Raw genomic sequence first — 57,100 nt, forward strand, 5'->3', positions numbered from 1 at the left:
GTACCCCGCGCTGGCCCAGCGCCACCAGCAGCAACAGGGCGGCGGTAATGACTACCTTGCGCCACTGCAGCCAGTAGCGGGCATATTCGGTCTGGGTGCGGTAGGGGCCGGTCAGCAGGTTGGCGCGGCAGGTGAGGGCCCCTTTGGCTAGCAGCAGCATGGGCAGTTCGGGTTCGGCCGGCTGCCAGTTGGCCGCCGCAATGGCGGGCGCCGGCGTGTGGCTATAAATTGTGACGGGTTCAGCTTCTGCGGCCAGCAAGATGGCGAGCAGCGGTTCGTCGGCGACGATCCCCTGACAGGGGCCCTGGCGTAACAGCCACTCGTTGCCGAGTTGCAGTGCAGACCAGCCATCAGTGGTCTGCGGCAGTGCCAGCACGTCTGGCAACAGCTGCAGGCCCTTGAGTCCTGCTGTCTCTAGCCAGCCGAGCCACTGGGCCATCTTCTGCCGATCCACCGCCATCAGATCTACCTGCGGGCCGTCGTGAGCCAGTACCACCAGATGCAGCTCATCCACATCGGAGGCGATCTGCTCCTCCAGCAGATAGGGGAGGGCTGCCGCCGATTGACGGTTGTATCGTCCTGGCAGGGTGACCCGACGGAATATCAGATCGCTGCCCGGCACCAGGGTGACCACGGGGCGGCCGCCAGCACGCTCCTGCAGTTCGCTCAGCGCATCGGCCGAAGGGAGCTCGCCGGAGGCGATGATCTCCTGCTCCTGACTCGACCAGACCAGCCAGGCGACCGGTTGTTGTTTAGTGGTCCCCAGACGGATGACCAGACTCTCGCTCACGCCTCTCTCTCCTGCGATACCGGTTCGTGTGGGCCAGGCCCACGCAACCGGTGCGCAGCCCGCAGGCTGCATCCAATGTTTTCCCTGACGGGAGTCGCTCCCGCCAGCGTTGTTTATTCGGCGCCGCTATTGAGGCGGCGCAGCATGACCAGCTTGTTGTCCTTGCCCCGCTGGAAGGTGCTCTCCAGCCAGGCGCGGTTGTCACCGACCTCGGCGACCACGTGGGCCTCGAAAAAGTCGCTCTTGACCACCAGCGCCTCCTTGAGCCCCTTGACGGTTTCAAGAGGTACGGGCAGCTGATCCGTCATCAGCTTGCTCTCTTTCCACCCCTTCTTCGGCCGCTCGGTCAGTACCCGCTTGGCGTCATCGCTGCCAATCTTGCCCAGATAGAGGGCTGCCAGCAGCTCGGGGTGTTCGGGCAGCAGGGTGTTGATATTGATCTTCAGCTTGTCGTTTGGCAGGGCGCAGACGTAGGGGGCCAGTTTTGCGTAGACCCTGGCCGTCACCCCGCGCACCGCCCGCAGCTCATCCTTGCCCAGCATCCACTGGTTGGCGGTGAGGTAGGGAGGCTTGAGTCCCTCGTAGTAGGCATCCTCGGCCCCTAGGCTGGAGACCAGCACCGTATCCTTGTCCGTCCAGTCGCGGATGGCGTCAGTGAGCTGGGCTGCCTCGTAATCATCCATCGCCAGCTCCTTGAGCAGTGCGCGAAACACTTGCACCGGATAGGGCTGCTGCGCCAGATCCTCGTCGCTCCCCGCCTTCGATGCCACGCTCAGGCTGTTGAGGTTGAAGCAGGATTGCAGGTCGGTCACCTCGCCCTTGAGCTGGCCATCATCCACCGGAAAGATGGCATCCTTGCGGGCCCAGTTCTGACCCAGGTGCACCACCTCTGGGCTGTCTTTGAAATCCTGGGCCAGTACCTTGCTCACCAGCGCCTCAGCCGAGAGGGCATACCACCATGCCTGTTTACCTGTGGTGATGTTGGCGGTGCGGCGCAGCTCGAGCTGCAGGCGGCCGCTCATATTGCTGGCGATGATTACCATCACCGAGAGGATCAGCAGCACCACCAGCAGTGCCATGCCGCGCTGGCGGCCCGGGAGATTAGCCCCCATTGGCGCCCCCTCCATTCTGGCTGTCACCATTACCGCCATGGGTATTGCCGTTGCCGCTCCCTTGATCGGGGTTGCTGCTCTGGCTGTTCTCTTCGGCGCGTTGGCCACCGGCACCAATCAGAAACTGACGACGAATGGTGCCGTAATCTTCCAGATCCAGCTCCACTGCCAGCCCGTAGGGGAGCACGCTGCGTTGGGTCCACTCCTCCTTCCAGTTGCCCTTGTCGTAGAAGTAGAGGCGAAAGGCGGTGACCCCTGTCAGAATCGGCTGGATACGTGGCTCGGTGCCGATCACCGGATCCGGATAGAGGTAGCTGAGGCGCTCCAGCGTCTGCCCCTTGAGCCGCCAGCCGACCCGCTGCAGATGGGAGCGGGGCAGCATGCCATCGGGGTTGAGCCAGCCGCTGCGCATAAAGGCCATACCCCAGTCATCGCTCTGCTGGCCGAACCGGGAGGCCGCCAGCAGCACCTTGTTGTTCTCCCCCTCGATGCGGCCGCTGCGCGGCACCATCTGCGTGACATCCCGCTCCAGCAGGGTGAAGGCGAGCTGCAATTCGTTGATGCGGGCCTCCTTGCGCTTGGCCACTTCGTCACTGGTGAGCACTCCCTGCAGCACCTGATAGGCGCCCATGCTGAGGCTGGCGAAGATAGCGATCGCCACCAGCATTTCGAGCAGGGTGAAACCGGCCTGGCGGATGGGGCGAGGTGTACGGGCGAAGAGCTGGGTCATCGGCTGATATAGGTCCGCATCATGGCGACCGGGTTCTCTGCCCTGGCTTCGGTGCGCACTTCCATGTCCAGTGCCTTGAAGTTGCTGTCGCTGGTCGCGACGCCACGATAGCGCCAGTACCAGGTACTGCCCGCCATCTGCTCCTCCCCCTCTACCCAGCTGTTGCCGGGCCACTTGTTCTCGAGCTTCTGTTGCACCAGCTGGTTCTCCACCACCCAGGTGGCCAGGGTTTTCTGCTCCAGATAGTTGAGGGCCGAGAGGTGCTCGCTGGCGGTCTTCATGACCGCGAGACCGGCAATGGCAAAGACCGCCAGCGCTACCATCACTTCGAGTAACGTCATGCCGCGCGCATTCATCGTGTCACCTGTAGAGGGCGTAGTTGGCACAGCGGTGGCGCCACCATCACAGCTTTATCAAACAACATCATCCTGCAGGCGTTCATGATGGGTTGTTCCCTTTTTCATCCTCATCGCCGGTGAACAGGGTGAGACGTCCAAACTCGTCACCCCTGACAAGGCGGGTGTAACGCGCATCGTCACCCTGCTGGCTGAAGGTAAGGGTAAAGGGGGTCAGTTCACCACCGGGGAAGATAAGGAGCTGCGGGGTACGCTCCTTCGCATCCCGTTTCTTTTCTCGCTCTTCATCGGGATCCGGCTGCCAGCCAAATCCCTCCAGTTCGAGCGTCAGGGTCATCTCGTCGGGCAGTTGTACCGGGCCCAGCTGTTTGTCGCCGGCCAGGGCCAGCCACTTGCGATCCCTGGCCTGACGCTGCATAAACTGCCAGCCGTTATCCTCGATGCGAATGCCCACCAGTCGACCATCCATCACCGCATACTCCTGCGCCAGTTGCAGGGTCGCCATCAGGCGGCGCGCCTGCTTGTCGATTTCCCTGTCACCTTTTGCGCCCCCCATGCTGAGGGTGACGGCAGTGGCCACCAGCCCCATCAGCATGGCAACCAGCAACACTTCCAGCAGAGTAAAGCCGGATTGGCGATGAAAGGAGAGAGAGCGCTTCATGCAGTCAGCTCACAAGGAGTGCGGTGGCGACATATCACTTATTGGAAATCCTTCAGGTTCCAGTTGCCGATGTCGTCATCGGTACCGGCTTCACCATCCAGACCCATGGAGAAGATGTCGATCTTGCCGAACTGGCCCGGGCTCAGCAGCTGGTACGGGTTGCCCCAGGGATCTTGCGGCAGGCGCTTGATGTAGCCGCCATCGCGGTAGCTACGCGGTGCCGGATCGATGGAGGGCTTGGTCACCAGTGCCTCCAGACCCTGTTCGGTGGTCGGGTAGCGGTTGTTGTCCAGCTTGTACATGTCGAGGGCGTTTTCCAGCGCCACGATATCGGAGACCGCTTTCTGCTGGTCAGCCTTCTCCTTGTTGCCCATCAGGTTGGGCACCACCAGGCTGGCCAGAATACCGAGGATCACGATGACCACCATGACTTCCAGCAGGGTAAAACCGGATTGACGACGTTTGTTCATGAGTTGCTCCGTAACGAATGAGATGGGATGACCCATCAGAGAGTGATCACTGGGTGGGTTCGACGGGCCGCCAGCGGCATCACCGAACACCGGAAACTTACATATTCACCATATTGTTGAGCTCGAGGATCGGCTGCAGGATCGACATCACGATAAACAGCACTACCCCGGCCATGGAGACCACCAGCATGGGTTCGAATACCCCGAGGGCGATATTGACCTGGGATTCAAACTCCCGATCCTGGTTGTCTGCCGCCCGCTCCAGCATGCTGTCGAGCTCGCCGCTCTGCTCGCCGGAGGCGATCATGTGCAGCATCATGGGCGGGAAAATTTTGGTCTCGGTCAGCGACTTGCGCAGACTGGTCCCTTCGCGCACCCGTTCGGCGGCCTCGAGAATGCGCATTCTGGCAAAGTCGTTGGAGAGCACTTCACCGGCGATCTTCATCCCCTCCAGCAGCGGCACCGCACTGGCGTTGAGAATGCTTAAAGTGCGGGCGAAACGGGCGGTGTTGAGACCGCGGCTGACCCGGCCAATCACCGGCAGGCCGAGCAGCACCTGATGCCAGCGCCGGCGGCGCTTCTCGTCGGTGAGCCACCAGCGCCAGACAAAGCTGCCGAGGAAGATCAGCAGCAGGAACCAGAGGCCGTATGCCTGCATCAGTTCGCTGGTGCCGATGAGAAAACGGGTGGTGCCCGGCAGCTGCTGACCCATGTGTTCAAACTGGGCAACCACCTTGGGCACCACGGCGGTGAGCAGGATCGAGATAACCCCGATGGCGACGCAGGTCAATACGATGGGGTAGATCATCGCCTGCAGCAGCTTGGTGCGCATATGCTGGCGCTGCTCGGTGTAGTCAGCGAGGCGGTTGAGCACTTTTTCCAGATGGCCCGACTTTTCACCGGCCGCCACCATGGAGCGAAACAGCTGGTCGAACACATGGGGAAAGGCCCCCAGCGAGTCGGCCAGCGAATAACCTTCCACTACCTTGCTGCGCACGGTCGCCACCAGAGAGCGCAAGTGGGCCTTTTCGCACTGCTCGGCCACGGCCTTGAGCGCCTCTTCGATGGTGAGACCGGCACCGACCAGGGTGGCCAGCTGGCGAGTGATCAGGGCCAGCTCGGCAGTGCTGGCACCGCGACGGAACAGGGCGAAGCGGGTTGCCTCCCGTTTCGCCTTCTCGGTGGTCTCGTTGACCTCGAGCGGGGTGAGCCCCTGCTCGCGCAGCAGCTGGCGTACCTGACGGGCCGAGTCGCCCTCCATCACGCCGCTCTTGCTACGCCCCTTGTTATCGAGGGCCTTGTATTCGAATGCCGCCATCTCAATCTTCCCGGGTCACGCGCAGTACCTCTTCGAGGCTGGTCTGCCCCTTGAGCACCTTGTCGATGCCATCGCGGCGGATGCTGGGGGTGTGGCCGCGGATCAGCCGTTCAATGGTCATCTCGCCGCTGGCACCGTGAATGGCTTCACGCACCGCCTCGTCAACCACCACCAGTTCGTGGATGCCGGTGCGACCGCGATAGCCGGTGTGGTTGCACTGTTCGCAGCCCACCGGATGCCAGATAGGCTGATCCGGCTCCAGCTTGATGCCCATGGCGAGACGCTCCTGCTCGGTGGCCGGGCGCGGGGCGCGGCAATCGGGGCAGAGGGTGCGCACCAGCCGCTGGGCCAGCACCGCCAGCAGGGAGGAGGAGAGCAGGAAGGGCTCGATCCCCATGTCCCGCATCCGGGTGATGGCGCCGATGGCGGTATTGGTGTGCAGGGTCGACATCACCAGGTGACCGGTGAGGGATGCCTGTACCGCGATCTGGGCGGTCTCGAGGTCACGGATTTCCCCCACCATCACCACATCCGGATCCTGGCGCAGAATGGCGCGCAGGCCGCGGGCGAAGGTCATGTCTACCTTGCTGTTGACCTGGGTCTGGCCCACTCCTTCGAGGTCATATTCGATGGGATCTTCCACCGTCAAAATGTTGCGATCCCGCGAGTTGATTTCGGAGAGCGCCGCATAGAGGGTGGTGGATTTACCTGAACCGGTCGGGCCGGTGACCAGAATGATGCCGTGGGGCTTGCGGATAAGCTCGCTGATGATGCTGCGGTTGCGCGCCGTCATGCCGAGCTGCTTGAGCTCGAGGCGAATGGTGTTCTTGTCGAGCAGACGCAGTACCACCCGCTCGCCGTAGCTGGACGGCATGGTGGAGACCCGCACGTCGACGGCGCGGCCGCCGATGCGCAACGAGATGCGGCCATCCTGCGGCACCCGCTTTTCGGCGATGTCCATCCGCGACATCACCTTGATCCGCGAGACCAGCAGTGAGGCCAGCTTGCGATGGGGACGCAGGATCTCCCGCAGCACCCCATCGATGCGAAACCGGATCACCAGTGCCCGCTCGAAGGTCTCGATATGGATATCTGAGGCCTCCTCCTTGATCGCCTCGCTCAGCATGGCGTTGATGAGGCGAATGATGGGGGCGTCGTCATCAGCGTCCAGCAGGTCTTCGCTCTGGGGCAGCTCTTCGGCCAGCGCAAAGAAGTCCATCTCGTTGCCGAGATCTTCCATCAGCTGACGTGCCTCGGAGGAGTCGCGCTGATAGTGGGCCATCAGCAGCTCTTCGAAGGACTCGTTGTCGAGCTGCTCTACCGCGAAGCGGCAACCGGCTACCCGCCGTACTTCCAGCAGGGCTTGCGGGGTGACGCCGGGGCGGCACTGCAACACAGGTGCCCCTTCCCGCTCAATCAGGATCACCCCGAAATTGCGGGCAAAGGCGAAGGGCAGCTCCGGCAGCGGGGGCGGCAACTCGCCGCCGTCAAGATGGTAGGCACTCATCAGGGACGGCTCTGCACAAAGGGGGTGGTGGTTTCGACGGCGCTCTGCTGTCTGTTCTGCATCTCGTTGATCTGCTTCTGAATCTCTTTTTGCAGCTCGGGTGATACCATCACATCCTGACCGTAGGCGGGCAATACCTGACGGGCGGGGGAGGTGAGGTAGCCCTCCTGCGAGGCCGCATTGAGCTGCTCGGCGCGGAACAGACTGTACTTGTTACTGGAGATGCCGGAGTAGACGTCCGCATCGCGCAAGATGGTGGGCCGGATAAAGACCATCAGGTTGCGCTTGGAGGTACTGTTGGCGGTAGAACGGAACAAATAGCCCAGTACCGGGATATCGCCGAGTAGTGGTACCTTGGAGATCTCCTCCTTGGTCTGCTCATCCATCAGGCCGCCCAGCACCACGGTTTCGCCACTCTTTACCAGCACGGAGTTCTTGACGGTACGGGTATCGAAGGTGGGTCCCAGACCGTCTGTTCCTGTTGCCTGTTTACCCACGCTCGAGACTTCCTGCTCGATATTGAGCAGCACCGAATCCCCTTCATTGATCTGCGGCGTGACCGTCAGCTTGGTGCCCACTGTCTTGCGCTCGATAGTGCTGAACACCTGATCACTGGTAGTGGAGGTCTGTGAGCCGCTCTGGACCGGAACCTCCTGACCGACGTTGAAGGAGGCCTCCTTGTTATCCATGGTGACGATACTCGGGGTGGAGAGAATATCGTTCTTGGTATTGGAGGCCAGCGCCGTCGCCAGCATGGCCCAGTCGCCGTGATAGAAACCGGCAGCCATCCCGTTAAAGCTCTCTAGCAACTTGGCAGCACCATCGGTCTTGCCATTCTGGTAATCCTTGCCCGCGGCGATGGCACCAGTGATGGGGAGCCCTGTGTTCGTGAACTGGGTACCGCCGCCATTGGCATTGCCCCACTGGACGCCGAGGTTGAGGCCATCGGCATCCTGCATTTCGACGATGATCGCCTCTACCAGCACCTGGGCGCGGCGGATGTCGAGCTTGGCGATGACCTGTTCGAGCTCGGCCATCACGTCTGGTTGGGCGGTGATGACCAGAGCATTGGTAGTCTCGTCGGCCGAGATGGCCAGCTTGCCGCCGCCGATACTGCCGCCACTGGTAGCGGCTGCGCTGCCACCCCCTTTCTTGTCGGCCTCGATGCTGGAGCTGACCCCCTTGAGCACATCGACCATGTCCTTGGCCTTGCCATATTTGAGATAGAAGACCCGGGTATTGCCCTGACTCTGCAGGTCACGGTCGAGCTGGCGTACCATCTGGATGATGCGGGCGCGCGCTTTCGGCTCTCCACTCACTACCACCGAGTTGGTGCGCTCGTCAGCCACCACCTTGGGGGAGAGCAGCAGGGAGGCGGTGCCTCCTTGCGGATTGCCATCCTTGTTGAGGTTGGTCACCAAGCGAACCATCTCGCCCGCCGAGGCAAACTTGAGCTTGATGATGTCCACATCCTGATCGCCAGCACGGTCGACCCGGTTGACCACTTCCACCAGACGATTGACCACGGCAGCGCGGCCGGTGATGAGCAGCACGTTTGAGGGCTCGTAGTGCACCACATTGCCACCACCGGCGTTATCGTTGAGCTGGCGCAGCAGGGGAGCCAGTTCACGCACCGAGACGTTGCGCACCGGCACGACCCGGGTCACCATCTCGTCGCCCATGCCCGGGTTGCTGCCATCCACCACCGGAATGGCGGAGGTCTTGGCATCCCGTGAGCGCAGTATCTTGAGCACGCCGTTATCCATCGGCACCACGGCAAAGCCGTAGACGTCGAGTACGCTCAGAAAGAACTGGTAGTACTGCTCCTCGTTGAGCAGGTCGTAGCTGCGCACGTTGATCTTGCCGCGCACCGAAGGCTCTATGATGATGGTTTTATTGAGGTTCTTGCCCACCGTATTGATGAACTCTTCAATGTCGGTGTTCTTGAAACTGGCAGAGTATTCGGTGGCCCAGGCTGAGCCCGCCATCATCAGTGCCGCTGCGATAGTGGCCAGACGCCAGCCTTTCCCTTTAGTGGTCATTATTGGTACGACTCCAAATCATTATTCTGACAAGCGCACATAGACATCGAACTGTTCGCCCTGTCGCTCGACGGTCACTGTCATTTCCGTTGCGCCAGCCAGCTGCTGCATCGCCTGCATGGCTTGCATGTTGTCCCGTAAATCCAGCCCGTTGATGCTGATGGCCAGGTCATTGGCCTGCAGCCCGCTCTGGTTGAAAAATTCCGGATGGGGGCCCGGGTTGAGGCGATAGCCGGTCATGCGGCCATCCACCTGAACCGGTGAAATATTGAGGTAATCGGTGATCTTGCCCGGGTCGGCCATCAGCTCGCTGCGCAGGGAGCCAAGAGGAGCAGAGTTGGTTTGCGGCAGCGGCTTGCCATACTCCTCGCCATCCAGCATCAGGGTCTCGTCGCGGCCATCCCGCTCGATGATCACCCGATCCGGATAGACCTGCCGGATCCGCGCCTGGGTACCGTCAATCATGTCGCCAATACCATATGAGTTCTGGATGCCGGACATGGCGATGATGGCGATGGATTTGGCCGGATCCGAGCTGGCCAACACCCCGTTGAGCTGGGCATTGAGCTGGGTGCGCGGCGCATTGGCGGCCACGGCGGTTTTTGCCTGCGCCTTGGGGATCGCCTTGCCAAACAGCGCCAGTCGGCTCACCTCGCCCAATTCAAGGCGCGGACTGCTCTGGCCGCTGACCGCCACGGTGGAGGGTTGCCACGGCTGGCTGGATTGCGGGTTTGCCAGAGTGAGCAAGCGCCAGGTGAGGGCTGCGCTCTGCTGGGCCAGCATCAGCAGCAGCGCCAGAAAGAACACTCCGGTGACGCGAGTCAAAGGAAGCTGCCGGCACCGGGCCAGCAGCAGGGTCAAGATGTCATCCCTGAATCGTAGCGTCATATTAATCAACAAATTCCAGGCTCTGGGGCGGCTGCGTATTGTGTACGGCTGCGTGCTGTGACACAACGGGTCGGGGCGCACCAAACCGTAAAAATGGATATTTCATCACACCGTAAACCTTTGAATGCTCATAAAAGTGGCACTCAGGCGAGGTGCATCCTGCTTGCCAGCGATTATCAGGGGAAGGTGTGTACTCACCCTTGCCAATCCTGCAACGCCTTGAGGGTTACGCTCTGGCCTCCGACATCCAGCACAATGTACTGTTGGTCGATGGTGGCGAGCACGACCCCGGGGGCTATTTCGCTCCCTTCCCGGTATTCGCGGCCATTGAGCACCACGGCCCGCTTGGCCGGATTGGATGAGAACACATGGGAGCCATAGCTGAATGCGGGCACTTGCTGGCGAACCGAAAGCGGAGCGGCATTCAGCGACATCAACTGGGCCGGCTGCACGCTTTGGGAAACTGTACCTGATTCCTGTTGCAGCGGTGTTTCGTTGAGGGCGCGCATCAGCTGTTCGGCCAAGGTCGGTCGACTGGCTGCCGGATTGCTGGCAGCCGCTGCGACCCTGGGCTGCTGCACTACAGGTTCCGGCAGGGGCGGGGGCAGCGGACGGGTCACCATCGCCTTGGGCTCAACCCGCACGAAGGGGGAGGCAATCACCTCTTTTACCTCCACCTTCTCCTCGATGGGACGCAGGTGGATTAGATGCCAGCCATAGTTGGCACCCGCCCCCAGCAGCAGGGCAAGGGGCGCCAGCAACCAGCCGACGCGACGCGCGGGTTGCGCCTCCTCGCGGGCTATCGCCAACCCCATGGCGGGAATATGGCTCTGTTGCGAAGGCTGCTGGGCACGGCGCAGGGCATTGAGCAGGGTAGACATCAGGAGGTCTCCTCCAGTCTTGGCATGGGTTCGCCGGAGAGTGCGTTGAGCCGCAGCAGGGTGTTGCTGCCAGCGATGCCGTCAGGGGTGAGCCCCTGATCCCGCTGGAACTGCTGCAGTTTGTTCTTGAGCTCGCCATCGAAACGGCGCACCTTGCGTTCGGGTTGTTGCAATGCTCGGCTCAGAGCGTTGTCGAGCCACTGGATCTGGGTCTGTCCGGCATTGCTGGCGATCAGGCTGACGCCCCCTTTCGGCATGCGCCAGAGCAGGGTATAGCTGCCACCCCAGTTGTCGCTGAGCCACTGGCGATCCACTTGCCAGCTTTGGTTGCCGATCATCAGGCTGGCCTTGCTTGGCCCCAGATTGACCAGGGTGGCGTAATAGAGACCGCCACTCTGGTCAGTGAGCGTGATCATGGCGGGATGCTGCAGGGCGCGCAGCTCCTCGAGGCTTGCCTCTCCCTCCTGGCAGCGCAGACCGGCGCGAGGGGCGTTGTCACAGGTGGCATCGAACGGTTCCGGTTCATAGCCCCAGACCCGATAGAGATTCTGCATGGCGCTCTCGGGGTCGAGGGCCTGATTGATCGCCTCGGTCAACTGTTCCTGTTGTTCGGCCGTCTCGTCAACGGTGACAGGCACCTCGACCTTGACCACAGGCCGTTCGGGGAATACGCCGAAAAATTGCCAACCCCACCAGCCTGCAGCTACCAGCAAGGCGCCAGCCAGTGTCACCATCAGACCGGAAAGCCAGCTCCCCTCATCACGGACGCCGCTCACCTCGAACGCTGCCTGGCTGATGTCGCCATGAACAATCTTGTAGCTGCCACGGGCGAAGGCGGCGAGCAGGGCGCGATCGCAGATGAGGTTGATCAGGCGCGGAATGCCGCCGGAGAGCCGATGCAGCGTCTGGATCGCTCTGGGGGTAAAAATGGGCTGCACACAACCGGCTACTTGCAGCCGGAAGCGGACGTAGGCATCCACATCGGTGGCGGAGAGGGGCAGCAGGTGGTAGCGGGCGGTGATGCGCTGGGCCAGTTGGCGCAACAGGGGCTGGCGCAGCATCTGTTGCAGTTCGGGTTGGCCGATCAGCACGATTTGCAGCAGTTTTTTCTCGTCGGTTTCCAGGTTGGTGAGCAGACGCAACTGCTCCAACACCCCGGGCAACAGATGTTGGGCCTCATCCACCAGTACCACGCTGCGCTTGCCTGCGGTCAGGTTGGCCAGCAGGTGGTCGCGGATCAGGTCGAACAGTTGCTTGATCCCGGCCTCGGCGGGGTAGGGGAGTTGAAACTCGTCGCAGATGGCTGCCAGCAGATCCCGTTCGGTCAGGGAGGGGTTGAGGATGTAGGCGATCTCGGTATCTGCTGGCAACTGCTGCAGCAGGCAACGGGAGACGGTGGTTTTGCCGGTGCCCACTTCGCCGGTCAGCAGCACAAAGCCGCCACCATCCTGCAATCCGTAGTTGAGGTGAGCAAGGGCTTCGCCGTGGCGCTCACTCATATAGAGGTACTTGGGATTGGGCGAGATGGAGAAAGGCGGTTCCGATAGGCCGAAGAACTGTGTGTACATGAGGGGATTCTTTTGTAGCCGGCGACAGATAAGAAATGTCTCCGGATGATAGCAAACCTCGAATTCATTGGAAGCCATCATTGGCAAAGGATGACAAATTGCAGCCTTTTCCTGTCATCTTGTGATCCAGATATCGCCCCGTTGCACCATGGTACTCAAAAATTGCAACCAATCTGAAAAATAAGTTTTTCATCAATGGCTTGTCGGTATGCGTTGTCACAGTAGTCCGGTGTTTTCGGATCAATAGTCATGGTCTGGCCACTATTTATGCCCGTTTTCTCCTCTCGTAAGGGTGAACCGAGAGAGGGGCTAGCGGCGAAACAGCGCCAAACCCCAATCAGAGTACAGGGCGCGGGCCACTCTCCCCGCGCACTCTGTTACTGTCGTTGTAGCAGCAGGCTACCGATGGAGTAGCCTGCGCCAAAGGAGCACAGTACGCCGCGAGCCCCCGCAGGAAGGTCGCGATTGTACAGATGAAACGCGATGATGGAACCCGCCGAGCTGGTATTACCATAGCTATCAAGAATGACCGGCGCCTCCTGCTGGCTGGCATCGTGGCCGAGCAGTTTGCGGCCGATGAACTGGTTCATGGTGAGGTTGGCCTGATGGAGCCAGAGCCGGTTCAGGCTCTCGGCGGGCCAGCCCTGCTCATCGAGCTGGTTGGCAATCTGGTCGCACACCAGCGGTAACACCTCCTTGAACACCTTGCGCCCCTGCTGGCGGAACAGCTTGTCGTCGCTGTAGCGAGTGCGCGGGCTCAGCCGGTTCAAAAAGCCGAAGTTGTTGCGGATGTTGTTGGAGTATTGGGTCACCAGCTTGCTGGCCACCAGTTGCCACGGATTGGCCACCTTGCAATCTGCTTCCCGCTCCAGCAGCACCGCGGTGCAGGCATCGCCGAAGATAAAGTGACTATCCCGATCGCGAAAATTGAGGTGCCCCGAGCAGATCTCCGGATTAACCACCAGCGCCACTCGGGCGGTGTCTGCCGCCAGCATGTCGGCGGCAGTCTTGATGCCGAAGGTGGCGGACGAGCAGGCCACGTTCATGTCAAAGGCCATGCCGCTTGCTCCCAGATAGTGCTGCAGCTCGATGGCCAGCGCCGGATAGGGGCGTGGCATGTTGGAGGCAGCGACGATGACCAGATCGATCTCACCCGGCTCGCGGCCGGCGGCGATCAGCGCCTGCTCGGCGGCAGCCACCGCCATCTCCACCATGATGGAGGGCATCTCATCGGGCCGCTCCGCCAGCAGCGGTTGCATGATGTCGGGGTTGAGTACCCCTTCGCGGCTCACCAGATAACGGCTTTTGATGCCGGACGCCTTCTCGATGAACTCGCAACTGGAGTGCTGCTTGGCGGGGAGCTGGCCGGCGTCGATGGCGGAGGCGTTCTCCTCGTTGTAGAGATCCACATACTGGTTGAAGGCGGCCACCAGTTCTTCATTGCTGACGGCAAAGGGTGGGGTATAGAGGCCTGAGCCACTGATCACGATAGAGGTCATCTTTGCTCCTCGCCGGGTGCGTTCCCGGCTTGTCGGTTTATAGGGTAGAGAGGGTTACAGCTGGTCGATCGCCGCAGCGAGACCCGCCAGAGTCAGCGGATGCATCCGTCCGCCAACCACGTCATTCATCAGTTTGATGGAGGGATGCCAGAGCCACTCCCGCCGCGGGGTGGGGTTGATCCACACCAGTTTGGGAAAGTGCTGCTGCAAGCGGGTGAGCCACGCCTGACCCGACTCCTCGTTCCACTGCTCGACACTGCCGCCCGGCCAGGTGATCTCGTAGGGGCCCATGGTGGCATCCCCCACCAGGATCACCCGGTAGTCGCTGCCATAGGTGCGCAGTAGCCGCAGGGTATCGAACCGCTCCTCAAAGCGGCGGGCGTTATCCTTCCAGACGAAGTCGTAGAGGCAGTTGTGAAAATAGAAGTACTCCAGATGCTTGAACTCGTGGCGCAACGCAGAGAAGAGACGCTGCACCTCGGCCACGTGGGCATCCATGGAGCCCCCCACATCGAAGAAAACCAGCAGCTTCACCCCGTTGTGGCGCTCGGGCCGCAGCTTCACATCGAGCCAGCCCTGGCGGGCCGAACTTTTTATGGTGTCGTCGAGATCCAGCTCGTCGGGATTGCCTTTGCGCACCCAGCGTCTGAGTTTGCGCAGTGCTAACTGGATGGCGCGCTGGCCAAGCGGTGAGTCGTCGCTGAAGTTGCGATAGTGACGGGCCTCCCACACTTTGGCCGCCTTGCCGTGCTGCTTCTCTCCACCCATGCGCACCCCCTCGGGGTGAAAACCGCCATGGCCAAACGGGCTGCTGCCACCGGTCCCTACCCACTTGTTGCCGCCGGCGTGGCGCTCTTTCTGCTCGCTTAAGCGCTGGTTAAGGGTTTCAAGCAGCTTGTCGAGTCCGCCAAGGGATTTGAGCAGCGCCTTCTCCTCTGGGCTCAACAGTCGCTCGAACTCCTTGCGCAGCCACTCCTCGGGCAGGCTTTCCGGCAGCAGGGGGATGGCGTCCAGCCCCTCATAGTATTCGGCGAAGGCGCGATCGAAGCGATCGTAGTGGGCCTCGTCTTTTACCAGCAGGCAGCGGGAGAGTTGGTAGAACTCCTCCATATCGACAGCGACCAGCCGGGCAGCCAGTGCGGCGTGCAAGTCCAGCAGCTCACGCAGGCTGCAGGGGAGCTTGTGGCGGCGCAGATGGGTAAAAAAGTCGATCAGCATGGTTCAGCTGCCGCGCCGGGCCAGAAAGGCGAGCTTCTCGAAGAGATGCAAATCCTGCTCGGTCTTGAGCAGGGCGCCATATAGCGTGGGCACCAGCTTGCCGGGCTCGCGGGCGCGCATCGCCTCGGGGGCGATATCGTCGGCCAAGAGCAGGCGGATCCAGTCCAGCAGCTCCGAGGTGGAGGGTTTCTTGCGCAGCCCCTCTACCTCGCGCAGCTCGAAGAAGAGATCCATTGCCTCGCCAAGCAGGCTCTCCTTGAGGTCGGGGTAGTGGAGTTTGACGATGGCCTGCATCTCGACCTTGTCGGGGAAGCGGATGTAGTGGAAGAAACAGCGGCGCAGGAAGGCGTCCGGCAGCTCTTTCTCATTGTTGGAGGTGATGATGACCACAGGCCGCTGGCGTGCCTTGACTCGCTCGCCTGTCTCGTAGACGTCGAACTCCATCCGATCCAGCTCCAGCAGCAGATCGTTGGGGAATTCGATGTCGGCCTTGTCGATCTCGTCGATCAGCAGCACAGGTCGCTGCTCGGCGCTGAAGGCCTGCCACAGTTTGCCTTTACGAATGTAGTGGCTGATATCGGCCACTCTGGGGTCGCCGAGCTGGGAGTCCCGCAGCCGGGCCACCGCATCATATTCGTAGAGTCCCTGTTGGGCCTTGGTGGTGGACTTGATATGCCAGGCAATCAGGTCTGTGCCGAGATGGTCGGCGACCGCTTCCGCCAGCACCGTCTTGCCGGTGCCCGGCTCCCCTTTGATCAGCAGCGGTTTTTCGAGGGTGATGGCGGCATTGACCGCCATCTTCAATGCATCGGAGGCGAGATACTGGCTGCTTCCTGAAAATCCCATAACGTCGGTTCCTTTGACGATTGGCGCCTGGAGTCAGGGGCCAGAGAGAATAAGCTCTATATGTTGTAATACCATATGGTTATAACGAATAGTCACTTCTCATTCAGAAACCACAGGGTAATCTTGTTTCATCGTCGTAACAAACACAGGGATAGCGCCATGAGCAAAATTTTTGAGGACAACAGCCAGACTATCGGTCACACCCCGCTGGTTCGTCTCAACCGTGTTACCAAAGGTCGCGTGCTGGCCAAGATCGAGAGCCGCAACCCCAGCTTCAGCGTCAAGTGCCGGATCGGTGCCAACCTGATCTGGGATGCCGAGAAGCGCGGCATCCTGACCAAGGGTAAGGAGATCATCGAGCCCACCAGCGGCAACACGGGTATTGCTCTGGCCTTTGTCGCGGCAGCTCGCGGCTATCCTATCACCCTGACCATGCCGGCTACCATGAGCCTGGAGCGCCGCAAGTTGCTCAAGGCGCTCGGTGCCAATCTGGTGCTGACCGAAGGGCCGCTTGGCATGAAGGGGGCCATTGCCAAGGCCAACGAGATCCTCGAATCCGAGCCGGGCAAGTATGTGTTGCTGCAACAGTTTGAAAACCCGGCCAACCCGGAGATCCACGAAAAGACTACCGGCCCCGAGATTTGGGATGCCACTGACGGCGAGGTAGATGTGTTCGTGGCCGGGGTCGGTACCGGCGGCACCATTACCGGTGTCTCCCGCTATCTGAAGCAGACGAAAGGCAAGGCGGTGGTCTCTGTTGCGGTCGAACCGGCGGAGTCGCCGGTCATCAGCCAGAAGCTGGCCGGGGAAGAGATCAAACCGGGCCCCCACAAGATCCAGGGGATCGGCGCCGGCTTTATCCCGGGCAACCTGGACCTCTCCCTTATCGATCGGGTGGAGAAGGTGACCAGCGATGAAGCCATCGAGATGGCCCGTCGCCTGATGGAGGAGGAGGGGATCCTGGCCGGTATCAGTTCCGGTGCTGCGGTGGTGGCAGCCAGCCGTCTTGCCGAGCTGCCGGAATTTGCGGGCAAAACCATTGTGGTCATCCTGCCGAGTGCGGCGGAGCGTTACCTCTCCAGCGCCCTGTTTGCCGGGGTGTTCAGCGAGCAGGAACTGCAGCAGTAACTGATCGGAATCTTTCAAAACAGCGGCGCTCCCAGGAGCGCCGCTTCTTTATGGGCTAGACTCAACCCCTGTTAGTGTCACTTGATCCTTATTTTTTGGGGTAAAATAACAAGTTCCGGAGTGAGAAAAAAAGCAGACATTCCGCTCTAAATCTCATATCCTGTGCGGCGTCACGCGGTGTTTGCTGGCTGGGTATCACAAAGTAACAAAGTGTTATTTTTCGTTATAAAATAATTTCAGGCCAGTCCTGATGCGGCTTGTAGCCCAATAACTGAAAATTGCCAACCAGCGCGCCGATTACTGCACAGAAACTTGACCTGGATTAAACCATTGCGGGTCTGCTTTCGTTACTTTACAACATATCCATACTGACACGGTGGGTCAGGTTGCTTCAAAAACGACCAATCCACCAAAAAATATCAATAATATGGGGTGAAACCATGTACGAGAAGTCTGTTGTTATTACTGCTGAAAACGGCCTGCACACCCGTCCGGCAGCTCAGTTCGTGAAAGAAGCCAAAGAATTCCAAAGCGAGATCACTGTGGTCTCCGGTGGCAAGTCCGCCAGCGCCAAGAGCCTGTTCAAGCTGCAGACCCTGGGCCTGACCAAGGGTACCAACGTAACTATCCAGGCTGATGGCCCGGATGCTCAGCAAGCTGTTGAGAAGCTGGTTGCCCTGATGGACGAGCTGGAGTAATCCAGCTTTAGATTCCTCCCCCACAGTCGTTTTAATAGGAAGGATTATGATATCTGGCATTCTTGCGTCCCCCGGTATCGCATTCGGTAAGGCGCTTCTTCTTAAAGAAGATGAAATCGTTATCAATCAGGGCAAAATCTCTGCTGACCAGATTGATGCCGAGATCAACCGTTTCCTCGAAGCTCGTACCAAGTCAGCTACCCAGCTGGAAGCCATCAAAGAGATGGCCGGTCGCACCTTCGGTGAGGAAAAAGAGGCCATCTTCGAAGGCCACATCATGCTGCTCGAAGATGAGGAGCTGGAAGGGGATATCAAATCCTTCATCAAAGAGAACAAGGCTTCCGCTGACAAAGCCATCTATGAGGTGATCGAACAGTACGCCAAGATGATGGCCGAGCTGGATGACCCTTATCTGCGCGAACGCGCTACCGACTTCCGTGACATCGGTACCCGTCTGGTCAAGAACGTACTGGGCATCGCCGTTGTCAACCTGAGCACCATCGACGAAGAGGTGATCCTGGTCGCCAAAGACCTGACCCCGTCTGAAACCGCTCAAATCAACCTGAAATATGTGCTGGGTTTCGTCACCGACATCGGTGGCCGTACCTCTCACACCTCCATCATGGCCCGCTCCCTGGAGCTGCCGGCCGTGGTAGGCACCAACGACATCACCGAGCGCGTCAAGAACGGTGACATGCTGGTGCTGGATGCGATCAACAACCAGATCATCATCAATCCGACCGCTGAACAGCTGACCGAAGCCAAGAAGTTCCAGGCTCAGTTCCAGGCCGAGAAAGATGAGCTGGCCAAGCTGAAAGATCTGCCTGCCATCACGCTGGATGGTCACCAGGTCGAAGTGTGCGCCAACATCGGTACCGTCAAGGATACCGAAGGTGCCATCCGTAATGGCGCCGAAGGCGTGGGTCTGTACCGTACCGAGTTCCTGTTCATGGACCGTGACGCGCTGCCGACCGAAGACGAGCAGTTCAAAGCCTACAAAGAAGTGGCCGAAGCGATGCCGGATCAGCCGATCATCGTGCGTACCATGGACATTGGCGGCGACAAAGAGCTGCCGTACATGAATTTCCCGAAAGAGATGAACCCCTTCCTGGGCTGGCGTGCCGTGCGTATTTTCTTCGACCGCGAAGACATCATGCACGCTCAGCTGCGGGCCATTCTGCGTGCGTCTGCCTTCGGCAAACTGCGCATCATGTTCCCGATGATCATCTCTGTCGAAGAGTTCCGTAGCCTGAAAGCTACCGTGGAGACGCTGAAAGCCGAACTGCGTGCTGAAGGCAAAGCCTTTGATGAATCCATCGAAGTGGGTATCATGATCGAGACCCCGGCCGCTGCCGTGATGGCTCATCATCTGGCCAAGGAAGTGGATTTCTTCAGTATCGGTACCAACGACCTGACCCAGTACACCCTGGCTGTCGATCGCGGTAACGAGATGATCTCCGCTATGTACAACCCGCTGTCACCCTCCGTCCTGACCCTGATCAAGATGGTTATCGATGCTTCCCACGCCGAAGGCAAGTGGACCGGTATGTGTGGTGAATTGGCTGGTGACGAGCGCGCCACCCTGCTGCTGCTGGGTATGGGTCTGGATGAGTTCTCCATGAGCGCCATCTCTGTACCGCGTATCAAGAAGCTTATCCGCAACACCAGCTTCGAAGATGTGAAGGCAATGGCTGACCAGGCATTGAGCTTTGCCACCGCTGCTGAAATCGAAGCGTGCGTAGATAACTTTATCAAGCAGAAGGCAGTCTGCTAAGATCGGCTGCAAACAGCGACAAATCATCTTTAGGAGCTTTTACTATGGGTCTGTTCGACAAACTGAAGAAACTGGTGTCCGACGATAGCGCTGATACCGGCGGCATCGAAATCTTTGCTCCGCTGTCTGGCGAAATCGTGCCGATCGAAGATGTGCCTGACGTTGTCTTCGCCGAGAAGATCGTGGGTGACGGCATCGCCATCAAGCCGGCTGGCAACAAGATGGTTGCTCCGTGCGACGGCACCATCGGCAAAATCTTCGAGACCAACCATGCGTTCTCTCTGGAGTCCGACTCTGGTATCGAGCTGTTCGTTCACTTCGGTATCGACACCGTTGAACTGAAAGGCGAAGGCTTCAAGCGTATCGCTCAGGAAGGCCAGCAGGTCAAGCGCGGTGACACCATCATCGAATTCGATCTGGCCGTTCTGGAAGCAAAAGCCAAATCTACCCTGACTCCGGTGGTCATCTCCAACATGGACGAGATCAAAGAGCTGGTGAAGATGACTGGTGCCGTGACTGTGGGCGAGACTCCGGTTATCCGCATCAAGAAGTAATGGTCGGCTGGCCTATGCCAGTTGCCGCAGTAAAAAACCGAAGCCTGGTGCTTCGGTTTTTTTATGGTTGCGTGCGAGCTTCCCTTTCTGGCTATCAGGCTATTGTGCCGAGATGACCACCCGGTTACGTCCCTGCTCCTTCGCCTGATAAAGGGCTCGGTCTGCCATCATCAGCAGATAGTCGATGCTCTCCTGACCCTTCATGCCGGCACACCCCAGACTGATGGTTAGCGCGATCTGTTCTCCTTGCCATGGCAAGCGGGTGGTACTGACATGCTGGCGCAGTTGCTCGGCACGTTGTGCCGCCTGCTCAATGCTGCAGTCTGGCAGGATCAACAGAAACTCCTCTCCACCCCAACGGGCCAGGCTTTCCCCGGGCAACAACTGGCCCGCCATGGCATGGGCGACGGCGCAGAGTGCGGCATCGCCCGCAGGATGGCCGTAGCGGTCGTTGACCTGCTTGAAATGGTCGATATCTCCCAACACCACCGAGAGGGGCTGGCCCTGCAACCAGAGAGCCTGCAGCTGTTGCTGGGCGCCACGCCGGTTGGTCAGTTCGGTGAGGGGATCGGTGCAGGAGAGGCGGCTCACCTCTTCTACCATGCATTGCAGGTCGTGGATATCGCGAAAGGTGACGATATGGCTATCCGGGATGGCATCTGCCCCCAGCTGGGCGGTGACGATAAACCAGCGAGAGTGGCCACTCTTGCATCGGATCAGCGCCGGCATCTCGGCGACCTCCAGTCCATGGTGCAGGCTCTGCTCTATCTGGTTATGCCAGGCCTGAATTACCGAGTTGCGATAGCTCTCATCGGGATAGGCGAGGTGAAACCAGCTCTCCATGTCCGGCAGATCCTGCAGCTCATAGCCCAGCTGTTCGCGAAAGGCCCTGTTGAGGAAGAGATGGCGACGCAGGGGGATCCGGTCGGGTGACATATGACCCTGGCTGGCTGTCGACTCGGACACCAGGATTGGGAGCGGGATCACATCAAAGGAGCGAAACAGAATGTGCTCTAGTTGTTGGTCATCCATGGGCGAAAACGCGGCTCCCTGCTCTCCCGTTCGTCAGCCTACATTAGGTGAGAGACCGCAGCGGGTAAACTCATTTATCACTCTCCGGCGGTTGCCTGAGTGGACGGTCGTGGCAACGGGAACATAAAAAAGCCGCTCACCTGGGTGAGCGGCTGTTGTCATCAGATCAGTGCAGTTCGCTATCAGGCTGGCTGCTTGCCATCTTCCGCGGGAGGTGGCAGAGCGGCGGAGTTGGACTCCACCTTCTGCTCTTCGCCCTGCATGTTCTTGATGTAGACATCCATCTGGTTGAAGGCGATCTCGATGCCGTTCTCGCGGAACAGCTGGTCGATCTTGCGGTTCAACTCGTCTACCGCCGGGTTGCGATCACCCAGTTCGCTCACGAAGAAGCGCAGCTCGTGATCCAGCGTGCTGGCGCCAAAGGTGAGGAAGTAGACGATGGGGGCTGGGTCTTTCAGCACGCGGCTGTTTTCGTCGGCCGCCTGCTTGAGCAGGGTGCGAGTCAGCTCGAGATCCGAGCCATACGCCACGCCCACCCGTACGATCACCCGGGTGACGGTGTCACTCAGCGACCAGTTGATGAGCCGTTCTGTCATCAGCTGCTGGTTGGGGATGATCACCTCTTTGCGGTCGAAGTCGGTCAGGGTGGTGGCGCGAATGCGGATCCGCGAGACGGTACCGGAGAAGGAGCCGATGGTGACGGTGTCACCGATCCGCACCGGACGCTCGAACAGGATGATGATGCCGGAGACGAAGTTGGAAAGAATTTCCTTCATGCCGAAACCGATACCGACTGACAGACCACCCGCTACCCACTGCAGCTTGTCCCACTGTACGCCCATCATGGAGAGAGCGGTGAGGGAGCCAAAGCCGATCAGCACGTAGTTGAGCATGGTAGTGATGGCGTAGGCGGTCCCCTGAGCCAGGTTGAGCTTGGAGAGCACCAGCACCTCCAGCAAGCCGGGCAGGTTGCGCGCCAGTGACCAGGCACCGCCGAGCAGCAGGAAGCCGATCAGCACGTCACTCAGGCTGATGGGGAACAGCACGGCGTTGGCGCCGGTGCCTTCACTGCGGTGCCACAGCACCATGCTGTCGAGGTAGGAGAAGACCGCGACCAGATCGGACCAGAGCCAGTAGAAGGCGACACCGAAGATCAGCATCAGCACGGTACGGGTCAGACGCAGGGATTGCTGGCTGACATCCTCCAGGTCCATGGGCTGCTCTTCGATGGACTCGCCACCTTCCGCATCTTCCGAAGATTTGTGCTCACGCTTGGCCACCGCTCGGCGGTAGGCCAGACGACGGGCAGCCAGCTCCAGACCACGCAGGGCGGTGCGGTAGACCAAGCTCCAGATGATGATGAGGTAGAAGGATTCGATCAGGCGACCGGTCAGCTTCAGCGCGGTGTAGTAGTAACCGAGCACAGCCAGCACGATCAGCGCCACCGGCGCCAGCGCCAGGGCGATGGCGATCAGCGACTTCTGCATGCTCGCCTCGCCCTTGATGCGGGCGCGGGAGATGGGGAACACCAGATAGGCGGCCAGCCCCAGCAGGGTCAGGGTCATGGCCTGGCCGATCACGTCGTTGCCCAGGGTGGAGGGTTCAACCACCGCCTTGGTTGCGAGCATGATGAGCGGCAGCAGTGGTAACCAGATGTAGCGCATGCTGTTGCGCTTGGCCTGCAGCTCCGCTTTCGGGATCCGGAAGTGGGTTTCGGCGATGCCGCCCGGGCGCATCACCGCCAGATAGACGCTGAATACCAGATAGCCGAGGGCAAGGTTCAGGGTGATCTGGAACATCAGCTTGGGACTGAGCAGACCGCAGTAGGTGAGCAGCAGACCGCCAGCCAGAATGAACATGCTGCCCGGCAGGCGTTGCAGCACGGTATAGAGCAGGGCGCGCGGGGTGTGCCACTGGCTGTCCTGACGGAAACGGCCAAGGTCCTTGGTGATCTTCTTCTCGCGCTCAACCAGCGCCGGACGTTTCCAGACCAGCAGGCCGCCGATCAGCAGCAGCGGGAAGGCAAGCAGGGAGATCCCCAGCAGCTCTTCGCGCCAGCGTTTCCAGTCCGGTTTCAATACCCAGTCGGAGGCCTGTTTGTAGGCCTGGGCGGGCCAGCTGATAAACCACTTGCTGTCGATGGGCTTGTTGCTGCTTACCCAGAAGATGTGTTGCTGCAGGGTAAATTCGATAGAGGCATAGACCCGCGCCAGCTGCTGCTGGGTCAGCTGCAGGCTGATGGCGTTGGTAAGCTGGCTGTCGAGTTGGCGGTTGAGCTGATCGAGCAGATTGATGCGGGTATCGAGCAGCTTGGCAAGGTTCTCCTTGTCCTCCTCGCTGACCGGATCCTTGCTGCCGGCGATCAGATTGTCTAGATAGAGGTTCTTCTGGAACAGCTGGTCACGCTGCTGGCTCAGTTCAAACTGGGCCAGATGCAGATCGGCGATCTGCTCTTCCAGGTTTTTGACGGCGATGGTGGGCGCCGCTTCCAGCTGCTGGTAGAGCTGATAGAGGATGCGTGACAGCAGCAGATTGCCCTTGAGCATCTGCACCTGTTCATTGAGGTTGCGCTCGGTCTGGATGCCGCGCTCCAGCCAGCTCTTGGCTTGCAGGTTTTTCTGGACCAGCGAGTTGAGGCTGGTGGTGGCACCGATCAGCTGCTGGCTGAGCTGGTGGTTGAGCTCCTGCTCTTTTTGCACCAGCGGGCTGTCTTCGGTCGCCACCAGTTCACCGGTCTGCTCGGCGGTTTTTTCGGTGTCGCCGAGGCGCTTGGCGCTGCTCTGATCCTGCAACAGCTGCAGTTTCTGCTCTTCGCTGGCGAGACGGGCACTCTGGTAGTCGCGCTGCTTGATCGCCAGATCTTGCATGCTGGTACGGTTATCCAGCTCCTTTTGCAGGTGGGCCAGTTGCAGGTCGAGCAGGGCCAGCTCGGCACCGAGCTTCATCTTCTCGGCGCTGGAGACGCTTTCACCGGCGTTGAGGCGGGTACGGATCTCCTGACTGCGCTGGTAGGCGCGGCTCATGCTGGCCTGGGCGCGCTCCGGCAGGGTCTGCAAGCTGGTGAGCTGGCTGCCGATGGCGCCGAGGGCCTCCTGGGCCGCCTGCATGTTGGCCAGCACTTCCGGCTGACGGCTGTCGAGCTCTGCCAGACTCATGCTGGCGTATTCGCTCTTGATCTGCTCGGCACTCTTGCCCTTGGTCAGGGCATCGAGCTTGGCACTGATCTCTCTGAGTTCGGTGGGCAGGTTGCGGATCCGCTGGGCCTGGGTCTTGGCCTTCGCCTCTTCCTTGTCGATGCTGTCGAGCAGACCGAGGGTTTCGGTCAGCAACTTCTGATCCGCTTGCTGACTGACGGTCAGGGTCTCTGATTTACCCAGACCATCCAGCGCTCGCTGAACTGCGTTGCGAGAGGGGACATCTTGCGCCATGGCTTGCGGCACGCAGAGGCTGGCAAGGAGACAGAGCAGCGGCAACAGGGTGGCCGAGACTCTTTTAAAACGTATTGAGGGCATATAACTTCCGGGTTATTACGCGATATTCGGGAGATTTCCCGCATAGATTAAATTCGCGTGGATTCTAACACCGGGCTTGTCAGGTAAGCAGGGGGGAGGGACAAAAAAAACGGCGCCCGCAGGCGCCGTTTTCAACTCGTTCAGCTCTGATTAAAGAACGTGAACAGAAGCGGTGTTGGTGGTGCCGCTCGGTACCAGAGCACCGGAGACCATCACAACCACGTCACCTTTCAGACCCATGCCGATTTCCAGCGCGGCTTCTTTACCGATGCGATAGAAATCGTCGGTAGAGGCGATGCTGTCAACCACGTGAGCAACCACACCCTTGGTCAGAACCAGCTGGGCAGCAGTTTTCTTGTTGGTGGTGATAGCCAGGATCCAGGCTTTCGGGAAGTACTTGCGAATGGCCTTGGCAGATTTGCCGCCTTCGGTAGCAACCACGATCAGCGGGGCGTCCAGCTTCTCGGAGGTCTCTACGGCGCCTTTACATACGGCTTCGGTGATGCGCAGCTTGTTGCTGTCGTTTGCAGCAGACAGGTTGGACGGCATCACGGCATCGGTACGCTCGCAGATGGTGGCCATGATGGTCACGGCTTCCAGCGGGTACTTACCCTTGGCGGATTCACCGGACAGCATCACTGCGTCGGTACCGTCCAGGATGGCGTTGGCCACGTCGCCAGCTTCGGCGCGGGTCGGACGCGGGTTCTTGATCATGGAGTCCAGCATCTGGGTGGCAGTGATAACCACTTTGCGGGCTTTGTTGCACTTGGCGATGATCATCTTCTGGGCGAAGATAACCTCTTCAACCGGGATCTCTACACCCATGTCGCCACGAGCAACCATGATGCCGTCGGAAACAGCCAGGATCTCGTCGAAGTTGTCCAGACCTTCCTGGTTTTCGATCTTGGAGATGATCTGGATGTTCTCGCCACCGTGGGCTTTCAGGTGCTCACGGATTTCCAGAACGTCTTCTTTCTTACGGATGAAAGAAGCAGCAACGAAATCAACGCCTTGCTCGCAACCGAAGATCAGGTCGCGCTTGTCTTTCTCGGCCAGGGCCGGCAGCTTGATGGAGACGCCCGGCAGGTTAACGCCTTTGTTCTCGCCCAGATCACCGTTGTTCAGCACTTTACAGATAACTTCGCGCTCGGTGATTTCGATAACGTCCAGACCGATCAGGCCGTCATCAACCAGGATGCGGTTGCCGACGCGCAGATCGTTGGCGAAACCTGCATAGGTCACGGCCACTTTGTCTTTGTTGCCAACCACGGTCTGGTCGGTGGTGAAGGTGAAAGTCTGGCCAGCGACCAGCGCGACGTCGTTGCCGCCTTCCAGCTTCATGGTACGGATTTCCGGACCCTTGGTGTCCAGCAGGATAGCTGCGTGCTTGCCGGTCTCGGCCATTACAGCACGCAGGTTGCTGATACGGCTGCCGTGCTCGGCGTAGTCACCGTGGGAGAAGTTCAGGCGCATGACGTTCATGCCGGCGTCCAGCATTTTGGCCAGCATTTCTTTGGATTCGGTCTTCGGACCGATGGTGCAGACAATTTTGGTCTTTTTCATGTCAATCTTCATGGTTAAGGAATTTCCGCCGAGCAATATACACCAGTTTTTGGAATCTTTTTATGATCCAGAAACAACGTTTTGACCAGATAACGTTTTCTTTTCAGGGATAACGTTTTCCTGTGAGTCACATTTTAGAGCATACGGCCACAGGTTCGGGCTGAAGGGATACAAATGTTACCATCTGTGGTTGTTTGGCCGGGTTGAGGTTCAGATGTTGTAAAATGACCACCCGTCCGCTGTCACCGTCTTGTCACCGGCTTGCGCAAAAATGTTAGTTCATTGGCGCGCGGGTGAAGGAGGTCGGGATGAAAAACAGCCATGAAACCGGATGGGCTCTGCTCTTGCTGGGCGCCGCCCTGCTGCTGGTTCAGATGCTGCCAGCCCGCTACTGGCCTGACAATGCCGGTCTGCTGGCGATCTTCTCCCATCCGGTGAAAGGGGAGGCGGCCGCCGAGGGATTGGCGTGGCGAGAGTGGCAGGATCACAGTGCAGCGACCCGGATGGCGCTTCGTGCAGCCCGACCGCTGCCGGATGCACCGCAGCCTTGATATCTATTGCTGCTTACCGGTCGTGAAGGCGTGAAATTATCAACCATTAGTTGATAGTTCTTATCTATCTTGCTGGATTGTCCACCTTTCATGGCGGGAGGATAATCGATTCCAACAGCGATATCCCCTCCGGTATCGCCCCCTGATACTTTGTTGGAGTCTGCTTTATGTCCCTCGCCCCCGTCTGGTTTATCTCTCACGGCGCACCGGATCTGGTGCTGCGTGAGCAACCCGCCACCCGCTTTCTGCGAACCCTGCGTCTGGGTGAGCTCAAGGGGCTGGTGGTCATCTCCGCCCACTGGTTCAGCCGCGAGCTGCAGATCAACGTCGAGCCCAAACCGGCCTTGATGTACGACTTTTACGGCTTCCCCGAGCCCCTCTACCGGATGCGCTGGCCTGCCAGCAGCCCCGAGTGGCTGCAACAAGGGGTGAGCGACCAGCTGGCACTGGCCGGACTGACCGCCACCCCGGTGCGGCGCGAGCTGGATCACGGAGTCTGGTCGCCCCTATCTCTGATCGACCCAAACAGCGAGATCCCGCTGGTGCAGGTCTCCATTCCCGCGAGCTTCACCCCGGCCCAGTTGTGGCAGTTGGGAGAGGTGTTGGGGGCACTGCGCAGTCAGGGGATTGGCATCCTCGCCTCCGGCGCCATCACCCACAACCTGCGGGCGCTGGCACCGGAAGGCTCGCCAGTGCCGGAGTGGGCCAGCCTGTTTGTCGACTGGCTGGAGCAGAAGATGGCCGACGAGGATCGGCTGGCGCTGCTCGACTATCGTCGGCTGGCTCCAGGCGCGGTGGAGTCCCATCCCCACGACGATCATCTGCGCCCACTCTTTGTGGCGTTGGGGGCCGCTGATGGTGTGGCGCCCGCTCGGCTGCACGAGAGCTGGGATGGCGGCAGCCTCTATATGGGCGCCTACCGCTTCGGCTGATAGCCTCTCAACAAGACCCCGCCAATTGGCGGGGTCTTGTTATTTTCGGCGTAGTGATTTAGCCGATGGTACTGGTGATTGAGCTGATGCTACTCAGGGGACCACTACCCGGCTCTCGCCGCCGCCGAGGGCTTCGACTCTGATCTGCACGCCAATCCGTTCTACCAGCGTCTGGACGTGGGAGATGACCCCGATCTGGCGACCGGCGGCCTGCAGGGAGTCGAGGCTGGCGAGCGCCAGATCCAGACTGTCCGGATCGAGGGTGCCGAACCCTTCGTCAATAAACAGCGACTCGACCTGGGTCTGGCGTGACGAGAGGCTGGAGAGGGCCAGCGCCAGCGCCAGCGACACCAGAAAACTCTCGCCGCCGGAGAGAGAGTCCACCGAGCGCACCTCGTCCCCCATATCGAGATCCACCACCTGCAGCGCCAGATCGGTGCCGGGCACCCGCTCCAGTCGGTAGCGGGGCGAGAGCTCGGCGAGCTGGGCGTTGGCCTCCAGCAGCAGACGCTCGAGGGTGAGGCTCTGGGCGAAGGTGCGGAACTTGGCGCCGTTGGCCTGCCCGATCAGATCGCACAGCTGCTGCCAGTGGTCGGCCACCGCCTGCTGGGCGGCCAGTTCCTGTTGCAGGCTGCCCGCCTTGAGCGCTGCGGCTTCGGCCTGTGCCAGCTTGCTCTTGCACTCGAACAGCTGCTCTTCAAGGGCGCGACAACGGGCATCGAGCGCCGTCAGCTGCTCGCTCAGCTCTGCATCCGGCAGGGCGGCCAGCTCGGGATGGTGCTCGCGATAGCGATCCCGCTTGCTCTCCTCCAGCGCCAGCGCCCGTTGCCGCTCGGCAAGGCGGGTACGCGCTTCACCAAGGGCATCTTCCAGCCCTTGCAGGGCAGAGCGGCGAGCCTTGAGTTCATCGGGGCTGATGGCGAGCAGGCGGCGAAGGTCGTACTCGGCAATGCCAAGGGTGCTGGCGTGGGCAGCCCAGCGCCCCAGCACCTCCCGCTTGCGGCGGCTGCTGGTCTGCTTTTCCTGCTCCACATGGGTGAGGCGGGTCTTGAGTTCAGTCTGCCGCTCCCGCAGAGCACGGCCGCCGCTTTGCATCAGCTCCAGTTCGCTGGCGAGTTGTTGCAGTCGTTGCTGCCAGCGGCTCTCGACCAGCGGGATCTCCTCGCCACCCAGACAGGCGGCACGGCTGGTGAGCAGCCCCTGACGCTGCTGTTCGTGCTCCTTGTAGTCCCGCTCGAGTTTGTGCAGCAGCTCGCGCTGGGTCTGCAGGCGTGCCTCCTGCGCACTCAGGGCGGGGGTGAGGCTGGCGATCTCGCTGGCCAGCCGCTCCCACTCGCTCTGGCCGTGCAGCCAGGCTTCGCAGGTCCGTTGCCACTCGTGCCACTGCTGGCTGCCGAGCCACTGGCGCCAGGGTTGGCCGCCCATCTGTTCATCGAGGCGGTGGGCGCCCTGTTCGAGGCGCTGGCGCAGGGTCGCCTCCTGCTCACCCATGCCTTTCACTTCCCCTTCCAGTGCGATGCGCTGGCGATCGGCCTCCTGCCACTGCTGGTCAAACTGCTGGTGCTGGGCAGCCAGTTGGCTTAGTTGTTGACGCACCCCTTGCAGCTGTTGTTGGCCAAGCTGGGCCTGACGCAGCTGCTGCTGGCTCTGGGCCAGCCCCTGCTCCAGCGCCTGGCCACGGCCAAGCAGGGTGCTCATCAGCTCGTTCCACTCAATGGGGCTTTGGCGCAGCGGCAGCGAATGGCCGAGCAGGGTATCGCCTCCCAGTTGCAGCCAGCGCTGGGTCAGCTGTTCGGCGCGCGCTTCCAGCTCCGGCAGGTGCTGCTGGCGCACTGCCAGCTGGCGAGCCAGCTCCTGACGCTCGCTCTCGCACTGAATGTATTGGTGGTTGAGCCGCTCCCACTCCAGTTCGAGGCTTCTGGCCCGCTCCGCCAGCTGACCGAGAATACCCGCCACCTGCGGCTGGCTCTGGCTGTAGGGGTGCTCCTCGGCGCCGCAGAGCGGGCAAGGTTCTCCATCGCTCAGGATATGGCGATACTGCTCGAAGCTGGCGATGGCGCGGGACTGCTCCAGCGCATGGCGCGCCTCATCCCGCTGCAGGGCGAGCCGCTCGCGGGCGGGGGCCAGCTCTTCGCTTAGGGTGGCGAGCTTGCCAAGGGCCTGCTCCAGCTGGGCAATCTCCTGCTGCAAGCGGCCATGTTGTTCGCCGTGGTTGCGGCCATAATCGGCCAGCTCCAGCAGCTGGCGCAGCTGTCCCAGCTGTTCGGTTTGCTGCTGCCACTGCTCCTGCGCCTTGGCGAGGCGGCTCTCCCACTGCTGCTCCTGCAGCTCGTTCTGTTGCTGTTGCAGCCTGTCTTGTTCATGTTGCCAGTAGTCGCGCTCCTGCTGACCTTGCTCCAGTTGGCGCTGCAACTGTTGCAGGGCGCGCAGCTTGTGATCCCGCAGGGTGAGCAGCTGTTGCAGCTTGTCGGCATCCTCGGCCCAATCCTGCATGGCGGTGAGCAGGGGCTGCCACTGGCGGGCCACCGGTGCCAGCTCCTTGTGCTCTTCGAGCCAAAGGCCCCACTGCTGGTGCTGCTGCTTGAGCAGCTCCACCTGTCTGCTCTGCTCGCGCCAGCCCTGCTCGAGGGTGAGTTGCACTTCTCGCTCCTGCGCCCCCTCCTGCTGGATCTTCTGCAACTGCTGCACTTTTTCCCGGATGCGGGTATCGAGCTCCTGCGCCCGCTTGAGTTCGGGTTGCAGGGCACCCCATTCCCGCTCGGCGGCGATCTTCTCCGCCAGCAACTGCTGTTCGGTCAGCGCGCTCTGCTGGGTCTGCTCCTCGAGTTTGGCCAGCTCCGGCCCCAGCTCGGCGATCACCTTCTCCTGCTGCTGTACCTCAAGGGTGAGGCGGGCCAGCTCGTCGTGATCGGCTCGGGCCACCTGGGCCTGTTCGGCACGGGCAAACTCCTCGCGCTCGGGGGCCGCGGCGCCGTGGGCCTGCAGGGCGGCATCGAGCGCCGCCTGTCCCTCGGCGCAGCCCTGCAGCTGGGCTGCAATGCGACTGTTGAGGTCGCGCAAGTCCTGCATCAGCAGCTGCTGTTGCTGCTCGTGCTTGAGGGTGGTGGAGAGGCTCACCTGCTGGCTTACCCACTGTTCGCGGGTCGCTTCATCCATCAGCGCCACGTCGCCGAGGCGCTGGGCGATGGTGGCCAGCTTCTGCTGTTCTTCCCGCGCCCGTTCATAGGTCTGGATGGAGATGGCAGAGTAGAGTTCGGTGCCGGTCATCCGTTCGAGCAGGGCGGAGCGCTCGTTGGCATCCGATTTGAGGAAGGCGGCAAATTCCCCCTGCGGCAGGATCACCGCGCGGCGGAACTGCTCCCAGGAGAGACCCACCAGCTCGTCGATGCGATCCTGCAGCTCCCGCTTGCTGCCGGAGAAAACCTGCCTTGACTCCACATCGGTCAGGGTTCGCTCCTGCGCCTGAAAACGCCCCTCCGAGCGGTTTCGCGCCCGGCGCACCGCCCAGCGGGCCAGCCAGATGCGGCCATCGCAGCCACGAAACTGCACTTCGGCAAAGCCGCTGGCGTGGCCGCGACTGAGGATGCCACGCACGTCGTTGGCCTTGAGCTTCTCTTCGTCATCCATGCGGCCCACTTCGGCCACGTTCTTGCGATTGGCAATAAAGCGCGGCATCTCGTCGTAGAGGGCCAGACAAATGGCGTCGAGCAATGTGCTCTTGCCCGCGCCAGTGTTGCCGGTGATGGCAAACAGACCGGCGGCGCCGAGCGCCCCCCTGGTAAAGTCGATGGTGAAGGGGCCGGTCAGACTGGCCAGATTCTCACCTGACAGAGACAAGATTTTCATTGGTTTGACTCCTTCACCTGCTCCAGGATCTCTTCAAACGAGGCGACCAGTTGTGCTTCGGGTTCCCCCTCGAACTGGCGCTGATAGCAGAGGCGAAACACCTCGGTGGGGGAGAGCTCATCGAGCCTGCGCCGCTCGCGACCATCGGCCAGCCCTTCGCCCGAGCCCTGATACTGGGTGCTGATGCGGGCCAGACGCACCGGTTTGTCTGCGATTGCGGCGAGAATGCGCTCGCGGATGCGCGCTTCTGGCTTGGGCAGCAGCAGCCGCACTTCGAGGAAGGGTTGTGCCTCTTGTGGACAAGCAGGCAGCTCGAGCGATGCGATGGCTTGGAGTGCGTCGTCGAGGCTGCTCTGGGGCAGGCGGATCATCTCCACCGCGCGGGGTACCGGGATCCGCTCCAGCCCGGCCAGTTTCCCCTCTGAAAAGGTCACTTCCAGCACCTGATGGTTGTAGTTGGCTTCGGCCAGCGAAAGCGGCAGCGGCGAGCCGCTGTAGTGCACCCCCTCGGCCGGGCTCTGGGCCAGATGGAGGTGGCCGAGCGCCGTGTAGTCGGCACCGGCAAAGAGTTCGGCAGGCAGTGCGTGTTGGTTGCCGCCGAGCACCCGCCGCTCCGACAGCTCCGAGAGCTGGCCCGCCGCCAGATAGGCATGGCCCATGGCGATGAGCGGCAGACCCTCCCCGCAGCGGGCGCGCCCTTCGGCCAATACCTCGGCGTAGATTTGGCGTACCCCTTCGATCAGCCGGTCCTGCCCTTCTTCCAACGGCTCCACCCGCAAGTCGCTGCTGCGCAGGAACGGCACGGCGGCGCACCAGGCGGCAATGTTGCCCTCCTTGTCTTGCAGCGGTACCAGCAGGCGGTCGGTCTCGAGCTTGCCCTCACTGTCGCGACTGATGCTGCCCACCAGATGCAGATCAAAGGCGCGCAGCAGCTCGTGGGGGGCATCGAGCTTGGAGGGAGAGTCGTGGTTGCCGCCGATCAGCACCATGTTGAGGTGGGGCATCTCGGCGCGCAGCCGCGCCAGAAAACGGTAGAGTTGTTGCCAGGCGCTGGCGGGCGGATTGGCGGTATCAAACAGATCGCCCGCTACCAATAGGGCGTCGATCTCGCGCGCCTTGAGGGTGTCGCTCAGCCAGTCGAGGAAGGCATCGTGTTCAAAACGGCGGTCATGACCATGGAGTTGATGGCCAAGATGCCAGTCGGCGGTATGGAGGATTTTCATTGGAAAGCAGCCCGGTTGCAGGGATGGTGCCCGCGGCACCCGATGGAGACAAGATGAGGATGCCCCGTGCTTTTTTCAAGTAAAACAGCGGTCTGTCATCAGTTCATGCGGGTTCGCAGCACATCTTGTACTGGGGGTGACCGGTGAGAGGATCGGACTCTTCACCCTTGATGACGAAACCGTGGCGACGATAGAAACGTACCGCCTGATCGTTCTCGACGAAGACCCGGGCGTAGAGCGACGCCCCCTGACGCTTGGCCTCCTGCAGCAGGGCGTGGCCGACACCGCGACCCTGACGGTCGGGACGCACAAAGAGGGCGGCGAGATAGTTGTCCACCAGCGCCATAAAGCCGAGCAGATCGCCGCGCTCCTCAAACACCCAGATGGCGGCACGATCGAGATAGCGGGTACGCAGATCCTCCTGGGCCTGCCACCAGCAGGAGGCATCGACGAAATCGTGGGCCTGCAGGGAGGCCAGCAGCCAGATTTCGACGATCTCTTCCATATCTTCCGGGCGACTGGGCCGCAACATAAATCCATCCTTGGTAACAACTTGTACACTCGCAGTCTAGGGGAACTTGACGGCCGTTCAGGTGATATAAATGAGACCCTGTGAGGTCGATCGCCCTTTATTTAGCGAGAATGATTGGCTGATCACAAAGCGCCTCTCTAGTACAATGCCCGCCGGACAATCTAGAGACCGAGGACGCCATGTGGTTTAAAAACCTGCAGATTTATCGCTTTACCCGCCCCTTTGACCTGACCGTGGATCAGCTGGAAACCCAGCTGGAAGCCTGTGCCTTCACCCCTTGCGGCAGTCAGGACATCTCCCGTTTCGGGTGGGTCAAGCCCCTTGGCAAATTCGGCTCAACCCTGACCCACTCTGCCTCCGGCCACATCCTCATCTGCGCCCGCAAAGAGGAGAAGATGCTCCCCGGCACCGTGGTCAAGGAGATGCTGGCCGAGAAGGTAGAGGCGATCGAGTTCGAACAGGGTCGCGCCCTCAAGAAGAAAGAGAAGGAAGCGCTGAAAGAGGAGATCCTCCACACCCTGCTGCCCCGTGCCTTCAGTCGTACCAGCCAGACCTTCGCCTGGATCAATCCGGCCGACAATTTGATGGTGGTGGATGCAGGTTCTGCCAAGAAGGCGGATGATCTGCTGGCACTGCTACGCAAATCCATCGGCTCCCTGCCGGTGGTGCCAGTGGCTCTCAAGAACCCGCCGGAGATCACCATGACCGAGTGGTTGAACGAGGGCAACCTGCCCGCTTCCTTCACTCTGGAAGATGAAGCCGAGCTGCGCAGTGCCATGGAGCACGGCGGCATCATCCGCTGCAAGCAGCAGGATCTGATGACGGATGAAATCAAGAACCATCTGGCAAACGACAAGCTGGTGACCAAGCTGGCCCTCAACTGGGGCGAGACCGTCAGCTTCGTGCTGGGGGATGATCTCTCCATCAAGCGTCTGAAATTCAGCGAAGAGCTGCGCGAGCAGAACGACGACGTGACCAGCGAAGATCCGGCCGCCCGTCTGGATGCCGACTTTGCACTGGTGACCGCCGAGCTCTCCCAGTTCATTCCGGCGCTGTTTGCCGCCCTGGGTGGCGAAGAGCAGTCCATCTAACCGGACTTGCGCCTGTTTGGCCTCTGCCATCCCATCGTAAAAGCCGCCTTCGGGCGGTTTTTTTATATCTGTTACGGATAGCCATTATTGATAGATGAGTAAGATATTGATCTTGTTCAATAACTTGAGCTACCAGCGCCAATCGTGACATAGTCCCTTTTTATGGTCATAAAACAGACAAGGAGAGTGTCATGTTGCGCAAACCTCTGGGGCTGGCTGTCGCCCTTGCCCTGCTGGCCGGTTGTGCCAGTGACAACGGCTTTCACTACACCCCGCCAGCCCAGACCCTGATCGCGCCGGAAGCCGCCAGTGGCTGGACCGACAAACAGGGCTGGCAGGGCCATGACTTCATGGTGGCGGCCGCCAACCCGCTGGCGGTGGATGCGGGCTACCAGATCATCAAGGCCGGTGGCAGTGCCGTCGATGCCGCCATTGCGGTGCAACTGGTGTTGACGCTGGTTGAGCCGCAATCCTCCGGGATCGGTGGCGGGACGCTGCTGCTGGTGTGGGATGGCCGCAAGGTGAGTGCGGTGGATGGCCGCGAGACGGCGCCGGCTGCCGCCACCGACCAGCTGTTTATGCAAGATGGCAAGCCGCTGGCGTTTTATGACGGGGTGGTCGGGGGCCGCTCGGTCGGTGTTCCCGGTACCCTGCGCGCCCTGGCGCTGGCCCATCAGCGTTATGGCAAGCTGCCCTGGGCTGTGCTGTTCGAGCCCGCCATCACGCTGGCAGAACAAGGATTTGTAATAAGTCCACGGCTGGCCACATTGCTGGCCAAGGATCCCTATCTGGCTCGTGACCCGGATGCCCGTGCCTATTTCTATCAGGCGGATGGCAGCCCCAAAACGGCAGGCACCCGGCTGAACAACCCGGCGCTGGCTAAGGTGTTGCGCACTCTGGCAACAGAGGGGGTGGATGCCTTCTATCAGGGGCCGCTGGCGGATGCTATGGTGGCCAAAGTTCGCCAGCATCCCACCAATCCCGGGGTACTGGCGGCCACCGATCTGGCCAGCTATCAGGCCAAAGTGCGGGATGGCCTCTGCTTTGACTATCGCCAGAGCAAGATCTGCGGTTTCCCCACTCCCTCATCCGGCACCCTGGCGCTCGGCCAGATTTTCGGCATGCTGGAGAGCCGCGATATGGCTGCCCTCAAGCCGATCACCACCAAGGAGGGGGGACTGGCTGCTTCCAGCGAGGCTATCCACCTCTACAGCGAAGCGGCGCGTCTGGCCTTCGCCGATCGCAACCAGTACGTCGCCGACAGCGATTTTGTCAGGGTGCCGGTGCAGGGGTTGCTGGACAAGGGCTATCTGGCCGAGCGCGGCAAGCTTGTCGGTCAGCACTCCATGGGGATTGCCAAGCCCGGTACGCCGCCACTGGCGCTGGCGCGCGGCAAGGATGCGACCCCGGAACTCCCCTCTACCAGCCATGTCTCGATCGTCGACAAGGCGGGAATGGCGGTCTCCATGACCAGCTCCATCGAGGATGGTTTCGGATCGCGTCAGATGGTCAACGGCTACCTGCTCAACAACCAGCTCACCGATTTCTCCTTCACCTCGGTGGATGCCGCCGGTCTGCCGGTGGCAAACCGGGTGGAGCCGGGCAAGCGGCCCCGCTCCTCCATGTCACCCCTGCTGGTGTTTGACAAGCCAAGCGGCGAGCTGACCATGACGCTGGGCTCGCCGGGGGGCTCCGCCATCATCAACTATGTGGGCAAGACCCTGCTCGGTACTCAGGATTGGGGCCTGAACCTGCAACAGGCCATCAACCTGCCCAACTTTGGCAGCCGCAACGGCCCCACCGAGCTGGAAGCGGGACGCACCCCCATGTCGGTGGTCGAGGGATTGAAGGAGAGGGGACACGAGGTGGTATTGAACGAGCAGACCTCCGGCCTGCAGGGGGTTGAGCGCAACGCTGGCGGCTGGTTTGGCGCTGCGGATCCGCGCCGGGAAGGGATCGCCAAGGGGGAGTGAGGTTCCCATAGCAACAAGGCCAGCATGATGCTGGCCTTGTTGTTGATGGAGCGTGACGGAGCACTTACTGGATACCCAACAGCTCCACGTCAAAGATCGGCACGGGCGCGCAGTGGGATATTGCCACTGGAGCATCCTGCGCAGTTACTGGATACCCAGCAGCTCTACGTCAAAAATCAGCACGGATCCCGGCGGGATTTTGCCAGCGGCGCGGTCGCCGTAGGCGAGGTTGGCGGGGATGTAGAAACGGGTCTTCTCACCTTCCACCATCAGCTGCACCCCTTCGGTCCAGCCAGCGATCACCTGATTGAGGCCAAACTCGATGGGCTCGCCACGGGCGACCGAGCTGTCAAAGACGGTGCCGTCCAGCAGCTTGCCCTCGTAGTGCACCTTCACCTTGCTGGTGGCGGTGGGGTGAACGGTGCCGGTGCCCGGGGTCAGCACTTCGTACTGCAGGCCGGAGGCAGTAGTGGTCACCAGCGGTTTGTCCTTGTTGCTGGCGAGGAACTCGGCGCCAATCCGCACGTTGTCGGCCGCCAGCTTCTTGTTGTTGCTGCTGGAGTAGAAGTAGTAGGCCACACCGGCGATGAGCAGTGCGATCAGTATGAATTTCATCGGTTTTTCCTGTTCCATGAAATGTAAAAAGTGCAATGAGGGCGCCATCTTATCGCGCACCGCCCCTGATGGCGAGCCACAGGGCGGGAGGATGTGAGCGGGCAGGCAAAGCTCGAAGACGCAGACGCAAAAAGGGGCGAGTCGGTGACTCGCCCCTCGTCATGGCGGCGGCGCTTACTTGGCGGCCACCATCATCAGGGCGGGCAGGGCGAAGAAGAGACCCGTCACATAACCCAGAGCCAGCAGCTTGTTCTCGCTGCCTACCCGGGCCAGCCCCTCGGCGGCGCGCACCGGCAGGTCGCGCAGGAAGGGGATGCCATAGATGATGACCACGGCAAAGAGGTTGAACAGCACGTGGACCAGTGCGATGGTCAGGGCCAGCTGGGCACCGGCTCCGCTGATGGCGGTGGCTGCCAGCAGGGCGGTGATGGTGGTCCCGATATTGGCCCCCAGGGTGAAGGGGTAGAGCTGACGGGTGCTGAACACGCCGCCGCCGGCCAGCGGGATCATCAGGCTGGTGGTGGTGGAGGAGGACTGCACCATGATGGTCACCAGCGCACCTGATGTGATGCCGGTCAGCGGGCCACGGCCCAGCGCCTTGTGCAGCACCTCTTTGGCACGGCCAACCAGTACCTGTTGCAGCACTTTGCCGAGATAAGTGACGCAGGCGAGGATCAGCAGGATACCGATGACGATAGTGGCGATGGCGGCACCCTTGCCCGGCAGGAAGGCGACGGCGCTGTCAATCAGCTGCTGGGCCGGTGCGGTCAGCGGCTTCATGAAGTCCATGCCCTTCATCGACATGTTGGCGGAGCCTACCAGCAGGTTGGCCAGCCACTCGGCGCTGTGTTGCAGCAGGCCGAACATCAGCTCCAGCGGCAGGAAGATGAACACCGCCAGCAGGTTGAAGAAGTCGTGCACGGTGGCGGCGGCGAAGGCGCGGCGGAACTCGGCGCGATCCCGCACATGGCCCATGGAGACGATGGTGTTGGTGATGGTGGTGCCGAGGTTGGCACCCATCACCATGGGGATGGCCATGCTGATGGGCAGGCCGCCAGCCACCAGACCGACGATCACCGAGGTGACGGTGCTGGAGGATTGCACCAGCGCGGTAGCGAGAATACCCAGCAGCAGGGCGACAAAGGGGTTGTTGGCAAAGGCGAAGATCTGGGCTGCGCCCTCGGCGCCGCCGGAGAAATCTTTGAAGCCGTGGGAGATGGCGCCCACGGCAACCAGGATCAGGTAGACCAGTACGATGACACTCATCCAGTTGAACAGGGCGCGGGTCGCGGGCGGCTGTGACAAGGAGTGATGGTGTTGCATAAAGCCTCTTGAGACGGTCGTTCCGTCTTGGGTTGTTGATGACCCGCGCATTTAATCAGTGGTTAATGACAGAAATATGACAACGTGACATTTCGATGATGTTTTTATGACGACGAACTGCGGCGACAGGCGCTGACCGAGCCGGTTGGCTCTGGGGTGGCAAAAGGGGGGGACGAAAGCACTGCCGCCTTGTCAGCCGGAATGTGATCGCTACACTGCGCCCCTTTATTGGCAAGCAGGAGTAAACAAGATGATGCGTGCATGGATCCTCTCTCTGTCGCTGGGGCTGCTCTCGGCAGGGGCACAGGCCAGCCTGTTGAAAACCGACTGCAACCTCGACAAGGCCCTCAAAAACGAAGCGGTGAATGCCACTCTGGGAGTCAAGGGCAACTGTGATACCAGCAAGCTGGTGAAGCAGGAGAAAGAGAAGGTGAAAGCTGAGGTGCAAAAAGGCCGCAACGACCTGCTGGGCGAGAAGCGTGCCGACCTCAAGGAGAGCGGCAACGGTATGCAGCAGAAGATGGACAAGGCAAACCAGCAGCTGCACAAGGCGGAGCAGGATGCCAAGACCATCGCTCGCGATCCGCTCAAGGCTGCGGCGACCGCCGTACTGGATAAGCAGTAAGCGGACCGGGCCCAAGCCCGTGTGACCGGCCACAGACCGGCAGCAAAAAGGGGAGCCATGGCTCCCCTTCTGTCTATCCGTTATCCGCAAAGGATCAGGCGTCAGCCGCTTCCTCGTACTGACGGAACGGGATACGGAACACCGCCAGACGCAGGAACAGATAGGTTGCGCCGAGGCCCGCCCAGATCAGGCCCAGCTCCAGCGAGCTCTGCTCCAGGTTGATCCACAGCGCACCGATGGTGGCGGCACCGAGCAACGGCATCAACAGGTAGATGACGTGATCCTTGAGGGTCTTGTTGCGCTTCTCGCGCACCCAGAACTGACCGATCACCGACAGGTTGACGAAGCTGAACGCCACCAGTGCGCCGAAGTTGACCAGCGCCAGCGCGGTATCCAGATCAAACGACACGGCGGAGAGGGCCAGACCGCCCACCATCAGCACGTTGATGGCCGGAGTGCGGTATTTCGGGTGGATGTAGCCAAACACCCGCTCCGGGATCATGCGGTCACGCCCCATCACGTAGAGGATGCGCGACACACCGGCGTGAGCCGCCATGCCGGAGGCCAGTACCGCGACCGTGGTGCAGACCAGAACCACGGACTGGAAGAAGGTGCCGCCAACGTAGAGGGCGATCTCCGGCAGTACCGCATCCGGATGCTGGAAGCGGGCGAGGCTCGGGAAGTAGAGCTGCAGGCAGTAGGAGACCACCACGAAGATGATGCCGCCGATCAGGGCAGTTAGCACGATAGCCTTGGGGATCACCTTGCCGGCGTTCGGCGTCTCTTCGGAGAGGGAGCTCAGACCGTCAAAGCCCAGGAACGAGAAGCAGAGGATGGTCGCACCGGTAAAGAGCGGTACCAGCTGTGCTGACTCGAAGTGGAACGGACGGCTGCTCATCAGGGTGCCAGCCCCTTCGCCGTGGTAGATGCCCCACGCCATCAGGCCGATAAAGAGGGTGATGATGGCCAGCTGGATCACCACGATCAGACCATTGAAGTTGGCTACCAGATTGATGCCACGCAGGTTCAGGAAGGTCATCACGGTCACCAGACCGAAGATGAACACCCAGGGCTCAACGCCCGGGAACATGGCGGTCAGGTAGATCTTGGCCAGCAGAATGTTGATCATCGGCATGAACATGTAGTCGAGCAGGGATGACCAGCCGACCATGAAACCGACGTAGGGGTTGAACACCTTCTGGGCATAGGTATAGGCAGAGCCCGCAGAGGGGAACTTGCGTACCAGATGTCCGTAGCTGAAAGCGGTGAGCAGGATGCCACCCAGAGCCAGCAGATAGGCGGTGGCGACCCGGCCATCGGTGATGTCACCGACGATGGCGAAGGTATCGAATACAGCCATGGGGGTCAGATAGGCCAGACCCATCACAATCACTTGTGTCAGGGTAAGGGTCTTGAGCAGCTTGGCGTTTTGCGATGCCATTACGCTTTCTCCTCAATCAGTGCCGCAGCACGTGCTTGCAACGAGCGCAGGGATACGATGGATTCGCAAGCCTGTACATCAAGGGCGCCGGGGAGGCGCATACCGGGCTGTACCGGCAGGAAAGCATTAAAACGCCCCATTGTTATCCTCTCAACGTCGGGAGATTGTTTGGCAATCTCGAATATCACTTCCGGAAACGTTCCGGCCTCTTGTGGTGGGTTTGTACTGCACTTCAAAAATACAAAAACCGATGTCGCAGTGAACATCGGTCCTTTATTGGCGGCGTATTGTGCATTCGGCCAGCCCCCTTGACAAGCAAAAAAGGGCGGATTAACGCATTTTTTTGCATACGCACGGGGCAGGTAAGTGGTCACTCGCCCCCTGCAGCCGTCCCCGAGCCGCTCCCCCTTTTTCGGGGGGGAAGAGAACCCTGTCATGGCGTATGAAAAATCGGCAAATCTGGGCTGCAGGGTGCATAGCGCCTCAACATTGATCCTGATCATATTTGCCAACGTCCCCCCGGGCTCGAGTCCTGCGAGCTTATCGGCTGGCGGGGGATGGGAGGGGGTGAAGTGGAAAAAGATCTATTGCATATCCATTCACATTAATGACTGAGGATAGAAGATGACGCAGCTTGAGCCATGGCTCGGCGAGCGGCCCGGCTGGGTAGTTATTTGAAATCAGTCACACTTCCTGCAGAAACTGCATATCTGGCAACCCGTGCTGCTGGCAACCAGAACACCGCAAAAACAACAAGGAGCCCGCAGGCTCCTTGTTCTCTATCGGTGGGAGGGGGCCAGCGGTTACTGGGCGATCTCCACCTTGTCGGCGGTATGCAGCGGGATGCGGAACACGGTGAGGCGCAGGAACAGGTAGATGGCCCCCAGCGCCGCCCAGATCAGCCCCAGCTCGAAGGAGGAGGGCTCGAGGTTGAGCCACAGCACCCCGATGCAGGCGGCGCCACAGAGCGGCAGCAGCAGGTACATCAGGTGGTCCTTGAGACACTTGTTGCGGCCCAGCTTCACATAGAAGTGGGCAATCACCGCCAGATTGACGAAGGTGAAGGCCACCAGGGCGCCAAAGTTGATCAGTGCCAGTGCCATCTCGAGATCGAACGATACCGCCGAGAGGGCCAGCAGACCGACCAGCAGCACATTGCATGCCGGGGTCTGCCACTTCGGATGCACATAGGAGAAGAAGCGACTCGGCAGAGCGCGATCACGACCCATTACATAAAGCAGGCGCGACACCCCGGCGTGAGAGGCGAGTCCCGAGGCCAGCACCGCCACCGTAGTGCAGACCAGTACCACCGCCTGGAACAGTTTGCCACCGACATAGAGAGCGATCTCCGGCAGGACTGCATCCGGTTGCTTGAAGCGGGAGATGTCCGGGAAGTAGAGCTGCAGGAAGTAGGACGTGCTGACAAACAGCACACCGCCGATCAGCGCCGTCAGCACGATGGCGCGGGGGATCACCCGATCCGCGTCCGGTGTCTCTTCCGACAGGGTGCTGATGGCATCAAAGCCGAGGAACGACAGACAGAGGATGGAGGCACCCATCAACAACGGCGAGATGTTGATCTGCTCGGAGAAGAAGGGACGGCTGCTGGCCACGGTCCCCAACCCTTCACCGTTGTGGACGCCCCAGGCGATCAGGCCGATGAAGACGGCGATAATACTGAACTGCATGATGACGATCAGGCTGTTGAAGTTGGCCACCAGCTTGATACCGCGCAGGTTAAGGGCGGTCATCACCGCCGCCAGACCAAAAATATAGGTCCAGGGCTCCACCTCGGGGAAGAGAGCCTGCAGATAGATCTTGGCCAGCAGCATGTTGATCATCGGCATGAACATATAGTCGAGCAGGGAGGTCCAGCCCACCATAAAGCCGACATAGGGGTGAAACACCTTCTGGGCATAGGTATAGGCGGAGCCTGCCGACGGGAACTTGCGTACCAGATGGCCGTAGCTCAGGGCTGTGAACAACATGCCGATGAGGGCAAAGAGGTAGGCGGTCGGCACATGGCCTTCGGTAATTTCGGTGACGATGCCGAAGGTATCGAATACCGCCATGGGAGTGAGGTAGGCAAGACCCATGACCACGACCTGCCACAGTTTCAGGGTCTTTTTCAGACCAACCGGTTGGGCGTTCATCATGCCTGTTCCTCACGCGGTGCCAGGGCGGCACACTCCATCAACGAAACCGGGAGAGAGGCCCGGGAATCAAGGGCGCCGGGGTGGCGCGCGCCGGTCAGAGCCGGCAGGAAAGCATAGAGATGCCCCATGTTGTTCCTCACAGAATGTGGTGTCGGGAGATTGCTGCCAATCTCGCTATCTTTTCCGGGGGTTATCCGGCCTCGTTTATGGGTTTGTTCACTGTATGAAAAAGAACCGATGTATTTGATTTACACCGGTTCTTTCAGTGGCGGCGCATTGTGCATTTGCAGGGCCCCCTTGACAAGTAAAAGAAGGTGGCAAAACTGCATTTTTTTGCACAGGTGAGCAGTCACTTTCCGGCTGGTCAGGCCAGCGCGGCCTCCAGTGATTTTTCAAGGATTTGCATCCCTTCGTCAATCACTGCCGCAGGGGCGGTCAGGGGGGCGAGAAAACGGATGACATTTGCGCGAACCCCGCATGAGAGCAGGACCAGACCCCGTTTGCCCGCCTCGGCCACCAGACGTTTGGTGAGGTCGGGATCGGGCTGGCTGGCATCACGCCGTTTCACCAGCTCCATGGCCACCATGGCACCGGGTCCGCGAATTTGACCTATGCAGTCAAAACGCTCGGCTATGCGTTGCAGCTCCGTCTTGATCTGCTCCCCTTGATCCAGCGCCTTCTGGTTGAGTTTTTCCTCGTCGATCACCTGCAAGACCGCCAGTGCTGCAGCGCAGGCGATGGGGGAACCGGCATAGGTGCCGCCAAGTCCGCCCGGCTTGGCCGAGTTCATGATCTCCGCCTTGCCCACCACCGCCGAGAGAGGGAAGCCCCCCGCCAGACTCTTGGCCAGGGTCATGATGTCCGGCTCGATGCCAGCATACTCGGTGGCGAAGGTCTTGCCGGTACGGCAAAAACCGCTCTGGATCTCGTCGCAGATGAGCAGAATGCCGTGCTGGTCGCAGACGCTGCGCAGCTTCTGCATAAAGCTCGGGGAGGCAGGATAGAAGCCCCCTTCGCCCTGTACCGGCTCGATAATGATGGCAGCTACGCGGGAGGGTTCGATGTCGGCGCTGAAGCAGAGCTCGAGGGCGTGCAGGGCATCCTCTTCACTTACCCCCAGATAGTCGGCGGGGAAGGGGATGTGGTAGACCTCACCCGGAAAGGGGCCAAAGCCGGTCTTGTAGGGGACCACCTTGCCGGTGAGTGCCATCCCCATCATGGTGCGGCCGTGAAAGCCCCCCTTGAAGGCGATGGTGCCGCTGCGACCGGTGTGAGCACGGGCGATCTTGATGGCGTTCTCGACCGCCTCGGCGCCGGTGGAGAGAAACAGGGTGCGCTTCGGGGTCGGGCCGGGCACCAGGGCATTGAGTTTCTCGGCAAGTTCGATATAGCCCGGGTAGGGGGTGACCTGAAAGCAGGTGTGGCTGAACTTTTCCAGCTGCTCACGCACCGCCGCCACCACCTTCGGGTGGTTGTGGCCGGTGTTGAGCACGGCGATGCCGGAGGCAAAGTCGATGTAGCGGTTGCCCTCCACATCCCACAGCTCGGCATTTTGCGCACGGTCGATAAAGACCGGCAGCAGGGTGCCGACGCCGTTGACCACGGCCGCTTCACGGCGCGCTTGCCACGCCTTGTTTGATTGTGACTGACTCATCTTTCCTCCCTGAGGGGCCGCAGCCCCCGATATTCCCTGAAAATGTGGCAGGCGTTTTGGCGCCTATTACCGCCGAACAGCCCATCGGGCCAGTTCGGCGGCGCCTTGTCTCTCTGTTGCAGCCCTAGCGAATGGCGCCAAAGCAGAGGTATTTGGTCTCCAGATACTCCTCCAGCCCCTCGGCTGCACCCTCCCGACCCAGACCCGACTCCTTGATGCCGCCAAAGGGGGCCAGCTCGGTGGAGATGATCCCCTCGTTGATGCCGACCATGCCGTACTCCAGCTGCTCGGCGACGCGCCACACCCGGGCGATGTCACGGCCATAGAAGTAGGCGGCCAGGCCATAAGGGGTGTCGTTGGCAATGGCGATGGCCTCGGCTTCTGTCTCGAAGCGTACCAGCGGGGCGACCGGGCCGAAGATCTCCTCCTGCAGGATGGGGTTGGTTTTATCCACCTTGCCCAAAATGGTGGGTTGGTAGAAGAGGGGGCCGGCGGGGTGAGCTTCGCCCCCCAGCAGCACTTCGGCACCGGCGGCGACCGATTGCTGCACCAGCTCGGCCACCTTGCTGGCGGCGGCCGGGTTGATGAGCGGGCCGATCTGGCAGCCCTCTGCCATGCCATCTCCCACCCTGAAGGCCTTGACGGCGGCAGTCAGTTTTTCGGCGAAGGCGTCATAGACACTGGCCTGCACCAGAATGCGGTTGGCGCAGACGCAGGTTTGCCCGGCGTTGCGGTATTTGGAGGCGAGTGCCCCGGCCACGGCGGCGTCGAGGTCGGCGTCGTCAAAGACGATAAAGGGGGCGTTGCCACCCAGCTCCAGCGACAGCTTTTTCATGGTGTCGGCGCATTGGCGCATCAGCAGCTTGCCGATGCGGGTGGAGCCGGTGAAGGAGAGCTTGCGCACTACCGGATTGCTGCACAGCTCGTTGCCCACCGCGCTCGCCTGATGGCTGGTGACGATATTGATGACACCGGCGGGGATCCCCGCCTGCTCGGCCAGTACCGCCAGTGCCAGCGCGCAGAGCGGCGTTTCGGCGGCAGGCTTGATGACGATGGTGCAACCGGCGGCCAGCGCCGGGCCCGCCTTGCGGGTGATCATGGCAATCGGGAAGTTCCACGGAGTGATGGCGGCGACGACTCCGACCGGCTGCTTGATGGTGGCCAGCCGGCGATCGCCGCTAAAGCCCGGGATGGTGCGGCCATAGGCGCGCTTGCCCTCTTCGGCGAACCACTGGATAAAGCTGGCGCCGTAGGTCACTTCCCCCTTGGCTTCCGCCAGCGGCTTGCCCTGCTCGCAGGTCATGATGCGGGCCAGTTCATCGCTGTGGGCGGTGATGGCGGCAAACCAGGCGTAGAGCTTGTTGCTGCGCTCCTTGGCGGTGAGGGCTGCCCAGGCGGGTTGCGCCGCGTGGGCGGCCGCGATGGCGCGGCGGGTATCCTCTTCATTCATGTCGGGCACTTGAGTGATCACGGCACCGGTAGCCGGATTGGTGACCTCGAAGGTGCGGCCGCTGGCGGCCTCGCACCACTGACCATCTATATAGGCGCGGGATTTGATCAAGCTTTGATTGGAGCTGGTAGCGGACATGGCAAGCCTCAATGGTGAAACCTGGCAGCAAGGTGGCGATGATGCGGCTCATCCTGTGGTGCTGCCGTATAAAATAATAAGCACAGAGAGACCATAAATTGAGCGAAAATGTTTTTCAAGTGTTAAATATATTTGAGTTGCTGGTGTGTCGCATGCTAGAAATTGGGCTGTGTAGCGCAGTTTAACCAGATGAACAGGGTATCGCACGGTAAGTGGTGTGCAAAATAATGAACGCCAGGCTGTGTAAGATAGCAAACAGTGATGCCATGGCTGGTCCGCTATTTTAACCAGTGGCAACAGGGAGGTGGTCAATGTACCAACGTGACAAAGGAATCGATGGCGGAGGCTTGCCATGAACGGGGCGCCAACCCAGAGCAGCAGTACCCGCTCCGGTCAGGGGGCTGTACTGCAGGCAAGTATGGGGGAGCGGCTGGCGTCGGTGCGCCATCAGCTGGGGCTCTCCCAGCGGCGGGCAGCCGAGCTGAGCGGCCTGACCCACGGTGCTATCTGCATGATCGAGCAGGACAAGGTGAGCCCCTCGGTCGCTTCACTGCAAAAGCTGCTCACCGTATATGGCTTGCCGCTGTCACGCTTTTTTGCCGAAGAGGAGCTGAGTCGACCGCCGCAGGTGGTGATCAAGGCTGATCAGCTGATCGAGCTGGGCAGCCAGGGGGTCTCGATGAAGCTGGTGCACAACGGCAACAACCGCCGCCAGCTCGGCTTTATGCTGGAGACCTATCCCCCCGGCACCGACACCGGTGGTCAGGTGACCCATCAGGGGGAGGAGGTCGGCACTGTGCTGGAGGGGTCGGTGATCCTGACGGTGGCGGGCCAGAGTTATCAGCTGGAGGCGGGCGACAGCTATGTGATCGACACCGGCGAGCCCCACAGCTTCAGCAATCCGTCGGGGCAGACCTGCCGCATCGTCAGCGCCCACACCCCGGCGAGCTTTTAATCTAGGCAGTAGTTTGGCAACCGAACCGGTAAGGAAACAGGGATCATGACCGAACATGTAAACAGTTACTACGCAGCCAGCGCCAATAAACACGCGCCCTATCCGACATTGACCGAGCAGCTGGAGTGCGATGTCTGCGTCATCGGGGCGGGTTATACCGGCCTATCCAGCGCCCTGCATCTGGTCGAGAAGGGCTACAAGGTGGTGGTGCTGGAGGCCGCACGAGTCGGCTTTGGTGCCAGCGGCCGCAACGGTGGCCAGATCGTCAACTCCTACAGCCGCGACATCGACACCATAGAAGCGAACTGCCCGCCGGATCAGGCCAGGCTGCTCGGTTCCATGCTGTTTGAGGGGGGCCAGATCATCCGCGAGCGGATCAAGCGCTACAACATCCAGTGCGATCTGCAGGAGGGGGGCGTCTTTGCCGCCGAGACCGAGAAGCAGTTCCACGAGCTCAAGGCGCAGAAGGCGCGCTGGGAGAAGTGGGGCAATGAACAGCTGGAGCTGCTCGATGCCAAGGGGGTGCGCGAGGTGGTCGCGAGCGATCGCTACGTCGGCGCCCTGCTCGACAAGAGCGGCGGCCATATTCACCCTCTCAATCTGGCGCTGGGGGAGGCGGAAGCGATCCGCATCCAGGGGGGGCAGATCTTCGAGCAGTCCGCCGTTACCAGCATCACCCCGGGTCAGCCGGCGCTGGTCAAGACCGCCAAAGGAGCGGTGAAGGCGCGCTTTATCGTGGTGGCCGGCAATGCCTACCTCGGCAATCTGGTGCCGGAACTGGCCAGCAAGAGCATGCCCTGTGGCACCCAGGTGATCGCCACCGAGGTGCTGGGGGAGGAGCGAGCCCGCTCACTGCTGCCGCAAAACTACTGTCTGGAGGATTGCAACTACCTGCTCGACTACTACCGCACCTCCGGCGATCACCGGCTGCTCTATGGCGGCGGCGTGGTCTATGGGGCGCGGGATCCGGCGGATATCGAGCGGCTGATCATCCCCAAGATGCTGAAAACCTTCCCGCAGCTGGCCGACGTCAAGGTGGAGTACACCTGGACCGGCAACTTCCTGCTCACCCTGTCGCGGCTGCCGCAGTTTGGCCGCATCGGCCCCAACATCTACTACATGCAGGGCTACAGCGGCCACGGCGTCACCTGCACCCATCTGGCGGGCAAGCTGCTCTCCGAGGTGCTGAGCGGTCAGGCGGAGCGCTTCGATGCCTTTGCCAAACTGCCGCACTACCCCTTCCCGGGTGGCCGGCTGTTCCGTATTCCCTTCACCGCCGCGGGTGCCGCCTGGTATACCTTGCGCGATCGGCTGGGGGTATAAGGGCTGCCCAGCGAGAAATATGGTCTGGTGCTGGCGACGATGCGGGCGCAGATCCCAGCACAAATGCCGAAAAACAGAAGGCCACCGCTAGGGTGGCCTTCTGTTTTACCCGAAGCGGGTGGCTGCGATTAGCTGTAATAAGCTTCGACGGTGCCCTTGAGCTTGATCAGAATGGGCTGACCACGGCGATCCAGCGCCTTGGGGGAGGGGATCTTCACCCAGCCTTCACTGATGCAGTACTCCTCGACATCGGTGCGCTCTTTGCCGTTCAGGCGAATACCGATCGGGTGCTCGAAGCAGGCTGCCACATAGTGAGGGCTGCGGGGATTGCAGGAGAGGTGATCCGGCAGAGCCGGTTTGGTGCTGGTATCGCTCATCGATATAACCCGAAATGAATAAAAAGTGGGTCATTGTAGAGAATGCCGCCATGGCATTCAAGGCGACCACAATACCGGCCAAGGCGGGCGGCCATCTATGTTGGTGACTTGCTTATCCCCGTTGCCAATCCATCCCCTGCTCGGGGCGACCGCTATGCCCGGTCCATGTCGTGTTATCGGGCATAGCGTCTATTACAGGCTGACTTCTATTTGCGGGTCAGCTTGTCGAGGTAGCCCATGGCGAAGGCCGAGAGGACAAAGGTGATGTGGATCAGCAGGTACCACTTGATCTTGTCATTGGGGAGGTTCTCGGCATTCATAAACACCTTGAGCAGGTGAATGGAGGAGATGGCGACAATGGAGGCGGCGACCTTGTTTTTCAGGGAGCCGGCATCGAGCTTGCCGAGCCACACCAGTTTGTCGTTCTCATCCCCTACATCGAGACGCGAGACGAAGTTCTCATAGCCGGAAAACATCACCATCACGATAAGTCCCCCTACCAGGGTGATATCGATCAGCGACAGTGTGACCAGCACCAGATCTACCTCTTTCATCTCCAGTATGTTGGGCAGGATATGGAGGATCTCCTGAAAGAATTTCACTCCCAGTGCCAGCAGTATGAGGCTGAGCCCAAGATAGATGGGGGCCATGATCCAGCGGGATGCGTACATCAATCTTTCAAACATGTTTTCCATAGTGCGATTAAAGATCCATCAAATGGTTAACAAACGAGTCGGCCATAGCTTAACCGAGATGCATCACATCTCAAGTATCTCGATAGCATATTGCTGAATTGGGTGGTGTCAGGCGGGATTTTTAACCCCGGTTAGGGTGATGTAGCGGGAGGCTGAGGGGCCGTGGTCGGGCCTATCCGGTGTCAGGGAAGATCCAGGGTAAAGCGGGCACCGCCGAGGAGAGATTCATCGACCCGGATCTGGCCGCCGTAGCTGTGAACGATCTCGGTCACCACCGCCAGACCGATGCCCTGGCCGGGCGAGCTGTCAGCGCGCACGCCACGCTGAAAGATCTGCTCCGATTTGGCCGGATCGATGCCCGGGCCATCATCTTCTACCTCGATGCGTAACCGGTCGAGATGGCGGCGTACCGTCACCTTCACTTCGCTGATGGCAAACTTGCAGGCATTGTCGAGCAGGTTGCCCATCAGTTCCATCAGGTCGCCCTGTTCGCCGTGGAAGAGGGCATCATCATCGAACAGGAAGTGGGTCTGCAGCTTCTTGTGGCGATAGACCTTGGCCAGACTGGCCAGCAGTTTTTCAATCAGCGGAACTGGTTCGGTGCCTTTGCTGGCGAGGCGCTGGCGGCCAGTAACTGCTCGTCTGAGCTGGTACTGGATCATCTGATCCATGGTGAGGATCTGCTCATTGATGTTGTCGTGGAGTTCCCGCCCCAGCTGCATTTCACGGGTGGTGATCTGGATCAGCGCCAGCCGTGTTTTCAGGCTATGAGCGAGATCGTTAAGGGCATGCTGGTAGCGCTGGGTCTGCTGGCGTTCGTTCTCCAGCAACTGGTTGATGGAGTCGGTCAGCGGGGCCAACTCCCGTTCAAAATCATGGGCGATCTCATCCCGCTTGCCTGCCCGGATATCGTCGATTTGATGGGCGATGATGCGCAGTGAGCTGAGGCTCCAGAAGGTGGTAAGCAGCAACAGCCCGGCCAGCAGCAGATAGGCGAGCAGTGCCTGTTTGGCCGTCTGGTAGAGATAGGCGCGGGACTCTTCGTGATAGCGTTTGGCCGAGTCGATCATCACCACGTAGTAAGCGGTGGTGCCATTGCCGGGGTTGCGGATAAAACGCAGGCTGTAGACGAAGTAGCTTTCGCCGTTCTTGATAGTGTGTTTTTTGAAAAAGTAGTCCAGATCCATACCGCCCAGATACTTCATCAACTCTCTGCAGATGGTCTGCTTGGAGCTAATGACCTCCGGCATATGAAGACTTGACCAAATCATCTCGCCATCGGCACGACAGATCAGCGTATCGAGATTGCTGTTACTGACCTGGCGGGAGATACGGCCGATCTCGGTGGCTTCGCTGTTGACCGGCTTGGTGGAGGAGAAAAGCTTGGCTAGGTTCTCCTGCATGCCGGCGCTCGCCTTCTGACTCTGCTCCTCCATGTGGCCGAGGTAGAGGGCGTAGACGGCAAACCCCATGATCAGTGCGATCACCAGCAGCGAGCTGAGCAGCAGTTTGATGTGCAGGGAGCTGCGGATCATCTTGACTGGGCGTGGCAGATGAAACTGCATCAGCTACAGGAGAGGTTGAAGATGTAACCTTGACGCCTGATGGTCGAGATGGGTTGAATCGTCCCTTCCGGATCCAGCTTTTTACGCAGGCGGCTCACCATCACCTCTATGGTGTTGGGATCCCCTTCTCCATCGCCGTATAGCTGGTCAAGCAGTTGCTGCTTGGAGACCACCTGACGGGCGTTGCGCATCAGGTACTCCAGAATGAGGTACTCAAAGCTGGTGAGCACAGCCACTTCACCAGCGATAGTCAGCTCCTTGCGGGAGAGATCAAGCTCGTAATCACCGGCCTTCACCTTGGGGGAAATAAAACCCGCGCTTCGGCGCATCAGGGCATTGAGGCGGGCCAGCAACTCATCTTTCTGGAACGGTTTAACCAGATAGTCATCAGCTCCAGCCTCCAGTCCTTCGACCTTGTCCTGCCAGTTGCCACGGGCTGTCAACACAATGATGGGGAAGGGGATCTGCCGCTCGCGCAGTTGGCGGATCAACTGCAAACCATCCATATCGGGCAGACCGAGATCGATGATCGCCACATCAATGGGGTAGTCGGCGGCATAGTGCAGCGCAATTCCGGCCTGATCGGTACTGTAGACCTGGTTGTTTGCTTCGGTCAGCAGAGAGGAGAGGTGGTGATTGAGCAGCTTGTCGTCTTCGACCAACAGAATTTTCATGATGTGAACGGTCATAGGGGTCCAGACTGTCAATTAGAAAGTGTATGTCGCTTTGAGTCAATTCGAATCCTATCGTGCAGCTCCTGTATCGGGACTGAATCATAAGGCGTTCTGCTTGTAGAGACCTGTCAGAGGCGTGAGCAGTGGGTCGCTTCAGAGACACCAGTCTTGTCACGTTCAAAAAACAGAAGGGGCAATGTGCGCCCCTTCTGTTTTTGTTCTGCTGCTTGTTAGCTGCGGCGCGGCGGCAGCATATTGGTGAGGGTGTTGTCTTTGAGAATATGGTGGTGATAGAGGGCGGCCACTGTGTGCAGGCCGATCAGGGCGTAACCGATATTGCCCAAGGTTTCGTGCACCTCCTTGATCAGCCCCTTGATATCCGGACTGGGGGAGATCAGGGCTGGCAGCTCGAGCCCGAAGAAGGGGATAGGCTTGCCTGCGGCGCTCAGCAGCAGCCAGCCAAACAGCGGGGTGAGAATGAGAAAACCGTAGAGGGCAAGGTGGGCCAGTTTTGCCAGCTTGTGCATGAGCGGGGAGAGCTCGGGCACGATACGGGGCGTCGGGCTTATCCAGCGAAGGGCCAGTCTTACAAAGACCAGGGCGAAGATAAGCAGCCCCAGCATAAAGTGCCACTCCTTCATCAGATCCCGACCCGGGTCCCCTTTGGGGAAGATATCGCGAAATTCGATCAGGGCGTAGACGGCGATCATGGCCCACAGGGTCAGCCAGTGCAGCCCGATATTCAGGGTGCCATAACGTTGTTCACTGTTCATCAGCATAGGTTTGTTCCTTCGAAGTGCTGTCACATCCGTTTGGCATCCCCGCACTCAAACGTGTCGGGGCGAGGCCAGATCCTTTGGCGGCAATAGCAGAGCTACCATGCTTGCCATACATCGATAGCCTGCTTCTGACATCAGTCAGAGAGGAGATGCCCTCTGCTGTCTGCATGGTATCACTGGCAACCGGGTGGATAGTCTGATCAATGCCACACAATTTACAGGCTCATTAAGCCCCTTGTGACGTGAAGAAGGCGTGAAATAGCATCAGCGATGTCGGCCCGCCCAGGTTCAGGCGGGCTCGATGGCCACTACCAGACACGCGGGTTCGTTGATGCAAAAACGGACGTTGCAGTCAAACAGCCGCACCCCGTACTCCTTCTCATCGGGCTTGCCCTTCTTGTAGGCGGGGCGCGGATCTTGCGCCAGCACTTCGCTCACCAGCAGGCGCAGCTCGGGGTGGGCCTTGAGCCAGGGTTGCAACTGTTGTTCGGCCTCGGCACTGAAACTCACCGCCAGCGGCGGGGTGGGCGCATCGGGGGCAAAGCCGCCACGGGCATCCGGCAGGCTGTCGGCATAGGGAATATAGGGTTTGATATCGACGATGGGGGTGCCATCGAGCAGATCCACCGCTCCCAGCTCCAGCCACAACTTGCCCCGTTCGCGACCTACCCCGTGCAGCTCGACCACCGAGAGCCCTAGCGGATTGGGGCGGAAAGTGGAGCGAGTGGCAAAGACGCCGACCCGTTCGTTGCCGCCAAGGCGCGGCGGGCGCACCGTCGGGTGCCAGCCCTGCGCCATGGTCTGGTGAAACACGAAGCTGAGCCACAGATGGGAGAACTGCTCGATGCCGCGCAGCACATCCGGCTGATCGTAAGGGGGAAGCAGCTCGAGGCGGGCGCGGGCCGATTTGACCAGTCCGGGCTGGCGGGGGATGGCGAACTTCTCCTTGTAGGGAGAGCGGATGATCCCGAGGGTGTCGATTTCGAACTTCATGGCGGATCCTGACTGAAAACCCCGGCAATTTAGCACAGACGGCCCCAAAACGCAGGTTTGGCCTCATTACGCCCTTTTCTGCGGCGCTGCCGTGATCCCTGTCCCATCCCGGCCAGTCGGGGGCTGTGCCTGCGCGCCGAGTTGCGTAGGGTGGAGGCAACTGGCGTGTCAGGATGAAATGTGCGCACTCGCGCCGAAGGGGGAGGGAGAGGGATGAAACTGCTGATTATCGGTGGCACCGGCTTTTTGGGGCGCCACCTCACCGCGCTGGCACTGGATTGGGGCCATGAAGTGACCCTGTTCAACCGTGGCCTGCACCAGCATCCGGACTGGCGCGATCTGGTGCAGCTCACCGGCGACAGGGACAAGAACCTGAGCCCCCTGCAAGGGGCCGGGTTGCAGTGGGATCTCGTCATCGACACCTGCTGCTATCGCCCCGAGCAGGCGGCGAGCCTCTCGGCGGCTTTGCTCGGGTGCTGCGCACGGCTCATCTTTATCTCCACCATCAGCGTCTATCGCGATTTCTCAATGCCCGGAATGGATGAGTCGGCGCCCCTGCACCCTATCCCCGAAGGGGAAATGTCCACTGACTATGGCCCGCTCAAGGTGTTGTGCGAGGCCGAGTATCGCGCCCGCTGGGGTGAGCGGCTTTGCATCCTGCGCCCGGGCGTGCTCTGTGGCCCCCATGATCCCACCGGTCGCATGGCCTGGTGGATTAAGCGGGTGCAGCAGGGCGGGCCCTGGTTGTTACCGGGCTGTGGCGAGGATCGCTTGCAGTATCTCGATGTGCGCGACTGCGCCGAGTTTGTGCTGCGCGCGGCCGAGCAGCAGTTGGGGGGCACATTCAACTTGCTCAAACCCGGCATTACCCTCTGCGACTGGCTGGAGCGGTTGAGCGCCCGGTTGCCGCCAGCCAGACCCATTCAGCCCGAATGGTTGCCCTGGCCCACCCTGATGGCGGCCGGTATCGAGCCCTGGCAGAGCTATCCCGCCCTGCTGCCCTGCGCGCAGGCGGAGTTTGCCGGTTATGGCTCTATAAGCGCTGAGGCGGCCATTGTCCACGGGTTGAACTTCCGGCCGCTGGAGGAGACCGTCGCCGACCTTGCCCACTGGCTGGCCATCGAGCCTGCCACCGGGGTGGCGGAGAATGCCATGACTCAGGCCGAGGAGAGCTTGCTGCGTCAGCAGTTTCTGGAACCCAGTCTGCATTAGGAGGGGGCATCGAGCCGCTGCTGCCGAGCGTGGTACGGCAGGTGCGAATACAACGAGAGAGGGCATCCCGCGGGATGCCCTCTCTGTCTATCCATGCCTGATGGTTGCCGAGTACAGGCTGACGCGATTCCCCATCGTATTGCTGTCGCTCACCGAGTTAGCGAATGGCGGCCCCCGCAGCTACCAGCAGCTCTTTCAAAATGGCGCGATGGCAGCGGGATTCCTGCTCGCAGTAGCAGCCCACCGACAGATTGGTGGTGTGGGAGAGGGCGGCCAGCAGCGCCAGATCGTGCCTGGCGGCAGGTTGCGCCATCTCTGCCTTGTACTGTTTGCCAAACGCCGTCCACTGGGCGGGCGTCTCGGCTGCCTGCCCCAACTTCATGGTCTCGCTGCTGGGCGCCAGGTTGGGGAACCAGACATCATACCAATGCTGGCTGGCAAATTCGCTCTTGGGGACGCCGCGGGGCGGGCGGCGCACCGTGCCGATCCGCAGTCCCTCATCGGGCAGGCGCGGGCTGCCAAGGCGAACGATAGCAAGGGCCATGACAGCGGGTTACTTCTCTTCGGCCACTTTCAGCGCCTGCCCGTAGCAGATCACCTGTTTCAGGCAGCCCGGGGTGTCGCTGAATTCGGCGCATTTGTCGATGGTGACGCCGTTGCCACCCATGTCTGCCGCGCGGCGACGGGCCTGGGTGCGCGCTTCACCGGCGTTGGGCACCGGCTGGTTGGCATCGGCCTGGCAGGATTCACCCTCGATGGTGCCGAGGTAGAGGTAGTTGAGGTCAGCCAGCTCATCCTGTTCATAGATGCGCACGCTACCGGGTTTGAAGTATTCGTCGAAGTTCTCTTTATCCAGATTGCTGTTGAAGGCGTAGTTGGCACAGCCGGAAGCAATCAGGGGCATCATCAGGATCAGGCGTTTCATCGTCTCGTATCTTGTGTCGGTGATGAGGACAGTAGAAATGCGCGGGCGCTCCATGTCGGCATCTTGTTGAATAATGAGGGGGACATTATAGGGGCCAGCCGCCTGCGGCGACCAGCCCCGTTTTGCGCCCTGTTGTCAGGGTGTGACCCCCATCAGCCTGATATCAAACCGGAGCCAGTCGCTGATAGAGGCTGCGGTAGTAATCATCCCCCAGCAGCTCGTTGTGAGGGGCGCAGAGGCGGATCTGTCCCTCTTCCATCAGGGCAATCCGATCCATCTGTTCCATCCCCAGCAGGCGGTGGGAGATAAGCAGCAAGGTGCGATCAGCCCCGAGCCGGAACAGCAGATCCATGATCTCCCGCTCGGTCTGACTGTCGAGCCCTTCGGTCGGCTCGTCCAGCAGCCAGAGCGGCGCATCGTGCAGCAGGGCGCGGGCGATGCCGATACGGCGACGCTCACCACCGGAGAGGGGGCGGCCGCCGTCACCGAGCCAGGCGTCGAGGCCCGCCTCATCTTCCAGCAGATTGGCCAGTCCGACCTGGGTCAGCACCGCAATCAGCTGCTCGTCAGTGGCGGTCGGGGCGGCCAGTTTGAGGTTGCCCCGCAGGGTATCGGCAAACAGATGCACCCGCTGGCTCACCACCGAGATGGAGGCGCGCAGCGCCCCTTCGCTGTAGTCGGTGAGCGGCTTGCCACCCAGCAGGATCTTGCCAGCCTGCGGGCTCCACTCCCGGGTCAGCAGCCCCATCAGGGTCGATTTGCCGCAGCCGGTCTGGCCCAGCAGCGCCAGCTTTTCACCGGCGTGCAGTTGCAGGGTGCAGCCACGCAGTACCGGCTGGGGGTTGCCCGGGTAGCCAAAATAGAGGTCATTGATCTGCAGCGCGCCAGCGGTGGCATGGGTCTGCTCGTCGCCCCACACAGGGGCTTTTGCCTCTTGCAGGATCTCGTTCAGGCGGCGTGCCGAGGTGAGGCTGGTGGAGAGGTGCTGGAAAGCCCCCGCCAGCGGCATCAGAGCCTCGAAGCTTGCCAGGGTGGCAAAGACCATCAGTGCTGTGATGGGGTCGGGCGCCGCACCCGCTACCCCATGACCGGCCAGCCAGAGCATCAGGGTCAGGGTCCAGCCGCTCAGCAGTTGCACCGAGAAGTTGGCCAGCCCGCTCACCTTGGCCATCCGGGCCTGCGCGACGAGCAGCGTCTGTTCGGCCTGTTGCAGCTCAACCAGCGCCTTGGGGGCGGCGGCAAACATCTGCAGCTCGGCCTGACCATCCAGATAGTCCACCATCCGGGTACGCAGGGTCGATTTTTCGGCAATCAGCGCCTGACCGGGGCGACGGCCGAGGAAGTAGAACACCAGCGGCAGGGCAATCATGCCAAACAGCAGAATGGCCCCCAGGGTGAGGGCGAGACGGCTGTCGAAAAACGACAGGAAGAAGACCAGTCCGGCGGTGCTGAGCAGGGCCGCGCCTATGGGGGTGATCAGCCGCAGATAGACGTGGTCCATCGCATCGATGTCTGCCACCAGTCGGTTGAGCAGATCCGCCTGACGGAAACCGGCCAGGGTGCCGGTGGAGAGCGGCGAGAGTTTTTGCCAGAACCAGACCCGCAGTCGGGTCAGTACCCGGAAGGTGGCGTCGTGGCTTACGACCCGCTCACCCCAGCGACCGGCAGTGCGGACGATGGAGAAGAAGCGCACTCCGCCTGCAGGGGTCATGTAGTTAAAGGCATGGGTCGTCGCAACTGTCATCCCCGCCACGGCGGCGGCGGAGAGGAACCAGCCGGAGAGGGAGAGCAGCCCCATGCCAGCGGCCAGGGTCACCAGCGCCAGCAGCAAACCAATGGTGAGGCTGAGCCAGTGTTGGCGATAGAGGCGCAGAAACGGCAACAGATCACTCATCGAGAGAACCT

General features: G+C 60.7%; 50 protein-coding genes (2 of these 50 only partly in view). 12 read left to right on the forward strand and 38 right to left on the reverse strand.

All coding sequences use genetic code 11. The features are described 5' to 3' along the window. The 15 genes from exeL to I6L35_RS12470 all read right to left on the reverse strand — a co-directional run. A protein-coding gene (gene exeL, locus I6L35_RS12400; protein WP_216978316.1) for a GspL family type II secretion system protein ExeL crosses the window boundary here: on the reverse strand, window positions 1–790 show its 5' portion. Its footprint begins 395 nt before the window's first position; only the first 790 of its 1,185 coding nucleotides appear in the window; its start codon is at window positions 788–790; its stop codon lies beyond the left edge, outside the window. Between the two features lie 113 nt (window positions 791–903). Next, complete coding sequence (gene exeK, locus I6L35_RS12405; RefSeq protein ID WP_216978317.1) at window positions 904–1,902, reverse strand: GspK family T2SS minor pseudopilin variant ExeK; 999 nt, start codon at window positions 1,900–1,902, stop codon at window positions 904–906. Next, complete coding sequence (gspJ, locus tag I6L35_RS12410) at window positions 1,892–2,632, reverse strand: type II secretion system minor pseudopilin GspJ (RefSeq protein ID WP_216978318.1); 741 nt, start codon at window positions 2,630–2,632, stop codon at window positions 1,892–1,894. Before gspJ ends, exeK begins: the two co-directional genes overlap by 11 nt. Then, a complete protein-coding gene (gene exeI / locus I6L35_RS12415) occupies window positions 2,629–2,988 on the reverse strand; it encodes a GspI family T2SS minor pseudopilin variant ExeI (RefSeq protein ID WP_005347523.1) in 360 nt (119 codons plus the stop codon). The genes gspJ and exeI overlap by 4 nt, the downstream gene beginning before the upstream one ends. An 82-nt stretch (window positions 2,989–3,070) precedes the next feature. Then, window positions 3,071–3,649, reverse strand: coding sequence for a GspH family T2SS minor pseudopilin variant ExeH (gene exeH / locus I6L35_RS12420; protein WP_216978319.1), 579 nt, complete (start codon window positions 3,647–3,649; stop codon window positions 3,071–3,073). Between the two features lie 38 nt (window positions 3,650–3,687). Then, the gene (exeG, locus tag I6L35_RS12425; protein ID WP_005347518.1) at window positions 3,688–4,119 is read right to left on the reverse strand and encodes a GspG family T2SS major pseudopilin variant ExeG; all 432 of its coding nucleotides are present in this window, start codon (window positions 4,117–4,119) and stop codon (window positions 3,688–3,690) included. A gap of 97 nt (window positions 4,120–4,216) precedes the next feature. Continuing rightward, entirely contained in the window at window positions 4,217–5,437 is a 1,221-nt protein-coding gene (gene exeF, locus I6L35_RS12430; RefSeq protein WP_005347516.1) for a GspF family T2SS innner membrane protein variant ExeF, read from the reverse strand. A 1-nt stretch (window position 5,438) separates the two neighbouring features. Beyond that, entirely contained in the window at window positions 5,439–6,944 is a 1,506-nt protein-coding gene (gene gspE, locus I6L35_RS12435) for a type II secretion system ATPase GspE (protein ID WP_216978320.1), read from the reverse strand. Then, a complete protein-coding gene (gene exeD / locus I6L35_RS12440) occupies window positions 6,944–8,986 on the reverse strand; it encodes a GspD family T2SS secretin variant ExeD (protein WP_216978321.1) in 2,043 nt (680 codons plus the stop codon). Before exeD ends, gspE begins: the two co-directional genes overlap by 1 nt. A 21-nt stretch (window positions 8,987–9,007) precedes the next feature. Continuing rightward, entirely contained in the window at window positions 9,008–9,847 is an 840-nt protein-coding gene (exeC, locus tag I6L35_RS12445) for a GspC family type II secretion system variant ExeC (protein WP_302056528.1), read from the reverse strand. 221 nt (window positions 9,848–10,068) lie between these two features. Further along, window positions 10,069–10,755 (reverse strand): GspB family T2SS assembly factor variant ExeB, encoded by a 687-nt coding sequence (gene exeB, locus I6L35_RS12450; RefSeq protein WP_216978323.1) that lies wholly within the window; start codon window positions 10,753–10,755, stop codon window positions 10,069–10,071. After that, window positions 10,755–12,323, reverse strand: a complete 1,569-nt coding sequence (locus tag I6L35_RS12455) for an ExeA family protein (protein ID WP_216978324.1) — start codon at window positions 12,321–12,323, stop codon at window positions 10,755–10,757. The genes exeB and I6L35_RS12455 overlap by 1 nt, the downstream gene beginning before the upstream one ends. A 377-nt stretch (window positions 12,324–12,700) precedes the next feature. Next, the gene (locus tag I6L35_RS12460; RefSeq protein ID WP_216978325.1) at window positions 12,701–13,822 is read right to left on the reverse strand and encodes a beta-ketoacyl-ACP synthase III; all 1,122 of its coding nucleotides are present in this window, start codon (window positions 13,820–13,822) and stop codon (window positions 12,701–12,703) included. 54 nt (window positions 13,823–13,876) lie between these two features. Then, window positions 13,877–15,040, reverse strand: a complete 1,164-nt coding sequence (locus I6L35_RS12465) for a VWA domain-containing protein (RefSeq protein WP_216978326.1) — start codon at window positions 15,038–15,040, stop codon at window positions 13,877–13,879. A 3-nt stretch (window positions 15,041–15,043) separates the two neighbouring features. Further along, window positions 15,044–15,886 (reverse strand): MoxR family ATPase, encoded by an 843-nt coding sequence (locus tag I6L35_RS12470; protein WP_216978327.1) that lies wholly within the window; start codon window positions 15,884–15,886, stop codon window positions 15,044–15,046. Window positions 15,887–16,045: 159 nt separating this feature from the next. On the opposite strand from I6L35_RS12470, the gene cysK reads away from it, so the two are divergent. The 4 genes from cysK (at window position 16,046) to crr (ending at window position 20,040) form a co-directional block, all read left to right on the forward strand. Further along, window positions 16,046–17,014, forward strand: a complete 969-nt coding sequence (gene cysK, locus I6L35_RS12475; protein ID WP_005338267.1) for a cysteine synthase A — start codon at window positions 16,046–16,048, stop codon at window positions 17,012–17,014. Window positions 17,015–17,454: 440 nt separating this feature from the next. Then, window positions 17,455–17,712, forward strand: a complete 258-nt coding sequence (locus tag I6L35_RS12480; protein WP_005338266.1) for an HPr family phosphocarrier protein — start codon at window positions 17,455–17,457, stop codon at window positions 17,710–17,712. A 46-nt stretch (window positions 17,713–17,758) separates the two neighbouring features. Then, a complete protein-coding gene (gene ptsI / locus I6L35_RS12485; RefSeq protein WP_216978328.1) occupies window positions 17,759–19,486 on the forward strand; it encodes a phosphoenolpyruvate-protein phosphotransferase PtsI in 1,728 nt (575 codons plus the stop codon). 44 nt (window positions 19,487–19,530) lie between these two features. Then, the gene (gene crr, locus I6L35_RS12490; protein ID WP_216953167.1) at window positions 19,531–20,040 is read left to right on the forward strand and encodes a PTS glucose transporter subunit IIA; all 510 of its coding nucleotides are present in this window, start codon (window positions 19,531–19,533) and stop codon (window positions 20,038–20,040) included. A 99-nt stretch (window positions 20,041–20,139) separates the two neighbouring features. Here the strand turns inward: crr and I6L35_RS12495 are convergent, their stop codons facing one another. The 3 genes from I6L35_RS12495 to pykF form a co-directional block, all read right to left on the reverse strand. Next, a complete protein-coding gene (locus I6L35_RS12495) occupies window positions 20,140–21,072 on the reverse strand; it encodes a sensor domain-containing diguanylate cyclase (protein WP_216978329.1) in 933 nt (310 codons plus the stop codon). A gap of 182 nt (window positions 21,073–21,254) precedes the next feature. Beyond that, a complete protein-coding gene (mscK, locus tag I6L35_RS12500) occupies window positions 21,255–24,584 on the reverse strand; it encodes a mechanosensitive channel MscK (RefSeq protein WP_128836218.1) in 3,330 nt (1,109 codons plus the stop codon). 150 nt (window positions 24,585–24,734) lie between these two features. After that, window positions 24,735–26,147 (reverse strand): pyruvate kinase PykF, encoded by a 1,413-nt coding sequence (gene pykF, locus I6L35_RS12505; protein ID WP_031227651.1) that lies wholly within the window; start codon window positions 26,145–26,147, stop codon window positions 24,735–24,737. A 308-nt stretch (window positions 26,148–26,455) separates the two neighbouring features. Between pykF and I6L35_RS12510 the strand changes: the two genes are divergently transcribed. Together I6L35_RS12510 and I6L35_RS12515 are read left to right on the forward strand one after the other, a co-directional pair. Next, the gene (locus tag I6L35_RS12510) at window positions 26,456–26,698 is read left to right on the forward strand and encodes a hypothetical protein (protein ID WP_216978330.1); all 243 of its coding nucleotides are present in this window, start codon (window positions 26,456–26,458) and stop codon (window positions 26,696–26,698) included. Between the two features lie 167 nt (window positions 26,699–26,865). Further along, complete coding sequence (locus I6L35_RS12515) at window positions 26,866–27,630, forward strand: class III extradiol ring-cleavage dioxygenase (protein WP_216978331.1); 765 nt, start codon at window positions 26,866–26,868, stop codon at window positions 27,628–27,630. Window positions 27,631–27,723: 93 nt separating this feature from the next. On the opposite strand, the gene I6L35_RS12520 is transcribed toward I6L35_RS12515, so the two are convergent. The 3 genes from I6L35_RS12520 to I6L35_RS12530 all read right to left on the reverse strand — a co-directional run bounded on the left by I6L35_RS12520 (window position 27,724) and on the right by I6L35_RS12530 (window position 33,231). Continuing rightward, entirely contained in the window at window positions 27,724–31,476 is a 3,753-nt protein-coding gene (locus I6L35_RS12520; RefSeq protein ID WP_216978332.1) for an AAA family ATPase, read from the reverse strand. Then, a complete protein-coding gene (locus I6L35_RS12525) occupies window positions 31,473–32,699 on the reverse strand; it encodes an exonuclease SbcCD subunit D C-terminal domain-containing protein (protein ID WP_216978333.1) in 1,227 nt (408 codons plus the stop codon). The genes I6L35_RS12520 and I6L35_RS12525 overlap by 4 nt, the downstream gene beginning before the upstream one ends. Window positions 32,700–32,802: 103 nt before the next feature. Further along, window positions 32,803–33,231, reverse strand: coding sequence for a GNAT family N-acetyltransferase (locus I6L35_RS12530; RefSeq protein WP_216978334.1), 429 nt, complete (start codon window positions 33,229–33,231; stop codon window positions 32,803–32,805). Window positions 33,232–33,410: 179 nt separating this feature from the next. Here I6L35_RS12530 and rdgC point away from each other — a divergent pair, with 179 nt between their 5' ends. Together rdgC and ggt are read left to right on the forward strand one after the other, a co-directional pair. Further along, entirely contained in the window at window positions 33,411–34,322 is a 912-nt protein-coding gene (gene rdgC, locus I6L35_RS12535; protein WP_005347467.1) for a recombination-associated protein RdgC, read from the forward strand. A 191-nt stretch (window positions 34,323–34,513) separates the two neighbouring features. Further along, window positions 34,514–36,295, forward strand: a complete 1,782-nt coding sequence (gene ggt / locus I6L35_RS12540) for a gamma-glutamyltransferase (RefSeq protein ID WP_216978335.1) — start codon at window positions 34,514–34,516, stop codon at window positions 36,293–36,295. A 144-nt stretch (window positions 36,296–36,439) separates the two neighbouring features. Here the strand turns inward: ggt and I6L35_RS12545 are convergent, their stop codons facing one another. Both I6L35_RS12545 and I6L35_RS12550 read right to left on the reverse strand, forming a co-directional pair. Continuing rightward, window positions 36,440–36,910, reverse strand: coding sequence for an FKBP-type peptidyl-prolyl cis-trans isomerase (locus I6L35_RS12545; protein ID WP_005338245.1), 471 nt, complete (start codon window positions 36,908–36,910; stop codon window positions 36,440–36,442). Between the two features lie 174 nt (window positions 36,911–37,084). Then, window positions 37,085–38,233, reverse strand: a complete 1,149-nt coding sequence (locus I6L35_RS12550) for a sodium:phosphate symporter (RefSeq protein WP_005359054.1) — start codon at window positions 38,231–38,233, stop codon at window positions 37,085–37,087. 250 nt (window positions 38,234–38,483) lie between these two features. Between I6L35_RS12550 and I6L35_RS12555 the strand changes: the two genes are divergently transcribed. After that, a complete protein-coding gene (locus I6L35_RS12555; RefSeq protein ID WP_005359057.1) occupies window positions 38,484–38,858 on the forward strand; it encodes a hypothetical protein in 375 nt (124 codons plus the stop codon). Between the two features lie 94 nt (window positions 38,859–38,952). Here the strand turns inward: I6L35_RS12555 and I6L35_RS12560 are convergent, their stop codons facing one another. From I6L35_RS12560 to I6L35_RS12580, 5 genes are all read right to left on the reverse strand, one after another. After that, complete coding sequence (locus tag I6L35_RS12560; RefSeq protein WP_021230506.1) at window positions 38,953–40,299, reverse strand: APC family permease; 1,347 nt, start codon at window positions 40,297–40,299, stop codon at window positions 38,953–38,955. Next, window positions 40,299–40,673, reverse strand: a complete 375-nt coding sequence (locus tag I6L35_RS12565) for a hypothetical protein (protein WP_216980337.1) — start codon at window positions 40,671–40,673, stop codon at window positions 40,299–40,301. The genes I6L35_RS12560 and I6L35_RS12565 overlap by 1 nt, the downstream gene beginning before the upstream one ends. A gap of 429 nt (window positions 40,674–41,102) precedes the next feature. Further along, complete coding sequence (locus I6L35_RS12570) at window positions 41,103–42,452, reverse strand: APC family permease (protein WP_216980280.1); 1,350 nt, start codon at window positions 42,450–42,452, stop codon at window positions 41,103–41,105. Between the two features lie 367 nt (window positions 42,453–42,819). Beyond that, window positions 42,820–44,109: a 4-aminobutyrate--2-oxoglutarate transaminase gene (gabT, locus tag I6L35_RS12575; protein ID WP_216978336.1), complete on the reverse strand. Its 1,290-nt coding sequence runs from the start codon at window positions 44,107–44,109 to the stop codon at window positions 42,820–42,822. A 124-nt stretch (window positions 44,110–44,233) separates the two neighbouring features. Continuing rightward, window positions 44,234–45,697, reverse strand: coding sequence for an NAD-dependent succinate-semialdehyde dehydrogenase (locus tag I6L35_RS12580; protein ID WP_216978337.1), 1,464 nt, complete (start codon window positions 45,695–45,697; stop codon window positions 44,234–44,236). 418 nt (window positions 45,698–46,115) lie between these two features. Between I6L35_RS12580 and puuR the strand changes: the two genes are divergently transcribed. Beyond that, the gene (gene puuR / locus I6L35_RS12585; protein ID WP_254204570.1) at window positions 46,116–46,652 is read left to right on the forward strand and encodes an HTH-type transcriptional regulator PuuR; all 537 of its coding nucleotides are present in this window, start codon (window positions 46,116–46,118) and stop codon (window positions 46,650–46,652) included. A 45-nt stretch (window positions 46,653–46,697) separates the two neighbouring features. After that, window positions 46,698–47,975, forward strand: coding sequence for an FAD-binding oxidoreductase (locus I6L35_RS12590; protein ID WP_216978339.1), 1,278 nt, complete (start codon window positions 46,698–46,700; stop codon window positions 47,973–47,975). Between the two features lie 128 nt (window positions 47,976–48,103). Here the strand turns inward: I6L35_RS12590 and I6L35_RS12595 are convergent, their stop codons facing one another. The 6 genes from I6L35_RS12595 to tsaA all read right to left on the reverse strand — a co-directional run bounded on the left by I6L35_RS12595 (window position 48,104) and on the right by tsaA (window position 53,058). Next, window positions 48,104–48,352, reverse strand: a complete 249-nt coding sequence (locus I6L35_RS12595; RefSeq protein ID WP_005347440.1) for a DUF3297 family protein — start codon at window positions 48,350–48,352, stop codon at window positions 48,104–48,106. Between the two features lie 206 nt (window positions 48,353–48,558). Continuing rightward, window positions 48,559–49,047 (reverse strand): TIGR00645 family protein, encoded by a 489-nt coding sequence (locus tag I6L35_RS12600; protein ID WP_216978340.1) that lies wholly within the window; start codon window positions 49,045–49,047, stop codon window positions 48,559–48,561. A gap of 182 nt (window positions 49,048–49,229) precedes the next feature. After that, window positions 49,230–50,612 (reverse strand): ATP-binding protein, encoded by a 1,383-nt coding sequence (locus tag I6L35_RS12605; RefSeq protein WP_216978341.1) that lies wholly within the window; start codon window positions 50,610–50,612, stop codon window positions 49,230–49,232. After that, window positions 50,612–51,286: a response regulator gene (locus I6L35_RS12610; RefSeq protein ID WP_041234484.1), complete on the reverse strand. Its 675-nt coding sequence runs from the start codon at window positions 51,284–51,286 to the stop codon at window positions 50,612–50,614. Before I6L35_RS12610 ends, I6L35_RS12605 begins: the two co-directional genes overlap by 1 nt. A 230-nt stretch (window positions 51,287–51,516) precedes the next feature. Next, complete coding sequence (locus tag I6L35_RS12615; RefSeq protein ID WP_216978342.1) at window positions 51,517–52,065, reverse strand: cytochrome b; 549 nt, start codon at window positions 52,063–52,065, stop codon at window positions 51,517–51,519. 288 nt (window positions 52,066–52,353) lie between these two features. After that, complete coding sequence (tsaA, locus tag I6L35_RS12620) at window positions 52,354–53,058, reverse strand: tRNA (N6-threonylcarbamoyladenosine(37)-N6)-methyltransferase TrmO (protein WP_216978343.1); 705 nt, start codon at window positions 53,056–53,058, stop codon at window positions 52,354–52,356. 213 nt (window positions 53,059–53,271) lie between these two features. On the opposite strand from tsaA, the gene I6L35_RS12625 reads away from it, so the two are divergent. Beyond that, the gene (locus I6L35_RS12625; protein ID WP_216978344.1) at window positions 53,272–54,270 is read left to right on the forward strand and encodes an NAD-dependent epimerase/dehydratase family protein; all 999 of its coding nucleotides are present in this window, start codon (window positions 53,272–53,274) and stop codon (window positions 54,268–54,270) included. Between the two features lie 157 nt (window positions 54,271–54,427). On the opposite strand, the gene I6L35_RS12630 is transcribed toward I6L35_RS12625, so the two are convergent. From I6L35_RS12630 to cydD, 4 genes are all read right to left on the reverse strand, one after another. Next, on the reverse strand, window positions 54,428–54,814 hold the full coding sequence (locus tag I6L35_RS12630; RefSeq protein WP_005347417.1) for a DUF488 domain-containing protein: 387 nt from the start codon (window positions 54,812–54,814) through the stop codon (window positions 54,428–54,430). 9 nt (window positions 54,815–54,823) lie between these two features. Then, complete coding sequence (gene rcsF / locus I6L35_RS12635; protein WP_101529794.1) at window positions 54,824–55,195, reverse strand: Rcs stress response system protein RcsF; 372 nt, start codon at window positions 55,193–55,195, stop codon at window positions 54,824–54,826. A gap of 163 nt (window positions 55,196–55,358) precedes the next feature. Next, window positions 55,359–57,089, reverse strand: a complete 1,731-nt coding sequence (gene cydC / locus I6L35_RS12640; protein ID WP_216978345.1) for a cysteine/glutathione ABC transporter ATP-binding protein/permease CydC — start codon at window positions 57,087–57,089, stop codon at window positions 55,359–55,361. Further along, on the reverse strand, window positions 57,082–57,100 hold the final stretch of the coding sequence (cydD, locus tag I6L35_RS12645) for a cysteine/glutathione ABC transporter permease/ATP-binding protein CydD (RefSeq protein ID WP_216978346.1). It continues 1,751 nt past the right edge of the window; 19 of the gene's 1,770 nt are visible here — the last part of the coding sequence; its start codon lies beyond the right edge, outside the window; it ends in the stop codon at window positions 57,082–57,084. The genes cydC and cydD overlap by 8 nt, the downstream gene beginning before the upstream one ends.

Source organism: Aeromonas sp. FDAARGOS 1405 (assembly GCF_019048265.1).
Lineage (GTDB): Bacteria > Pseudomonadota > Gammaproteobacteria > Enterobacterales > Aeromonadaceae > Aeromonas > Aeromonas veronii_A.

Excerpts from the sequence above, each read along its gene's own strand:
- exeK (WP_216978317.1), bottom strand. The coding sequence starts at position 1,902 with ATGGGGGCTAATCTCCCGGGCCGCCAGCGCGGCATGGCACTGCTGGTG.
- gspJ (WP_216978318.1), bottom strand. The coding sequence starts at position 2,632 with ATGACCCAGCTCTTCGCCCGTACACCTCGCCCCATCCGCCAGGCCGGT.
- exeI (WP_005347523.1), bottom strand. The coding sequence starts at position 2,988 with ATGAATGCGCGCGGCATGACGTTACTCGAAGTGATGGTAGCGCTGGCG.
- exeH (WP_216978319.1), bottom strand. The coding sequence starts at position 3,649 with ATGAAGCGCTCTCTCTCCTTTCATCGCCAATCCGGCTTTACTCTGCTG.
- exeG (WP_005347518.1), bottom strand. The coding sequence starts at position 4,119 with ATGAACAAACGTCGTCAATCCGGTTTTACCCTGCTGGAAGTCATGGTG.
- exeF (WP_005347516.1), bottom strand. The coding sequence starts at position 5,437 with ATGGCGGCATTCGAATACAAGGCCCTCGATAACAAGGGGCGTAGCAAG.
- gspE (WP_216978320.1), bottom strand. The coding sequence starts at position 6,944 with ATGAGTGCCTACCATCTTGACGGCGGCGAGTTGCCGCCCCCGCTGCCG.
- exeD (WP_216978321.1), bottom strand. The coding sequence starts at position 8,986 with ATGACCACTAAAGGGAAAGGCTGGCGTCTGGCCACTATCGCAGCGGCA.
- exeB (WP_216978323.1), bottom strand. The coding sequence starts at position 10,755 with ATGTCTACCCTGCTCAATGCCCTGCGCCGTGCCCAGCAGCCTTCGCAA.
- I6L35_RS12455 (WP_216978324.1), bottom strand. The coding sequence starts at position 12,323 with ATGTACACACAGTTCTTCGGCCTATCGGAACCGCCTTTCTCCATCTCG.
- I6L35_RS12460 (WP_216978325.1), bottom strand. The coding sequence starts at position 13,822 with ATGACCTCTATCGTGATCAGTGGCTCAGGCCTCTATACCCCACCCTTT.
- I6L35_RS12465 (WP_216978326.1), bottom strand. The coding sequence starts at position 15,040 with ATGCTGATCGACTTTTTTACCCATCTGCGCCGCCACAAGCTCCCCTGC.
- I6L35_RS12470 (WP_216978327.1), bottom strand. The coding sequence starts at position 15,886 with ATGGGATTTTCAGGAAGCAGCCAGTATCTCGCCTCCGATGCATTGAAG.
- cysK (WP_005338267.1), top strand. The coding sequence starts at position 16,046 with ATGAGCAAAATTTTTGAGGACAACAGCCAGACTATCGGTCACACCCCG.
- I6L35_RS12480 (WP_005338266.1), top strand. The coding sequence starts at position 17,455 with ATGTACGAGAAGTCTGTTGTTATTACTGCTGAAAACGGCCTGCACACC.
- ptsI (WP_216978328.1), top strand. The coding sequence starts at position 17,759 with ATGATATCTGGCATTCTTGCGTCCCCCGGTATCGCATTCGGTAAGGCG.
- crr (WP_216953167.1), top strand. The coding sequence starts at position 19,531 with ATGGGTCTGTTCGACAAACTGAAGAAACTGGTGTCCGACGATAGCGCT.
- I6L35_RS12495 (WP_216978329.1), bottom strand. The coding sequence starts at position 21,072 with ATGGATGACCAACAACTAGAGCACATTCTGTTTCGCTCCTTTGATGTG.
- mscK (WP_128836218.1), bottom strand. The coding sequence starts at position 24,584 with ATGCCCTCAATACGTTTTAAAAGAGTCTCGGCCACCCTGTTGCCGCTG.
- pykF (WP_031227651.1), bottom strand. The coding sequence starts at position 26,147 with ATGAAAAAGACCAAAATTGTCTGCACCATCGGTCCGAAGACCGAATCC.
- I6L35_RS12510 (WP_216978330.1), top strand. The coding sequence starts at position 26,456 with ATGAAAAACAGCCATGAAACCGGATGGGCTCTGCTCTTGCTGGGCGCC.
- I6L35_RS12515 (WP_216978331.1), top strand. The coding sequence starts at position 26,866 with ATGTCCCTCGCCCCCGTCTGGTTTATCTCTCACGGCGCACCGGATCTG.
- I6L35_RS12520 (WP_216978332.1), bottom strand. The coding sequence starts at position 31,476 with ATGAAAATCTTGTCTCTGTCAGGTGAGAATCTGGCCAGTCTGACCGGC.
- I6L35_RS12525 (WP_216978333.1), bottom strand. The coding sequence starts at position 32,699 with ATGAAAATCCTCCATACCGCCGACTGGCATCTTGGCCATCAACTCCAT.
- I6L35_RS12530 (WP_216978334.1), bottom strand. The coding sequence starts at position 33,231 with ATGTTGCGGCCCAGTCGCCCGGAAGATATGGAAGAGATCGTCGAAATC.
- rdgC (WP_005347467.1), top strand. The coding sequence starts at position 33,411 with ATGTGGTTTAAAAACCTGCAGATTTATCGCTTTACCCGCCCCTTTGAC.
- ggt (WP_216978335.1), top strand. The coding sequence starts at position 34,514 with ATGTTGCGCAAACCTCTGGGGCTGGCTGTCGCCCTTGCCCTGCTGGCC.
- I6L35_RS12545 (WP_005338245.1), bottom strand. The coding sequence starts at position 36,910 with ATGAAATTCATACTGATCGCACTGCTCATCGCCGGTGTGGCCTACTAC.
- I6L35_RS12550 (WP_005359054.1), bottom strand. The coding sequence starts at position 38,233 with ATGCAACACCATCACTCCTTGTCACAGCCGCCCGCGACCCGCGCCCTG.
- I6L35_RS12555 (WP_005359057.1), top strand. The coding sequence starts at position 38,484 with ATGATGCGTGCATGGATCCTCTCTCTGTCGCTGGGGCTGCTCTCGGCA.
- I6L35_RS12560 (WP_021230506.1), bottom strand. The coding sequence starts at position 40,299 with ATGGCATCGCAAAACGCCAAGCTGCTCAAGACCCTTACCCTGACACAA.
- I6L35_RS12570 (WP_216980280.1), bottom strand. The coding sequence starts at position 42,452 with ATGAACGCCCAACCGGTTGGTCTGAAAAAGACCCTGAAACTGTGGCAG.
- gabT (WP_216978336.1), bottom strand. The coding sequence starts at position 44,109 with ATGAGTCAGTCACAATCAAACAAGGCGTGGCAAGCGCGCCGTGAAGCG.
- I6L35_RS12580 (WP_216978337.1), bottom strand. The coding sequence starts at position 45,697 with ATGTCCGCTACCAGCTCCAATCAAAGCTTGATCAAATCCCGCGCCTAT.
- puuR (WP_254204570.1), top strand. The coding sequence starts at position 46,116 with ATGGGGGAGCGGCTGGCGTCGGTGCGCCATCAGCTGGGGCTCTCCCAG.
- I6L35_RS12590 (WP_216978339.1), top strand. The coding sequence starts at position 46,698 with ATGACCGAACATGTAAACAGTTACTACGCAGCCAGCGCCAATAAACAC.
- I6L35_RS12595 (WP_005347440.1), bottom strand. The coding sequence starts at position 48,352 with ATGAGCGATACCAGCACCAAACCGGCTCTGCCGGATCACCTCTCCTGC.
- I6L35_RS12600 (WP_216978340.1), bottom strand. The coding sequence starts at position 49,047 with ATGGAAAACATGTTTGAAAGATTGATGTACGCATCCCGCTGGATCATG.
- I6L35_RS12605 (WP_216978341.1), bottom strand. The coding sequence starts at position 50,612 with ATGCAGTTTCATCTGCCACGCCCAGTCAAGATGATCCGCAGCTCCCTG.
- I6L35_RS12610 (WP_041234484.1), bottom strand. The coding sequence starts at position 51,286 with ATGAAAATTCTGTTGGTCGAAGACGACAAGCTGCTCAATCACCACCTC.
- I6L35_RS12615 (WP_216978342.1), bottom strand. The coding sequence starts at position 52,065 with ATGCTGATGAACAGTGAACAACGTTATGGCACCCTGAATATCGGGCTG.
- tsaA (WP_216978343.1), bottom strand. The coding sequence starts at position 53,058 with ATGAAGTTCGAAATCGACACCCTCGGGATCATCCGCTCTCCCTACAAG.
- I6L35_RS12625 (WP_216978344.1), top strand. The coding sequence starts at position 53,272 with ATGAAACTGCTGATTATCGGTGGCACCGGCTTTTTGGGGCGCCACCTC.
- I6L35_RS12630 (WP_005347417.1), bottom strand. The coding sequence starts at position 54,814 with ATGGCCCTTGCTATCGTTCGCCTTGGCAGCCCGCGCCTGCCCGATGAG.
- rcsF (WP_101529794.1), bottom strand. The coding sequence starts at position 55,195 with ATGAAACGCCTGATCCTGATGATGCCCCTGATTGCTTCCGGCTGTGCC.
- cydC (WP_216978345.1), bottom strand. The coding sequence starts at position 57,089 with ATGAGTGATCTGTTGCCGTTTCTGCGCCTCTATCGCCAACACTGGCTC.